We start from the raw sequence: 57,671 nt of genomic DNA on the forward strand, positions 1-57,671 counted from the left end.
TACGTTTACAGGTGATACGTTACGTCAATATATAAAAGACCATTACACACCTGAAAATGTAGTTGTATCAATTGCTGGAAATATTGATGAAGCATTTTTACAAACAGTGGAGCAATATTTCGGTAGTTATGAAGGAACGACAAACCGTGAACAAGTACATAGCCCAATTTTCCATTTTAATAAGGTATCACGTAAAAAGGAAACAGAACAAGCTCATTTATGTCTAGGATATAAAGGCTTACAAATGGGACACGAAGATATTTATAACTTAATTGTATTAAATAATATTTTAGGCGGTAGTATGAGTAGCCGTTTATTCCAAGAAGTACGTGAGCAACGTGGGTTAGCCTACTCAGTATTTTCTTACCATTCTTCTTATGAAGATACAGGTATGTTAACACTGTATGGTGGAACAGGTAGCCAACAATTAGATACACTGTATGAAACAATGCAAGAAACGTTAGAGACATTGAAAAATACAGGTATTACAGAAAAAGAGCTTGTAAATAGTAAAGAACAATTAAAAGGAAACTTAATGTTAAGTTTAGAAAGTACGAATAGTCGCATGAGCCGTAATGGTAAAAATGAATTGCTTCTTCGTAAGCATCGTTCACTTGATGAGATTATTGAAAGTGTAAACATTGTAACAAAAGAAAATGTAGACGGGTTAATTCGTAACATGTTTACAGATGAATTCTCTGCAGCGCTTATTAGTCCAGATGGAAAACTTCCAAAAGGAATAAAACTATAATTGCTTTTTATGCTATATTCGAAAATAACCGTATCTCTTTTAAATGAGATACGGTTATTTTTTTTAGCCATACAGAATAGGTACTAAATATAGATAGCTTAAATGAAAAATTCGGTAGGGGGAGAGTGTATGCGATTAAGTGAATTAAGTGGTAAAGAGATTGTAAATTTAGAGAGAGCAGAAAAAATGGGGGTTTTAGGCTATGTGGATTTAGAGATTAATGAGAGAGATGGACAAATACAAACACTTATAATACCTGCTGGAAAATGGGGAGGTTTTAAAAAGGAACCACAAGAAGTAAGAGTAGCGTGGAGGCAAATTAAAAAGGTGGGACATGATATAATCCTTTGCGATATTACAGATCATTCAAATTCGAAATGAATGACGGCCATTTTGGTCGTCTTTTTTTTATCTACATATAAAGCCTTCGCCAAGCGGGATAAATCATATGTGCTTTTTGATTTTCAATCACCTAAAACTCGTACATTACATATGATGTGGAGGAAAAAGAAAAAGTAGGCACTTTTCTTATAAATGACAGAAAAAGAAGGTGAATTAGGGAATGTTGACTGAGATGCATATTGCTGTCATAGGAGGAGATGCAAGACAGCTAGAAGTAATTCGCAAGCTAGTTGAATTGGATGCGAAACTTTCATTGATAGGGTTTGATCAGTTAGATCATGGTTTCACAGGGGCAGCAAAAGAAAGTATACAAAATTTAGATTTCACTTCTGTAGATGCAATTATTTTGCCAGTTGCAGGTACAAATACCAGAGGAGAAGTAGATACTATTTTTTCAAACGAAAAAGTTTCTATAACGAAAGAACAAATTGAAAATACACCAGAACACTTTACTATATATTCAGGTATTGGTACGCCTTACTTGGAAAATCTCGTATCTACTACAAACCGAAAACTTGTCAAGTTATTTGATCGTGATGATGTGGCAATCTACAATTCTATTCCAACTGTAGAAGGTACATTAATGATGGTAATTCAACATACCGACTATACAATTCATGGGTCCAATGTAATGGTTTTAGGATTTGGTAGAACAGGGATGAGTGTTGCCAGAGCATTTCAATCATTAGGAGCCAACGTTAAAGTTGGAGCAAGACGATCTGAACATATTGCACGTATTACAGAAATGATGTTTTCTCCTTTTCATATGCAAGATATTGAGAAAGAAGTAGGAAATATCGATATTGTGATTAACACAATTCCGCATCTCGTTGTAACAGCGAATGTTATCTCAAAAATGCCAGCTCATACGTTAGTAATTGATTTAGCTTCTAAACCAGGAGGTACCGACTTTAGATACGCGGAAAAAAGAGGAGTCAAAGCGTTGTTAGCACCTGGATTGCCAGGTATTGTTGCTCCAAAAACGGCAGGACAAATTTTAGCGAACGTTCTTTCTCAGTTATTAACAGCAGACGCAATCGCAAAGGGGGAGGAAAAGAAATGAATTTGAAGGGGAAACGAATTGGTTTCGGGTTTACAGGTTCACATTGTACGTACGAGGAAGTTATGCCGCATTTAGAGAAGTTAATTGCTGAAGGAGCAGAAGTGCGCCCTGTTGTTTCTTATACTGTTCAATCAACAAATACTAGATTTGGAGAAGGGGCAGAGTGGATTAAGAAGATTGAAGAAATAACAGGCTTTAAGGCAATTAATTCAATCGTTGGAGCAGAGCCACTAGGACCTAAAATTCCATTAGATTGCATGGTGATTGCACCGCTAACAGGAAATTCTATGAGTAAATTTGCGAACGCAATGACCGATTCGCCTGTACTAATGGCGGCAAAAGCGACGCTAAGAAACGGCAAGCCGGTTGTATTGGCGGTTTCGACGAATGATGCGTTGGGATTAAATGGGGTAAATCTCATGCGCCTAATGGCCACAAAAAACATTTACTTTGTCCCATTCGGTCAAGACGCACCAGAGAAAAAACCGAACTCAATGGTAGCTCGCATGGAGCTACTTGAAGATACAGTATTAGAAGCGTTACAAGGGAAGCAATTGCAACCAGTTGTTGTAGAAAAATTCAGATATATGAATTAAAAAACGAAAAAAAACGGACAATTTTTGATGAAACCATCATTCTTACTGTAGAATATGATAAAATTAACGTTATTAAGATTAGAAGGGGTATTGTATACTCCTTCTGATTCTAAGTTATAGAAGGATTGGTATCTAGAAAGGGGCATAGTGATGGAAAAGCAAAAAACTTTTCATGTCGCTGTAGTTGGAGCAACCGGCGCAGTTGGTGAACAAATGTTAAATACTTTAGAGAAACGAGAATTTCCAATTGGGAAGTTAACGTTACTTTCATCTAAACGATCTGCAGGTAAGAAACTTGTATTTAAAGGCGAAGAATTTACAGTTCAAGAGGCAACTCCTGAAAGTTTTGAAGGAGTAGATATCGCATTATTTAGTGCTGGTGGATCTGTATCGAAACAATTAGCGCCAGAAGCAGCAAAACGTGGTGCAATTGTTGTTGATAATACAAGTGCATTCCGTATGACAGAAAACGTGCCACTTGTTGTACCTGAAGTAAATGAAAATGATTTAAAAGAACATAATGGAATTATTGCAAATCCAAACTGTTCTACAATTCAAATGGTAGTAGCTCTTGAGCCAGTTCGTCAGCAATATGGTTTAAAACGAGTAATCGTTTCCACATACCAAGCTGTATCAGGTGCTGGTGCTGCAGCGATTGAAGAACTTCATGAACAATCACAAGCAATCTTAAATGGGGAAGAAGTTAAAGCGAATGTTTTACCTGTATCAGGTGATAAGAAACATTTCCAAATCGCTTTTAATGCGATTCCACAGATTGACAAATTCGAAGATAATGGATTTACATTTGAAGAAATGAAAATGATTAATGAAACGAAAAAAATTATGCATATGCCAGAACTAGAAGTAGCGGCGACATGTGTACGTTTACCGGTCGTATCAGGACATTCTGAGTCTGTTTACATCGAAGTAGAAAAAGAAGGCGTAACAGTAGAAGAATTCAAGAGCTTACTTGCAAATGCGGAAGGTATTGTTCTGCAAGATAATCCAGAAGAGCAGTTATATCCAATGCCAGCTACTGCAGTAGGTAAAAACGAAGTATTCGTTGGAAGAATCCGTAAAGATTTAAATAACGATAAAGGATTCCATCTTTGGGTCGTATCTGATAACTTATTAAAAGGCGCTGCATGGAATTCTGTTCAAATTGCAGAGCGCTTAGTAAAATTACAATTAGTGTAAACGGCTAAGAGAAGGTGCAAAATATGAAAATAATTGTTCAAAAATTTGGTGGCACATCAGTACGTGATGAAAATGGACGTAAGCATGCGCTTCATCATATAAAAAAATCGTTAGCTGCGGGTTATAAAGTAGTTACTGTCGTATCAGCTATGGGCCGTAAAGGCGAACCATATGCAACTGATACGTTATTAAGTCTTGTAAATCAAGAGGAATCTACTATTTCTAAACGTGAGCAAGATTTATTATTATCATGCGGAGAGTTAATCTCTGCAATTGTTTTCTCTAATATGTTGAATGAGAACGGTATAAAAGCAGCGGCATTAAATGGTGCACAAGCTGGTTTTGTAACGAATGATGATTTTACAAATGCGAAAATCGTTGAAATGAACTGTGATCGCGTACATGAAGAGTTAGAAAATGTAGATGTAGTAGTTGTTACGGGATTCCAAGGACAAACGAAAAAAGGGGATACGACAACACTTGGACGCGGAGGTAGTGATACTTCAGCTTCAGCATTAGGTGTTGCGCTTCATGCTGAATATATTGATATCTTCACAGATGTAGAAGGTGTTATGACTGCGGATCCTCGTATTGTAAAAGATGCACGTCATCTTCAAACTGTAACGTACAATGAAATTTGTAACATGGCTTACCAAGGTGCAAAAGTTGTTCATCCACGTGCAGTTGAAATTGCGATGCATGCAAAAGTACCGCTTCGTGTACGTTCTACGTATTCTGATAGTGAAGGTACACTTATTTCAGCATCTGACGGTGCTACAAAAGGCCGTGATGTAGAAGAACGTCCTGTTACAGGTATCGCTCATGTATCAAATGTGACGCAAATTAAAGTGCTTGCAAAAGAAACGGCATATGATTTGCAACAGCATGTGTTTAAAGAAATGGCGAACGAAGGAATAAGTGTCGATTTAATTAACATTTCACCTACTGGTGTAGCTTATACGGTGAGTGATAATGTATCAAGTCGTGCAGTTGAATTATTAAAGAACCTTGGATATGAGCCAATTGTGACAGAGCATTGTGCGAAAGTATCTATCGTTGGAGCTGGAATGGCAGGATACCCAGGGGTTACTGCGAAAATCGTTACAGCTTTAGCTGAAAAAGGTATTCAAATTCTGCAATCGGCAGATAGTCATACAACAATTTGGGTTCTTGTAAAAGAAACCGATTTAGTGGAGGCTGTAAATGCATTACATAGTGCGTTTGAGCTTTCAAAAGAAAAGCAACTGGAACAATAAGGAGTGAGACCATGATAGATTTTGGGACAATTGCAACTGCGATGGTAACGCCGTTTGATAAAAACGGGAATATCGATTTTGCGAAGACAACGAAATTGGTAAATTATTTAATTGATAACGGTACAACAGCAATCGTGGTAGGAGGAACGACAGGTGAATCTCCTACATTAACTTCAGAAGAAAAAGTAGCGTTATATCGCCATGTCGTATCTGTTGTCGATAAAAGGGTGCCCGTAATCGCTGGAACAGGTAGCAATAATACACATGCTTCTGTTGACTTAACTAAAAAGGCAACTGAAGTTGGTGTTGATGCAGTAATGCTAGTAGCGCCGTATTATAACAAACCGAGTCAAGAGGGGATGTATCAGCATTTTAAAACTATTGCTGAAAGCACGCCACTTCCGGTTATGCTATATAACGTTCCAGGACGATCTATTGTACAAATCTCCGTTGATACAGTTGTTCGTTTATCAGAAATAGAAAACATTGTTGCGATTAAAGATGCAGGCGGCGATGTGTTAACAATGACAGAAATCATTGAAAAAACAGCGGACGACTTTGCGGTATACAGCGGTGATGACGGTTTAACGTTACCGGCTATGGTAGTTGGAGCGAAAGGTATCGTTTCTGTAGCATCTCATGTTATTGGAAATGAAATGCAAGAAATGATTGCAGCATTCCAAGCAGGAGAATTTAAGAAGGCGCAAAAGTTACATCAATTACTTGTAAGAGTAACAGATTCATTATTTATGGCGCCAAGCCCAACTCCAGTAAAAACAGCGTTACAAATGGTTGGATTAGATGTAGGTTCTGTACGTTTACCACTTCTTCCATTAACAGAAGAAGAAAGAGTGACGTTACAATCTGTAATGCAATCTATTCCTCGTTAAGAAAAATGACCTAGTGTGAAACTAGGTCGTTTTTTTATTAGCATGACAATGCTTGAATCTGCTTTAAAGTGGAGTTTTTTGTAAAAAAATTTAGGTTCTCCTTTCTCATCTGTATATGCTCCTATAATATCAAAACCACTTTTTATATTATGCCACTTGTTTTTTGTTTTTGTTTGTCAAAGTATTATGTTGTTCTTACATTAATTTGGAGGCAATCCTTTAATTTATGTAGTGGCTGTCATCTTCGCCAAGCTAACTGTGAGATTTAACTTTATTAAATTCGTATTCAATTTTGTTATCTACAACTTTTCCATCATGCTGCAACGGTTATAAGGAAAGTATCTTGTATTATTAGTTTTGCTAAAAAGTAGTTGTTATTAATGAAAATACTTTTGTGTAAGTGTAGTAAACTTTCGGTTAAGTTTTTAGGAGAAATTGTTTCAAATGTGATGTAATTCATGGAAAAGCTTCATTTCATAAGTGTTTTTGTTCAATTCTAGAAGAATAAGTCTAGAAATTCTATAGAATGAAATTAATTTAGAGCATGTAGGGGGATTTCTTCGGAAAATATAGAGCATCAAAGCTAAGTAAGTATGTTGAATACTTTTATTGTAACTCCTTCCTTTTCCTTTTTCTTTCTCACGATTTAACTTGTGTTCTATTTCTTGTATCAGGTATAATATGGCTAAGTAGCTTAGTACGGGTATGCTTAGCAAAATTGGAAAAAAATTATAATTTAATTAATTTTTCATATCATATCGAATAAGATATTTGATTTATATAATGAAAGAGAGGTGAAACCTGGTTTAAAAAATAAACAAGGACATGATATCGCATAACGGTAAGGACATTCGTCTTGGACGGTGAATATATGGTGGTTGTAGAGTTTCCCCTGGTGTCTCTACAATTTTAGTGAAATCAGTGTTTGCAAGATTTTTAAACCAGGCAACAACATGAAGAGAAAAGAGAATGAGTCTGTTAAAGTATTTGCTCTTGGTGGAGTAGGTGAAATCGGGAAAAACATGTACTGTGTTGAAATTGATTCTGAAATCTTTATTGTAGATGCAGGATTAATGTTCCCAGGAGATGAAATGTTTGGAATTGATATCGTTATTCCTGATATTACATACTTAGTGGAAAATCAAGAGCGAGTAAAAGGTTTATTTATTACTCACGGTCATGAAGATCATATTGGTGGAATTGTTTACGTACTTCGTAAATTATCTATTCCAGTGTATGCAACGAAATTAACGGTAGGACTTATACAAGAAAAACTTGGCGAAGCGGGTATGTTAGGCCGTGTAGACTTAAAAACAATCGACTCAAATTCAACAGTAGAGTTTAATACTACAACAGTGTCATTCTTTGGAACGACACATAGTATTCCGGATTCTGTTGGTGTTTGTTTCCATACATCAAAAGGTGCTGTCGTATATACGGGAGACTTTAAATTCGATCAAACTCCAATTGGAAATAGTGGAGCAGACCTTGGAAAGATGGCACAAATCGGAAATGAAGGCGTACTTTGCTTATTATCTGATAGTACAAATGCTGAGCGTCCAGGCTATACAGGTTCGGAAAAAGAAGTTGGGGTAGAAATTTCTAAAGTATTCTACGGCGCAGAAGGTCGTATTATCGTTGCTTCATTTGCATCGAATGTACACCGTATTCAACAAGTGTTTGATGCAGCTGCTGAAACGGGAAGAAAAGTAGCAGTAGTGGGACGTAGTATGGTGAAAGTAGTAGACATTGCTAGACGTCTTGGTTATTTAGATGTTCCAGAAGGTATGGTTATTTCACTGCAAGAAGTAGATAATTTCCCAGAGAAAAAGGTAGCTATTTTAACGACAGGTAGTCAAGGTGAGCCGATGGCAGCCCTTTCTAGAATGGCGAAGCAAGCACATAAACAAATTTCAATTCGTAAAGGTGATACTGTTATTATTGCGGCTTCTCCAATTCCAGGTAATGAAATTTCTGTATCAAAAATTATTGACTTATTATTTAGAGCTGGTGCAGAAGTTGTTTATTATGGTGAGAGAAAAGTCCACGTTTCAGGTCACGGTAGCCAAGAAGAATTAAAACTAATGTTAAATTTAATGAAACCGAAATATTTTGTACCCGTACATGGTGAGTTCCGTATGCAAAAAGCACATGCATATTTAGCTGAAGATGTAGGTATTGCAACAGAAAATATCTTTATCGTAGAAAAAGGCGATGTAATTGCTTTTGGTGACGATGAAGCAAACTTAGTTGGTAAAGTACAAGCTGGTAATGTTTTAATTGATGGACTAGGTGTAGGTGACGTTGGAAATATCGTTCTTCGAGATAGAAAGATGTTGTCTCAAGACGGAATTTTAGTAGTTGTTGTAACACTTGGTAAAGATGAAAAGAAAATAATCTCTGGTCCAGAAATCATTTCACGTGGCTTTGTATATGTTCGTGAATCAGAAGCGTTAATTGACCGATCTACAGAGATTGTACGTATGATTGTTGAGCAATCAATTAAAGAGTATTCGATTGAATGGTCTATGTTAAAACAAAATATCCGTGAGTTATTAGGGCAGTTCTTGTACGAAGAGACAAAGAGAAAACCTATGATCTTACCGATTATTATGGAAGTGTAAAAAAGATCACCTTTACGGGTGATCTTTTTTCTTTTCTAACTCCATCGAATGAAATTTATAACTTAAGAAATAATAGTTATATACGAGTGAAAGGGGATGCGATATGACAGAACGTGATCGTTATACAAATGAGGAGAAAGAAGCTGAGCCAAAAGAAACCGGGAAAGAAGCTTCGATAGTAGAGAAAATTCAACAACTTGGACAAACAAATGTACCACAAATGAATGAATCGCGTATTCATTGTTTAACAATCGTTGGGCAAGTGGAAGGTCATATTCAGTTGCCTCCTCAAAACAAAACAACAAAATATGAGCATATCATTCCGCAAATTGTCGCGATTGAACAAGATCCGAAAATTGAAGGTTTGCTTTTAATATTAAACACAGTTGGAGGTGACGTTGAAGCGGGACTAGCGATTTCAGAGATGGTAGCTTCGCTTTCAAAGCCGACGGTATCTCTTGTTTTGGGCGGGGGACATTCCATTGGTGTACCAATTGCTGTCTCTACTGATTATTCATTTATTGCGGAAACTGCGACGATGACAATTCATCCAATTCGTTTAACGGGTCTTGTCATAGGTGTGCCACAAACATTTGAGTATTTGGATAAAATGCAAGAAAGAGTCAGTCGATTTGTGACGAAGCATTCGAAAGTAACGGAAGATCGTTTTAAAGAGCTTATGTTTGCGAAAGGGAATTTGACGCGAGATATTGGGACGAATGTAATTGGTGGAGATGCGGTGAAGTATGGTCTTATAGATGATGTCGGTGGTATTGGTAGTGCACTTCGAAAATTAAACGAATTAATTGATGAACGCACGGACAATAGTGCAGAAGGGACAATGTTACAATGATTTTATATACAATTATGCCAGAACAACTTGTATATCCGGCCGATTATTCACAATGCGAAAGCCAAAAAATTGTGAATATAAATGGCGTGGAATTAATGGTTTCTGAGGAAAATAATCAATGTTATTCTATTGTACGTGTGTTAAGTACAAACCCGTTTGACTACTTAGATTATGAGCCTGGACAGAAAATAACCTTTTAGCAAAAAGAAGGATTTTGTTTAGAAGCTATGGTATAATATAAAAAACAAGACGGTTGAGCAGCCATGAGTAGGCTGCTTTCTTCTGTTTATTTAACATTTTACAAGAAGTGTAAAAATAGAAGATATAAAGACCTGAAAAAATAGAGAAAACAGACATGTAAGTAGGGCTTTTAAAAGAAAGTTTTTCTTATATGTAGAACGTGAGGTGAAGAAATGGCAAAACAAAAGCAAAGAGGGACGAAGGCAAAGGCAAGACGTACGATAAAGCCAACTTTGTATTATGAAATCGTCGGTTTAACTCTTTTTGCACTTTCAATCATTACGATTTTACAGCTAGGTGTTGTAGGAAAATCGTTTGTGTTGTTTTTTCGCTTCTTCTTTGGTGAGTGGTACATAATTGGTGTGTTAGGTGTGATAGCTTTATCTGTTTCGTTTGTTATAAAACGTGGATGGCCAAACCTTTTAAATAAACGGTTAATCGGAGTTTATTTAATTGTATTGGCGATATTAATGTTTAGTCATATTACATTATTTAACCTTCTTACGAAAGATGGAGCAGTGCAAAATACTTCTGTCATTGTGAGTACGAAAGATAACTTCTTTCTTGAAATGAAAAAGGGGCCAGATAGCGTTCATTTAGGCGGTGGTATGTTTGGTGCACTTATGTTTGCAACATGTTACTTCTTATTTGATGAAGTAGGAGCCTATATCATTGGAATTATTTTAGTTATTCTTGGAATACTCTGTATAACAAATAAACATATTGGAGAAGTGTTAGCTCCGGTTGGTAGAATTCTTAGAAGTCAATTTGAAGTGATGCAAGGGGATTATAAAGATTGGAGATCCAAAAGAACCGCTGAACAAACAGAAAAGAAAAAAACAACAAGAAGTACAAGGCGTGAACGTGCTGTAGAGCGAGAAGACGCTATTGAACCAGTAGAGGAGATAGAAATTGGTCCGCCAATTATTTCGAACTTTACTGAGAACTATCCAGTGAGTGAAGAGACGGAAGAGCGTATAGAAGAAAATGAAAATGACTTAATTACTTCGCCGTTTATTGAAGAGGCAGCTCCGTCTACGCCAGTAGAGCAACCGCAAAAGAAACGTGGAGGAAAAATCGTTGAATCACTCGAGAGTGAAACGCAAGCACCTCCTATGCAATTTTCAAATGTGGAAAATAAAGACTATAAGCTTCCTTCTCTTGAGATATTGAAATTCCCAAAAAATAAACAAGTAACAAATGAAAATGCGGAGATTTATGAAAATGCTCGTAAATTAGAACGGACATTCCAAAGTTTTGGTGTGAAAGCGAAAGTAACCAAAGTGCATAGAGGTCCGGCAGTTACGAAGTATGAAGTGTATCCAGATATGGGAGTGAAGGTAAGTAAAATTGTTAGTTTAAGTGATGATTTAGCGCTTGCATTGGCGGCAAAAGATATTCGTATTGAAGCACCTATTCCCGGGAAATCAGCTGTAGGGATTGAGGTTCCAAATTCGGAAGTTTCGATGGTAACGCTTAGAGAAGTTCTCGATTCAAAGGCTAATAATCATCCGGAAGAGAAGCTATTAATTGGTCTTGGACGAGATATTACAGGTGAAGCTGTATTGGCTCGTTTAAATAAAATGCCCCATTTACTAGTAGCTGGTGCAACTGGTAGTGGGAAAAGTGTATGTATTAACGGTATTATTGTTAGTATTTTAATGCGTGCAAAACCACATGAAGTAAAACTAATGATGATCGATCCGAAAATGGTAGAGTTAAATGTATATAACGGTGTTCCGCACTTATTAACGCCAGTTGTAACTGATCCAAAAAAGGCATCACAAGCTTTGAAAAAAGTTGTGAGTGAGATGGAGCGTCGTTATGAATTATTTGCTCATAGCGGCACACGTAACATTGAAGGATATAATGATTATATTAAAGAACACAATAGTCAATCAGAGGCAAAACAACCTGAATTACCGTATATTGTAGTAATTGTGGACGAGTTAGCGGACTTAATGATGGTTGCTTCTTCAGATGTAGAGGATGCGATTATGCGATTAGCGCAAATGGCTCGTGCTGCTGGTATTCATTTAATTATAGCGACGCAACGTCCGTCAGTTGATGTTATTACGGGTGTTATTAAAGCAAATATTCCATCGCGTATTGCATTCGCTGTATCTTCGCAAACGGATTCCCGTACAATTCTTGACGGTGGTGGCGCGGAGAAATTACTAGGTCGAGGAGATATGCTGTTTATACCTATTGGTGCATCAAAGCCGGTACGTGTACAAGGGGCATTTTTATCAGATGATGAAGTTGAAAGAGTTGTAGAATATGTTATTGGACAGCAAAAAGCACAGTATCAAGAAGATATGATTCCGCAAGATGTTCCTGATACAAAGCGGGAAGTAGAAGATGAATTATATGATGAAGCAGTTCAGCTTGTAGTGGAAATGCAAACGGCATCGGTTTCTATGCTGCAACGTAGGTTTAGAGTAGGTTATACGCGAGCTGCTCGTTTAATTGATGCAATGGAAATGAACGGTGTAGTGGGTCCTTATGAAGGTAGTAAACCGAGAGAAGTGCTCATTAATGATGTACAAGAAAAAAGTTCTTAAAAAAAAGCCTAATTGTTTTTACAATTAGGCTTTTTTATATGCTGTTTTTGTTATATACTATAGTCAGCAATAAAGAAAGGGCTTACATTTTGGTAGTATCTTTAGAATACGAATACTATGAGTATGATTTTTATAAATGTTCGATATTCGATGTAGAAAAATGTTAGATTTTGTTGACACGTATGGGAGCAAGTGGTAAGATTACTTCGAAAAGAATCACTGCCTCATATAATCTTGGAGATAAGGTCCATAAGTTTCTACCTGGCAACCATGAATTGCTGGACTATGAGGGGAAAAGTGTGTAACAAAGGATGTAAAGGATCTTTGTGCCGAACTTTTTCTCGATATGAGGAATGTTTATGGTGCAAAGTTTTTTTTATAGAGTAAAGAGTGAAAATTTATTCTTGAAAAATTATTAATATTTATTCGACAATTATGCTTATTTTTAGTATTTAGTAATTTTCTATGTTGTAAGTTGAAAAAAGAGAAAAGAAGTCTTACATCAGAGGTCGAATAATTGAAATGCGGGGGAGTCCTATGTCAGTAAAATCCGATAGTCGTCACCTATACTTACGGGTGATAGATCACATCAAAGAAAAAATTAAAGATGGAGCTTACAAAGAAAGACAAAAGTTACCATCAGAGTTTGATTTAGCGAAAGAGCTTGGTGTAAGTAGAGCAACTTTAAGGGAAGCACTGCGTATTTTAGAGGAAGAAAATGTTGTCATTCGTAGACACGGTGTGGGGACATTTGTAAATGCGAAACCGTTGTTTTCTTCTGGAATTGAGCAACTTTCTAGTATTACAGATATGATTTCTAGTGTGGGGAAAACACCGGGAACAATCTTTTTATCATCATCTACAACAACTTTAACAGAAGAAGAAAAAGAGAAATTTAATTGTGAAGATGGATTTAATGCAGTAATGATTGAGCGTGTGCGTACAGCAGATGGAGAACCAGTTGTATATTGCGTTGATAAACTGGCAAAAGAGATTTTACCAGATTTAGCTGGATACAATGAGGAATCGTTGCTTACCGTTATACATAATAATACGCACAAACGTATTACGTACGCGGTTGCTCACATTGAGCCAATAGGTTATCATCCGAAAATTTCACCAATTTTAGAATGTGAACCTGAAACGGCGCTGCTAGTTTTAAAGCAAATGCATTATGATCAAAATGATGAACCAATCTTGTATTCTATCAATTACTTTAGAGCTGATAAGTTTAGCTTCCACGTATTAAGAAAGCGTATGTAGGCAAGTTCCATTTTAGGGAGGTGACAGCAAGAAGTTAGGGACGGCAGCGTAAGAATAAAGAGATATATATATTATTTTAGGAGGGGTTTCTAGTATGAAGAAAAAAACAGGTCTATTACTATCGTTAACGTTAGCAGCAAGTACAATTTTAGGTGCATGTGGTAATTCGGATAAGGAGAGCAGTGACAAGAAAGACACGAAAGACAATAAAGACTTCAAGGTTGGTTTGGTAACAGACGTTGGGGGCGTTGATGATAAGTCATTTAACCAATCTTCTTGGGAAGGGTTACAAAAGTTTGGTAAAGAGAATGACTTAAAAGAAAAGACAAATTATCGTTATCTTCAGTCTGAAAAAGAAGCTGATTATATTCCAAATTTAAAAAAATTCTCAAAAGATAAATATGATTTAACTTTCGGAATTGGTTATAAATTAGAGGGTGCAATTAAAGAAGTAGCAAAAGAATCTCCAAAACAACAATTTGCAATCGTTGATACTGTAGTAGAGGCACCAAATGTAACGAGTATTACATTTAAAGATCATGAAGGATCATTCCTTGTAGGTGCGGTGGCAGCTATGTCAACAAAAACGAATAAAGTAGGATTTGTTGGTGGAATGAAGAGTGATTTAATTAGTAAATTTGAAAATGGATTTAAAGCTGGTGCAAAAGCAGTAAATCCAAACATTGAAATCGTATCTGAATATGCAGAAGCATTCGATAAACCTGAAAAAGGTACAGTTCTTGCGTCAGCAATGTACGGTCAAGGTGTAGATGTAATTTATCATGCTGCTGGTGGTACAGGTAATGGTGTGTTCACTGAAGCGAAAAACCGTAAGAAAAAAGGTGAAAATGTTTGGGTAATCGGTGTTGACCGTGACCAGCATCAAGAAGGTATGCCTGAAAACGTAACATTAACTTCAATGGTAAAACGCGTTGATATCGCTGTAGAAAAAGTAGCACAAGAAGCAAAAGATGGTAAATTAGAAGGCGGTAAAGTAGAAGCGTTTGGTTTAAAAGATGACGGTGTTGGTATTGCAAAAACAACTGACAACGTGAAAAAAGTTAATCCAGAAATTTTAACAAAAGTAGAAGAGTTTGAAAAGAAAATTACAGATGGTGAAATTAAAGTGCCAGCGACAGATAAAGAGTATAAAGAATATGAAGCTTCTCTAAAAAAATAATAGAGAAATAGCAAAGGTTAGTTCATAGAACTAACCTTTGTATGTATAAAACTTCCAAATTGCTTAATAAGTTAATAGTGTAATAGGGGAATGTTCCCTGTTAAAAGGAGGAACACAATGGAATACGTAATTGAGATGAATAACATTACGAAAGTATTCCCAGGCATTGTAGCGAATGATGATATTACGCTGCAAGTAAAGCAGGGAGAAATACATGCTTTACTTGGAGAAAATGGTGCAGGGAAATCCACATTGATGAATGTACTATTTGGTTTGTACCAACCAGAACAAGGTGAAATTAAAATTAAAGGAAAAACTGTAAAAATTACAAATCCGAATATAGCAAATGACCTAGGTATTGGAATGGTCCATCAACACTTTATGCTTGTTCATAATTTTACAGTTACAGAGAATATTATTCTCGGAAATGAACCGAAGAAAAAAGGGAAAATTGCTATCGAAGATGCTGCGAAAGAGATTCAAAAACTGTCTGAACAATACGGTTTATCTGTGGATCCATATGCAAAAATACAAGATATTTCTGTAGGTATGCAGCAACGTGTTGAAATTTTGAAAACATTGTATCGCGGGGCGGGAATTTTAATATTTGATGAACCGACTGCAGTGTTAACTCCTCAAGAAATTCATGAGTTGATTCAAATTATGAAAAAGCTTGTGCAAGAAGGAAAATCTATCATTCTTATTACACATAAGTTAAAAGAAATTATGGAAGTTTGCGATCGTTGTACAATTATTCGCAAAGGAAAAGGGATTGGAACCGTTGACGTTGTAAATACGGATGAACATAAACTTGCAGAATTAATGGTCGGACGTCAAGTGAATTTTAAAACAGAGAAAATAGACGCGAAACCAAAAGAAGAGGTACTTTCAATTGCAAACCTTATTGTTCACGATGCGCGTCAACTACCTGCTGTAAAAGGCCTTGACTTAACTGTTCGTGCGGGGGAGATTGTTGGTATTGCAGGGATTGATGGAAATGGACAAAGTGAATTAATAGAAGCAATTACTGGTTTACGAAAAGTTGAGTCAGGTTCTATTGCAATTAGAGGGAAAGAAATAACGAATTGGCCTGTTAGAAGAATAACAGAAGAAGGAATTGGTCATATTCCAGAAGATCGTCATAAACACGGACTCGTTCTTGATTTTTCTGTTAGAGATAATATAGTTCTGCAAACGTACTATAAAAATCCGTTTTCAAAGAAAGGGATTTTAAATTTTAGCAAAATTACAGAAAAAGCAAAGGCGCTTATTGAGCAGTTTGATGTACGTACGCCAAGTGAGCAAACGTTAGCGCGTGCTCTATCTGGAGGAAACCAGCAAAAAGCAATTATTGCACGTGAAGTAGACCGTGATCCAGATTTGTTAATTGCAGCGCAACCAACACGTGGCTTAGATGTAGGCGCAATTGAATTTATTCATAAGAGATTAATAGAGCAAAGGGATAAAGGAAAAGGTGTATTACTTTTATCACTAGAGTTAGAGGAAATCTTAAATGTTAGCGATCGAATTGCTGTTATTTATGAAGGGAAAATTGTAGCAATTGTTGATGCGAAAGAAACGAATGAACAACAGCTTGGATTGTTAATGGCTGGAGGAACAAAGAAGGAGCAGGTGGGTACAAATGGCTAAAAAACTTTTAACAGAACGAACGATAAATATTTTAGTCCCAGTACTATCCGTTATTTTCGGTCTACTTGTAGGAGCAATTGTAATGCTAGTTAGTGGCTATGACCCAATTGTTGGTTATAGTGCACTTTGGACAGGGATGTTCGGCAGCGCAAGTGCGATTGGTGAGACGCTTCGTACAATGATACCGCTTATTCTTGCTGGATTATCAGTGGCGTTTGCATTTCGTACAGGTTTATTTAATATCGGGGTAGAGGGTCAATTGTTAGTTGGTTGGCTTGCAGCGGTTTGGTTCGGTTATGCAGTCTCACTACCAGCTTTCCTTCATATTCCATTATCTATTTTATTCGCAGCATTGGTAGGCGGGATTTGGGGTTTCATCCCTGGATATTTAAAGGGAAAGTTTCAAGTTAATGAAGTTATTGTAACAATTATGATGAACTATATCGCGTTATATGTAACATATGACATTATTAAGCGTTTCTTACACGAGGGTAATGATAAAACGTACGATATTAAAGAGAGTGCGTCATTATCTTCAGATTGGCTTGCTTCCATTACCGATGGTTCACGCCTTCACTGGGGAATTGTTGTGGCCATTTTAGTAGCTATCTTAATGTGGTTCTTATTAGATCGAACAACTTTAGGTTACGAATTAAAGTCAGTAGGATTTAATCAACATGCTTCTCAATATGCAGGTATGAAAGTTTCTCGTAATGTAGTAATCTCCATGACAATTGCTGGTGCATTTGCAGGGATAGGTGGAGCAATGGAAGGACTAGGAACATTCCAAAGCATGACAGCGATGTCTTCGTTTACAGGAGTAGGATTTGACGGGATTGCCGTAGCGCTCCTTGGAGGAAATAACCCGTTTGGTATTATTCTTTCAGCATTATTATTTGGTGGTTTGAAAAGTGCTTCCCCTCAAATGAACTTTGAGGCAGATGTACCATCAGAGCTTATTAACGTAATTATTGCGTGCATCATCTTCTTTGTTGCATGTAGTTATGTGCTAAGATGGGCGCTTACACGCATGAGCAAGGAGGGGAAATAAATGAGCTTTTTAGATATATTAGCCATTCTTGTGACGGGTACGTTATATACATCAGCACCTATAATTTTCACAGCACTAGGTGGTGTATTTAGTGAACGATCGGGTGTTGTAAATATCGGATTAGAAGGACTAATGATATTTGGTGCATTTATTGGAGTTGTTACAAACTTATTAATGGGCGATACTTGGGGAACGATGACTCCGTGGATTGCATTATTATTTGCGGCAATTGGTAGTGGATTATTCGCATTACTTCATGCGGTAGCATCTATTACATTCCGAGCTGATCAAGTTGTAAGTGGTGTAGCGATTAACTTCTTATCTCTTGGTTTAACAGTATTTGCAATTAAGAAGATTTTTGATAAAGGACAGACTGACTTTATTCAATATCGTATTGAAAAGATTGACATTCCAGGCCTTTCGGATATTCCGGTTATAGGGGAAATATTCTTCTCAAACGTACCAATAACGTCGTATATTGCCATTATTTTAGCGTTCGTTGTTTGGTATGTTATTTATAAAACGCCGTTCGGGCTTCGTCTACGTGCTGTTGGTGAACACCCAATGGCAGCGGATACGATGGGGATTAATGTATATAAAATGCGTTATATTGCAGTTTGTATATCAGGGGTGTTTGCTGGAATTGGTGGGGCGATTTTTGCAATGTCAATTTCTAATAACTTTTCAGGAGCAACTATTACAGGACAAGGTTTCTTAGCTTTAGCTGCTATGATTTTTGGAAAGTGGAATCCACTAGGTGCATTAGGTGCAGCGCTATTCTTTGGTTTTGCACAATCATTAAGCGTAACAGGTGGCACAATTCCTGTATTAGATCAAATTCCAAGTGTTTTATTAACGATATTACCATATGTATTCACAATATTAGCACTTGTTGGCTTTGTTGGTCGTTCGGAAGCGCCGAAAGCGTTAGGAACGCCTTATGAAAAAGGAAAACGATGAGTATTTAGAAAGTATAAGAAAAGCTCGCACATTAGTGCGGGCTTTTTTACATAGAATATATGTAATACGGAGTTTTACGATGTTCCTTACATATTAAAGTTTTTAGAAAGAGTCGTTTGTAAGCATAATAAGGAAGAAAAGTTGATTTTTTATTTCTAAAAACTGTATATTGAAGAGGAATATTCCTATATACGTAAAGGAGGGCTATAAATGAAACTAATGGAACAACAACTACATGAGTTAGGTGGTTTGCGCGTACATATTATTCCGACTGATAAATATAAAACGAATACGTTTGTATTTCGTTTTAAAGCGCCTTTAAATGAGGAGACGGTGACAGAGCGTGCCCTATTGCCATACGTATTGCAAAGTGCGACAGAAAAATTGCCTTCTGTGATTCGTCTTCGTCAATATTTAGAAGAATTATACGGGTCTTCTTTAGCGGTGGATGTAAGTAAAAAAGGAGAAGACCATATCATCTCCATTTATGTAGACATTGCAAATGAAGTATATTTACATGATGCACCACCGTTATTTGAAAAAGCGCTTTCTATGTTATCAGATATTGTTTTGCACCCGGCAACGGAGGGGAACGGTTTTCTACCTTCTATTGTGGAAAGTGAAAAAAGAGCACTCTTACAGCGAATTGAAGCTACTTATGATGATAAAATGCGTTATGCAAATGAACGTTTAATTGAAGAAATGTGTAAAGTAGAACCATACCGCTTAAGTGCAAATGGAAAAAAAGAAAGTGTTTCTTCTATTACAAATGAAAGTCTGCATCAATATTATCAAAAAGTGTTAGCGGAAGATGAAATGGATCTTTATATTATTGGCGATATTTCAGAAAACGCAGTCGATCTTGTAAGTAAGTATTTTTCTATCTCACCGCGTCCTGTGAAAGAGAGAAATGTACTTCTTCATAAGCGAAATAATGAAGAAAAAGAAGTTGTTGAAAAACAAGAATTAAAACAAAGTAAATTACACATTGGTTATCGTACGTTTGTCACGTATAAAGATGAAGATTATTTTGCACTGCAATTGTTCAATGGATTGTTTGGAGGGTTTTCTCACTCGAAGTTATTCGTAAATGTTCGTGAAAAGAATAGTTTAGCGTACTATGCAGCATCACGCTTTGAAAGTCATAAAGGCTTATTGTTTGTTATGTCAGGAATCGAAGCGAAAAATTATGAAAAAGCAGTTGAGATTATTAAAGAACAAATGTTGGCGATGCAAAACGGAGATTTTTCTGAAGAAGAGATGCATCAAACGAAAAGTGTCATTCAAAATCAAATTTTAGAGGCGATTGATACACCACGTGGATTTGTGGAAATGCTGTATCATGGCATTATTTCAGATCGTACGCGTCCAGTTGAAGAATGGCTTACTGGTATTGAAAGTGTGACGAAAGAAGAAATTGTGAAAATTGCTAAAAATATTGAACTAGATACAATTTACTTTTTACATGGAACGGAGGGAGAATAAATGGAGAAAATAGTTTATGAGCAATTAAAAGAGACGCTCTATTATGAAAAACTTCCTAATGGATTAGATGTATACGTTTTACCGAAGCAAGGGTTTAATAAAACATTTGCGACGTTTACGACGAAATATGGTTCTATGGATAATACATTTGTACCATTAGGTAAAGAAGAAATGATTCGTGTGCCTGATGGAATTGCTCATTTTCTTGAGCATAAATTGTTTGAAAAAGAAGATCATGATGCTTTCCAATTGTTTAGTAAACAAGGGGCATCGGCAAATGCTTTTACATCTTTCACACGAACAGCTTACCTTTTTTCATGTACATCAAATGTAGAACAAAATTTAAATACATTGTTAAACTTCGTACAAGAGCCTTACTTCTCTGAAAAAACCGTTGAAAAAGAGAAAGGGATTATCGGACAGGAAATTCAAATGTATCAAGATAATCCAGATTGGCGTTTATACTTTGGGTTAATTGATAGTTTGTTTGTAAAGCACCCAATTAAAATTGATATTGCAGGAACAATCGAGTCTATTAGTAAAATTACGAAAGACTTATTATATGAATGTTATGAAACATTTTATCATCCAAGTAATATGTTATTATTTGTTGTTGGTGCAATTGATCCAGAGAAAACAATGGATTTAATACGTGAAAATCAAGCGAAAAAAGATTATAAAAACCAACCAGAAATTGTACGTTCATTTGAAGAAGAACCAGATGAGGTAAATGAAAAGAAAAAAATTATTTCAATGCCTGTACAAACACCGAAATGTTTAGTAGGTATTAAAGCGACAAATTTAAAAGAAAAAGGGAAAGCTCTTTTAAAGCAAGAAATTGCGCTTACTTTACTTTTAGATTATTTATTTGGAAAAAGTTCCGTTCATTACGAATCTTTATATAATGAAGGGCTTATTGATGATTCGTTCTCGTATGACTATACGGAAGAAAATAACTTCGGTTTTGCGATGGTTGGCGGCGATACGAAGCAACCAGATGAATTGGCAGAACGTTTGAAAGGTATTTTATTAAAAACAAATTATGATCAATTAGATGAAGCAGCATTAGAGCGAGTGAAGAAAAAGAAAATTGGTGGTTTTTTACGCTCGTTGAATTCACCAGAATATATTGCAAATCAGTTTACACGATATGCGTTTAATGAATCTAGCCTATTCGATGCATTGACTGTATTAGAAGGGCTAACCGTTCAAGACTTACAGGAAGTAGCAAAAATATTATTATCAGAAGAACAAATGAGCGTTTGTCAGGTTTTACCGAAAAAATAAAATTTTAAAGATACCCTCATCTTATTATTGAAAAATTGTAAGATGAGGGTATTATTTAGTTGTGTGAAAATTGAACTTGTAGAGATAAGAGAGGGAATTTATGGAAAAGTATGCGTTAGTAACTGGAGGGAGCGGAGGGATTGGCTCTGCTATTTCGAAACAATTAATTCAAGATGGATATACAGTTTATGTTCATTACAATAACAGTGAAGAGAAGGTAATTGAGTTACAGAAGGAATGGGATGGAGTAATCCCTGTTAAAGCTAATTTAGCTTCTAGTGATGGGGCCGAGCAATTGTGGAAACAAATTGAACATCCTATTGATGTAATTGTATACGCAGCTGGGAAGAGTATCTTTGGACTAGTAACAGATGTAACAAACGACGAATTGGATTATATGGTAGAACTTCAAGTGAAGAATGTATATAAACTGCTTTCAATGGCACTTCCACCTATGATTGGGAGGAGAAGTGGTAATATTGTAATTGTTTCGTCTATATGGGGGCAAATAGGTGCTTCTTGTGAAGTACTATATTCAATGGTAAAGGGAGCACAAAACTCTTATGTAAAAGCTTTAGCGAAAGAGGTTTCTTTAAGTGGAATACGTGTGAATGCAGTAGCGCCAGGGGCAATTGAAACTGAAATGTTAAGTGTCTTTTCTGAAGAAGAAAAAATTGGAATTGCTGAAGATATTCCATTAGGTAGAATAGGACTACCGGAAGAGGTAGCAAAAACAGTCTCCTTCCTTGTTTCACCAGGAGCTTCTTATATTACCGGGCAAATTATTGGAGTCAATGGCGGTTGGCATTGCTAAAAATATTTACATAAAAAAACAAGAAATTGTACAAAGTAAGTATGATTCTATTACTCAATAGTGAGGTGCTTAAACATGTCAGTGTTAGATAATTTTGATCAGTGGAAGAGCTTTTTAGGAGAACGTTTAGAACAAGCGGGAGGAAAAGGGCTTGATGGTGGTGCCGTATCAGATATGGCATTTCGTGTTGGTGATTATTTAGCAAATGAAGTAGAAGCGCGCAATGATCAAGAAAAATTATTGTCTGAGCTTTGGAAAGTTGCTGATGAACAAGAGCAACATACAATCGCAAATTTAATGGTGAAGTTTGTACAACATAAGTAAAAATAGAGAGGAGATTCTCCTCTCTATTTTTTTTGTATAATAATTACACAGGATAGATTATACATTTAGCTTCCCTATTAAGGTGAAATCATATAATATAGTACGTAGGTGTAAAGTAAGCAAGGGGAGTGATCTTGGATGATTGAATGGTATTTTGAATATGAAATACATAAAAACCGACCTGGCTTGCTTGGTGACGTTTCTTCGTTAATCGGTATGCTCGGCATTAATATTGTCACAATTAATGGTGTAGATAATGCACGACGTGGGCTACTTCTTATGTGTGATAATCAAGAGCAAATCTCTAGACTTGAATCAATTTTAAATACGATGGATAACATAACGGTAACGAAATATCGTCCGCCAAAGTTAAGAGATAAGCTAGCGGTTAGACATGGCAGGTACATCCAACGAGATGCAGATGATAAGAAAACATTTCGATTTGTGCGTGATGAATTAGGATTACTGGTAGATTTTATGGCGGAAATAATGAAAAAAGAAGGTCATAAACTAATTGGGATACGAGGAATGCCTCGTGTTGGAAAAACAGAATCTATTGTTGCCGCAAGTGTGTGTGCAAATAAGAAATGGTTATTCGTATCATCTACTCTTATTAAGCAAACTGTTCGTAGCCAATTGATTGAAGATGAGTATAGCGACGATAATATTTTCATCCTAGATGGAATTGTGTCAACAAAGCGTGCGAATGAAAGACATTGGCAACTTGTTCGTGAAATTATGAGACTGCCTGCAACGAAAGTTGTGGAACATCCTGATGTGTTTGTGAGTCAGTCAGAATACACATTGGATGATTTTGATTATATTATCGAATTGCGTAACGATTATGATGAAGAAATTCAATATAATTTAGTAGATGAAATTGAGCAAGGTACGCAAAATAATTTCTCTATGTTTGACTTTTAAAGAAATATTGAGGTGTTAGTAGTGACAGAATTAGGACAAAAGCTGAAAGAAGTAAGAGAAGCGAAAGGCTTGTCTATTGATCAGCTGCATGAGATTACAAAAATTCAAAAACGCCATTTAATAGCGATTGAAGAAGGCAATTATGATGTATTGCCAGGAGCTTTTTATGCGCGTGCGTTCATTAAACAATACGCAGATGCGATTGGATTAAATGGAGAAGAACTGCTTGTAGAATATCAGAGTACGATACCACAATCTGAAAAACGTGAAGTCCCACAAGTATCAACTGGACAAAAAACACAAGAAACAATGCAAAAATCTTCATCATGGCCAATTGCAGATCATATGCCGAAAATGTTGATTGCGTTGTTAGTAATCGCATTTGGAGTGGTAGTTTGGTTTGTTTTTCAAGCATTAACTGGAAAAGATGAGGAGAAAGTTCCGAGTGCTCAAAGTGAGAAAATTGAAGTTAAAAAAGCGGAAAACTCTCCACTAGATACGAAGAAAGAAGAAGCGAAAGCGGAAGAGCCTAAAAAAGAGGAACCAAAGAAAGAAGAGCCAAAGAAAGAAGAACCTACACAACCAACTGGACAACAAGAAGTGAAAGTGGTTGGAACGAGTGGTAAGGTATCTACTTTGGAAATTCATAATAATAAAACATTAGAACTGGAAATTACAGCGAAGGGTACAAGCTATGTAGATGTTAAAGATGATGCGGGTAACGAAGTTCTAAACACTACAGTGCAAAGTGGTCAAACAGAAAAACGTGATTTATCAACAGTAAAAGAAGTGCGACTTAATATTGGAAATGCAATGAATGTTGAAGTTAAATTGAATGGCCAAGTGGTCGCTTACCCATTGGATCCAGAAAAAGAACTTCACCAAAGATTGGTGATAAAAAACCAAGGGATAGGGCAACCTGCACAATAACAGTCATCGCTTCGATGACTTTTTTCAATGAACAAATGTTTTTGATATGATGGAGGAATAGCTGTGAATTTACCAAATAAAATTACAATATCTAGAATCTTCTTAATTCCAATTTTTATGGTAATTATGTTAGCGCCCTTTAATTGGGGCTCATATAGAATTGGTGATGTTGATTTACCAATTCAACATTTAGTAGGAGCGCTGATCTTTATTGTTGCTTCAGCTACAGATTGGATTGATGGACATTACGCAAGAAAGTATAATCTTGTAACAAACTTAGGGAAATTCCTTGACCCGTTAGCAGATAAATTACTTGTTTCGGCAGCACTTATCACATTAGTAGAGATGCAATACGTACCTGCTTGGATCGTCATTGTAATTATAAGCCGTGAGTTTGCAGTAACAGGTTTACGTCTTGTACTTGCTGGAACAGGAGAAGTAGTTGCAGCAAATCAGCTAGGGAAAATTAAGACTTGGACACAAATTATCGCGATTGCAGCATATTTATTACACGATGTACCTTTAAATTTAATCCATATTCCGGTTGCTGATATTTTTATATGGATTGCACTATTCTTTACTGTTATTTCAGGATGGGATTATTTCTGGAAAAATAGAGCTGCTTTTGTAAACTCAAAATAGAAGTTTATGGGGGAATTGGGATGAATGCTGAAATTATTGCGGTTGGAACGGAATTATTACTTGGACAAATTGCAAATACAAATGCCCAGTTTTTATCTGAAAAGTTAGCTTCAATCGGAATTAATGTGTATTATCATACTGTCGTTGGTGATAATAACAAGCGATTACAGAAGGCAATTGAAGTTGCTGAAGAACGCGCTGATATGCTTATTTTCACAGGTGGATTAGGACCGACAAAAGATGATTTAACGAAAGAAACGATAGCGTCTAGCTTAGGTGAAGAGCTTGTGTATGATGAAAAGGCATTAACATCGATAAGCGATTATTTTAAGCGTACAGGCCGTGAATTTACGGAGAATAATAAAAAGCAGGCGCTCGTTTTAAATGGATCGACAGTATTTGCGAATGATCACGGTATGGCACCTGGTATGGGTTTAAATAAGAATGAAAAAGTTTATATTTTATTACCAGGACCACCGAAAGAGATGAAGCCCATGTATGCAAGTTATGTAGAACCGTTTTTACGTAACTTTACAACGGGAGAAAACATTTATTCTCGAGTGCTTCGCTTTTTTGGTATCGGGGAGTCCCAATTAGAGGTGAAAGTTCAAGATTTAATTGATGGACAAACAAACCCGACAATCGCCCCACTTGCAAATGATGGAGAAGTGACATTGCGCTTAACTGCGAAACATCAAAATGTTGATGAGGCGGAGAAGCTAATTCAGCATGTGGAAGATTTGATTTTAGAAAGAGTAGGAGAATTTTTCTACGGATATGACCAAGAATTTCTGCATCATAAGGTGATAGAGTTATTGAAGAAAAAAGGATTAACTTTAGCGTGTGCAGAAAGTTTAACAGGTGGTCTCTTCGGAAATCAAGTAACAGAACATGCTGGTGTGTCTTCAGTATTTAAAGGCGGTGTTATTTGTTATCATAATGATGTGAAACAGCATATTTTACATGTGCCTGAAGAAGTGTTACATAGTGATGGTGCGGTTAGTAAAGAATGTGCTCGCTATCTTGCGGAAAATGTTAAAGGATTATTAAAAGCAGATATCGGAATTAGTTTCACTGGGGTAGCAGGACCAGATACTTCAGAACATAAAGAGCCGGGAACAGTATTTGTTGGCTTGGCGATTAAGGATGAACGAACTGTAGTCTTTCCTCTTAATTTAAGTGGGAGTCGTCAACAAATAAGGGAACGCTCGGCAAAATATGGATTTTATCATTTATATAAAAAGCTAGAAGAGATATAAGTTTCTTCTAGCTTTTTTTTATGGCTAAATTCAGTTTTATTTGATGGAAAATAAAAAAATCGAATAAATGTTCGATTTTTGTTGGCAAATTGAATTAAAAATAGGTATAATAAGATTAGCAATTCAGTTAAGGAGGAATTTTGAATGAGTGATCGTCAAGCGGCATTAGATATGGCGTTAAAACAAATAGAGAAGCAATTCGGTAAAGGTTCAATTATGAAATTAGGAGAACAAGCGGAGCGTAGAATTTCTACGATTTCAAGTGGTTCTTTAGCACTTGATGTGGCACTAGGGGTAGGCGGATACCCACGCGGCCGTATTATCGAAATTTACGGACCTGAAAGTTCAGGTAAAACAACAGTTTCATTACACGCAATTGCAGAAGTGCAGCGTCAAGGTGGACAAGCGGCGTTCATTGATGCGGAGCATGCGATGGATCCTGTATATGCACAAAAATTAGGTGTTAACATAGATGAATTACTATTATCACAGCCTGATACAGGGGAGCAAGGACTAGAAATCGCAGAAGCACTTGTACGAAGTGGCGCGGTTGATATTATCGTAATTGACTCTGTAGCAGCACTTGTACCGAAAGCGGAAATCGAAGGGGACATGGGTGACTCTCACGTTGGTTTACAAGCACGTTTAATGTCACAAGCACTTCGTAAGCTTTCAGGTGCAATCAACAAATCAAAAACAATCGCAATCTTTATTAACCAAATTCGTGAAAAAGTTGGGGTTATGTTCGGAAATCAACTACAGGTTGCTTAATCGTAAAGATTAAGGAGTTTACCTTGGGTTTCCCTTGCTAGTGATAGCATGTTAAAAAACCTTGTGAACCTTATTGCCTAAGGGTGTAACTATTCATATAGTTGCTAACGGTGAAGCCCACCATTATTTAGGGTAATACCGTGCCAAGCTCCATAGTGATATGGGGAAGGTGTAGAGACTACCGAAAAGGACTTTTAGTTAACTGAGTAGGGTACGGCAGATGATAGGCTACTGCTGGAAGTGCAAGGCTCTCTGTAAAGAGATGAAGAGATAGTCCGGACTATAGAGATGGAAAATCTATAGATAGTGCCAGAAACAACTCCAGGTGGTCGTGCGTTGAAATTCTATTCAACTGTCCGTCTTGAAGTACGTCGTGCTGAGCAATTAAAGCAAGGTAACGACATCGTTGGTAATAAAACGAAAGTAAAAGTAGTTAAAAATAAAGTAGCACCACCATTCCGTGTTGCTGAAGTTGATATTATGTACGGAGAAGGTATTTCAAGAGAAGGCGAAATCTTAGATATGGCTTCTGAACTTGACATCGTTCAAAAGAGCGGTGCTTGGTACTCTTATAATGAAGAACGCTTAGGACAAGGTCGTGAAAATTCGAAGCAATTCTTAAAAGAGAATACGGATTTAAGAGAAGAAATTGCCTTCTTTGTTCGTGAACATCACGGAATTGGTGAAGATTCTGGTGTTGAAGACACGGAAGATGCAACTCTTCAAGATTAAAAAATAAAAGACACGGTAGCGTGTCTTTTATTTTTTAATGCATTATGAAAGCGCTGTATATAGCTGGAGATAAAATATTTATTCTATCCAAAAGGCAATGTGCATAGGGGAATATTTATATGTTTTAACGGAATAAATTGGGATTTACTAAGGTTTTCCAGGATAATATGCCGTCTGTTTTTTAAATCCATATAAGATTCAGGGCTGAAGGTAAAGAAAGTAAAAGTAGACAACGCTTGACAATGAAAATTGCGATAGATACAATGAGAATGTATATTTTTTCTTATATACGATACACTCTTCTCAAGAAGAGAAGTAATATTCGGAGTAAGACTTAAATCTTGCCGAAATAATAATATGACATTTTAATTGTGAAATGAAGAAGGTCCCTTAAAAAAGCGGGACGACGGTCTTTGCTGTACGTTGAAATTCAATGTACATGCCGACAGTCTTTTTTCATTCATAGCAAGGGGAGGTGAAATCATGAGTAGTACAGTTTGGATACTCATCTCCATTTTGCTTGCAACAGTCGGTGCAGTTGTTGGCTTTTTTGTTCGAAAGTCTATTGCTGAAGCGAAGATTAATGGTGCAGCTAATGAAGCAAAACGTATTCTAGACGAAGCGAATCGTGATGCTGAAGCACTTAAGAAAGAAGCGCTTTTAGAAGCAAAGGATGAAATTCATACACTTCGTACAGAAGCTGAATTAGAAATTCGTGACCGTAGAAGCGAATTACAAAAACAAGAAAATCGTTTAATGCAAAAAGAAGAGAACCTTGATCGAAAAGACGAAACGCTCGATAAGCGCGAGCAACAGTTAGAAAAGAAAGAGGATTCTCTTGTAGCGAGACAACAGCAGATTGAAGAGTTGGAAAGCAAAGTGGGAGAGTTAGTTCAAAAGCAACAAACAGAATTAGAGCGCATTTCCAATCTGACACGCGAACAAGCGAAAGCAATTATTCTTGGTAAAGTAGAAAGTGAAGTTTCTCATGAAATTGCCGTTATGGTAAAAGAAAGTGAAGTTCGTGCGAAAGAAGAAGCGGATAAGAAGGCAAAAGAGATTTTATCTCTTGCTATGCAAAGATGTGCAGCTGATCATGTTGCTGAAACAACCGTTTCGGTTGTAAATCTTCCAAATGACGAAATGAAGGGACGTATTATCGGACGTGAAGGTCGTAATATTCGTACGTTAGAAACGTTAACAGGTATTGACCTTATTATCGATGATACACCAGAAGCGGTTATCCTTTCTGGATTCGATCCAATTCGTCGTGAAACAGCTCGTATCGCTCTTGATAAACTAGTACAGGACGGACGTATTCACCCAGCGCGTATTGAAGAGATGGTCGAAAAATCAAGACGTGAAGTGGACGAGTATATTCGTGAAGTCGGAGAGCAAACAACGTTTGAAGTGGGTGTTCACGGATTACATCCAGATTTAATTAAGATTTTAGGTCGTTTAAAATACCGTACAAGTTATGGACAAAACGTCTTAAAACACTCTATGGAAGTTGCATATTTAACTGGCCTTATGGCAGCGGAGCTTGGTGAGGATGAAAAACTAGCAAGACGTGCTGGTCTATTACATGATATCGGAAAAGCGATTGATCATGAGGTAGAAGGTAGCCACGTTGAAATTGGTGTTGAACTCGCAACGAAATATAAAGAGCATCCTGTAGTTATAAACAGTATTGCATCTCACCATGGTGACACAGAACCAACTTCTATCATTGCAGTTTTAGTTGCAGCAGCAGATGCATTATCAGCTGCAAGACCGGGAGCTCGTAGTGAAACACTTGAGAACTATATTCGTCGTCTTGAAAAGCTAGAAGAGATTTCAGAGTCTTATGAAGGTGTAGAAAAATCTTTCGCAATTCAAGCAGGACGTGAAGTTCGTATTCTGGTAAAACCAGATACAATTGATGACTTAGAAGCTCATCGTTTAGCTCGTGATATTCGAAAACGTATTGAAAATGAACTGGATTATCCAGGACATATTAAAGTAACTGTTATTCGTGAAACACGTGCAGTGGAATACGCAAAATAAAGTGGTGAAATACCACTTTATTTTTTTGTGTTGGAATTGGATAAAATAAAGGAAATTAGTTATACCTAGTATACAAGTGAAACAAACTTATAATAAATATGTTGTAAGGAAATCACTTGAAGCTATAGTAATAAAAAATGCAGTACATAGAAAGGGTAAGACATATGAGAATATTATTTGTTGGGGATGTAGTAGGATCTCCTGGTAGAGACATGATTCAACAGTACGTACCGGCATTAAAGAAAAAATATACACCTACAGTAACAATCATTAATGGAGAAAATGCAGCAGGTGGACGTGGTATTACAGAAAAAATATATCGAAACTTTTTGGAGTGCGGGGCACAAGCGGTTACGCTTGGAAACCATGCTTGGGATAATCGTGAAGTATTTGAATTTATTGATGATGCAAAATACCTTGCAAGACCAGCTAACTTCCCAGAAGGAACTCCAGGAAAAGGGCTTATCTTTGTGAATTGCAATGGAACAGAAGTTGCGGTTATTAACTTACAAGGACGTACTTTCCTTCCTCCGATTGATTGTCCATTCCGTAAAGTGGATGAATTAATTAGCATTGCAAAAAAACGTACGAATATTATCTTTATTGATTTTCATGCGGAAACTACAAGTGAAAAACAAGCGTTAGGCTGGTATGTAGATGGCCGTGCTACAGCGGTAGTAGGTACACATACGCATGTTCCTACAGCGGATAATCGCATTTTACCAAGCGGAACGGCATATATTACAGATGTTGGTATGACAGGACCATACGATGGGATTTTAGGTATGGATCGAGAAGCAGTATTGAAGAAGTTTTTAACAAACTTACCAGTACGTTTTGAAGTGACAAGTGGTAGAACACAATTAAGTGCAGTACTAATTGATGTGGATCCTAACACAGGGAAAGCTAAGAAAATTGAGCGTATTTTAATCAATGACGATCAACCATTTTTTGAGTAAGTCTTATTAAAATTTAGATAAGTTATTATATTTTAATTTTTTAGAAAAATTACAAAGATTTAGCAGGAATACGTGCCATTCCTCGTGAATATAAGTTAAAGTGAAATAATTGCTAATACTTTTTATAGAAACGAGGAGGAAACGCGGAATGGAAATATTAAAAGTTAAAGCAACGTCGGTCCCTAATTCTGTAGCTGGTGCACTTGCAGGTGTTATTCGCGAACGCGGAACAGCAGAAATTCAAGCTATTGGTGCAGGTGCATTGAACCAAGCGGTAAAGGCAGTAGCAATCGCAAGAGGATTTGTAGCGCCTAGTGGTTTGGACCTGATTTGTATCCCAGCGTTTACAGATATTATGATTGATGGGGAAGAACGTACAGCAATAAAATTAATTGTAGAACCTCGTTAAGTTTAAACAACCTGTTTGCAGTATGCAAACAGGTTGTTTTTATAATGGAGGAATGAAAATGAAAATTTTTGATGCTCATTGTGATGTGCTCTTTCAATTATGGAGTGCAAAGGGAAAAAAAGACTTTCGAAATGATTCACAATTACATATTACATTTGAACAATTAAAGAATAGAAAAGGAAGTATACAATGTTTTGCTATATATGTACCAGAAACAGTGGCTTACGAAAGGCGTTTTGAAGTTGCGCTACAAATGATAGATATCTTTCACAGTGAAATTCTATCGCTACCAGGAATGAAGTTTATTCAGACAAAAGATGATATTAATATGTTAAAACAGGACGAAATCGGAGCACTATTAACATTAGAAGGATGCGAAGCCATTGGAAAAGATGTAATGAAATTACGGCTGTTTTATCGCTTAGGAGTACGGTCCTTTGGACTGACATGGAACTATGCCAATTTATTAGCTGACGGTGCGCTAGAGACACGTGCGGCAGGTTTAACGAGCTTTGGTAAACAGGTTGTACAAGAACTTAATGTGTTACATTTATGGACCGATGTATCTCATTTGAATGAAAGAAGCTTTTGGGATGTTATAGAAATTGCTAAAAATCCTATTGCGTCCCATTCAAATTGTTATAAACTTTGTCAGCATCCACGTAATTTAAATGATGAACAAATTGGTGCCCTCATAAAGCGAAATAGTATGATTGGCGTTACGTTTGTACCGCAATTTTTAACAAGTGAAAGACAGGCACATGTAACAGATATATTAAGACATGTCGAATATATCTGTTCAATAGGTGGAGAAAAGAATGTAGGATTTGGTTCGGATTTTGATGGTATTTTGGAGACGGTTGTAAATGTAACGGCGTATAGGGAGTATGAAAACGTAGTTAATGAGCTTTATAAACACTATGATACATCTACTGTAGAACGATTTTTGTATGATAATTTTGTCGAACGTATAAGTTTTTGATTCTTATTTTTAAAAATTCAGAAAAATTAAAATAAATTCATTCTATATTATTGCTTTTTTTAAGACCTAATACTAGAATGAAAAACGAAATAGCTTTATACTAAAGATTCAGGGAAATCAGAAGAGGTATAATTTGCGTCCGTTGTAGTTTATTTGCATAAAAAATGCTAAACTATTACTGTAAAAAAATACACTACAATGAATGCAGCCAAAAGGGGTGTAGGAGATGATTAGTCAACTTTCATGGAAAGTTGGAGGCCAACAAGGTGAAGGAATTGAAAGTACAGGGGAGATCTTCTGTATTGCATTAAACCGATTAGGGTATTACCTATACGGTTACCGCCACTTCTCATCACGTATTAAAGGCGGCCATACAAATAATAAAATTCGTGTAAGTACAACAGAAGTACGCGCGATCTCAGATGATTTAGATATTTTAATTGCTTTTGATCAAGAAACAATTGATTTTAACTTCCATGAACTACGTCCGGGCGGAATTGTAGTTGCGGATGCGAAATTTAATCCAACAATACCTGATAATACAGATGTAAATCTATATGTGATACCGTTTACAGATATTGCTTCAGAATTAGGCACATCATTAATGAAAAACATGGTGGCTGTTGGGGCATCAAGTGCGGTATTAGGATTAGATGAAACAGCTTATTTAGATGTTGTTGAAGAGATCTTTGGTCGTAAAGGAGAGCAAGTCGTTCAAAAGAATATGGACGCAATTAAACGTGGCTCTCAATATATGAAAGAATTGCTAGGTGAGAAAGTAAACATGATGCAGCTTGAAAAAGCTGATGGTCAGAAACGCATGTTTATGATTGGAAACGATGCAATCGCATTTGGTGCGGTAGCTGGTGGTGCTCGTTTTATGTCAGCATATCCAATCACACCTGCATCTGAAATTATGGAATACTTAATTAAAAAATTACCGAAAGTCGGCGGAACAGTAATCCAAACAGAGGATGAAATCGCAGCTTGTACAATGGCGATCGGTGCAAACTATGCTGGTGTTCGTACATTAACAGCATCTGCTGGTCCTGGTCTTTCTTTGATGATGGAAGCGATTGGTTTAGCAGGTATTACAGAAACACCATTAGTAATTGTTGATACACAACGTGGTGGTCCAAGTACGGGATTACCAACGAAACAAGAGCAGTCGGACCTAATGGCGATGATTTACGGTACGCATGGTGAAATTCCAAAAATCGTAATGGCGCCAAGTACAGTTGAAGAAGCTTTCTATGACATTGTAGAAGCGTTTAACTTAGCTGAAGAATATCAAGTACCTGTTATTTTCTTAACAGATTTACAGCTGTCCTTAGGGAAACAAACTGTAGAACCACTTAAGTTAGATAGAGTGGAAATTCGTCGTGGTAAGCTTGATTTAGAAGTGGAATTACCAGAACGTGAAAATAAAGCATACTTCAAACGTTATGAAGTAACAGAAGATGGCGTTTCACCACGTGTTTTACCTGGTATGAAAAATGGTATTCACCATGTTACAGGTGTAGAACATGATGAAACGGGTAAACCATCTGAATCAGCAATAAACCGTAAAGATCAAATGGACAAACGTTTCCGTAAAATGGAGAACTTAAAGTTTAATACCCCTGTTTATAAAAATGTTAAGCATGAAGAAGCAGACGTATTGCTAGTTGGATTTAACTCAACTCGTGGTGCGATCGAAGAGGCAATGCAGCGTTTGGAACAAGAAGGAATGAAAGTAAACCATGCTCATATACGTTTAATTCACCCGTTCCCAACAGCTGAAATCGATCCACTTGTGAAAAATGCGAAGCGTGTTGTAGTTGTAGAAAACAATGCAACTGGTCAGCTTGCTAACATTATGAAAATGAATCTTGGTAATGGTGAGAAAATTTCTAGTCTTTTAAAATATGACGGAAACCCATTCTTACCGAAAGAGATTTACAACGAATGTAAAAAAGGGGTTGTATTAAATGGCAACATTTAAGGACTTTCGTAACAGTGTAAAACCGAACTGGTGCCCAGGTTGCGGAGACTTCTCAGTACAAGCTGCGATTCAACGTGCGGCAGCTAACGTTGGTTTAAATCCAGATGAACTAGCTGTTATTTCTGGTATCGGCTGTTCAGGTCGTATTTCAGGTTATATTAATTCATACGGTTTGCATAGTATTCATGGACGTGCTCTTCCAATCGCACAAGGTGTGAAAATGGCAAATCGTGATTTAACAGTTATCGCATCCGGTGGTGACGGTGATGGTTTTGCGATTGGTATGGGACATACAATCCATTCTATTCGTCGTAACATTGACATTACGTATATCGTAATGGATAACCAAATTTACGGATTGACAAAAGGTCAAACTTCACCACGAAGTGAAGCTGGATTTAAAACGAAAAGTACACCACAAGGTTCAATTGAACCATCACTAAATGTTATGGAAATGGCTTTAACAGCTGGTGCGACATTTGTGGCGCAAAGTTTTTCAAGTGATTTAAAAGAATTAACACAAATTATTGAAGCTGGTATTAACCATAAAGGGTTTTCATTAATTAACGTATTTAGTCCATGTGTTACTTACAATAAAGTAAATACTTATGATTGGTTTAAAGAGAATTTAACGAAACTAAGTACGGTAGAAGGATATGATCCATCTAACCGCATGATGGCTATGCAAACATTAATGGAAAATAACGGGTTAGTAACTGGTTTGATTTATCAAAATACGAAGCAGCCTTCTTACCAAGAGCTTGTAAAAGACTATAGTGAAAAGCCTTTAGTGCAAGCTGATTTGAATATGGATCAGAAAATGTTTGATGAGCTTGTTGCTGAATTTATGTAATGATTAAAGAGAAGGTTGCCACTTGGCAACCTTTTTTGATTGAATAAAAATAATTAATAGATTTGTTTACTTGGAAAATTCAGAATGATAAAATAATATATAAATCGTTGTATAGAAATAGCATGTTCATTAACTGTGAAGTGTAATATAGGATAAGGATTCTTCTTCGTTAAAGTTGGCTAAGGGCTCTATACTATGATAATGTGTATAGGGATAAAGCAATGTGCTTTTCAATAGGACAAGATGAAATAATAAAAGGAATGTCTATTTGTGTGGGGAAGACTTCATTCTTAAGGGTGATTAGATCGGTTACTCAAGTTTCAAAGGGCAAGCTATCTTTCAAGCTATCTAACATCATTGAGATGAGTCTAAGCGCATTAAAATGGACTACAGAATGTATAGGTTAAGGGTGAAAGGAGATTACCGATGAACGAGCAACAACGATTAGCAAGTCGACAAGCAAATTCCTCTACGAAAAAAGAAGAGAAAGATTATAGTAAATACTTTGAAAGTGTATACCAACCACCTTCCTTGAAATTGGCGAAAAAGCGTGGGAAAGAAGAAGTTAAAATTGAACGAGATTTTGGCTTACCTGAAGAGTTCCGTAATTTTGGCGCAGGAAGAAAGTTTTACATTCGTACATATGGCTGTCAAATGAATGAACATGATACTGAAGTAATGGCTGGAATTTTTACAACACTTGGATATGAGCCGACCTTTTCAACTGAAGAGGCAGATGTGATTTTATTAAATACTTGTGCAATTCGTGAAAATGCTGAAAATAAAGTATTCGGTGAACTTGGTCATTTAAAATCATTAAAGCGAAGAAACCCGGATCTTTTAATTGGTGTATGTGGTTGTATGTCTCAAGAGGAATCTGTTGTAAATAAAATTATGCAAAAAAATCAGCATGTAGATATGGTGTTTGGTACACATAATATCCATAGATTACCGTATATCTTAAAGGACGCAATGTTTTCAAAAGAGACGGTAGTTGAAGTTTGGTCAAAAGAAGGGGATGTAATTGAAAACCTTCCGAAAGTACGTCGTGGTGATATTAAAGCTTGGGTAAATATTATGTATGGTTGTGATAAGTTCTGTACATATTGTATTGTACCGTATACACGCGGAAAAGAGCGCAGCAGACGTCCGGAAGATATTATTAAAGAAATTCGCCATTTAGCAGCGAACGGTTATAAAGAAATTACGTTACTTGGACAAAACGTAAACGCATATGGTAAAGACTTTGAAGATATACAATATGGTCTTGGCGATTTAATGGACGAACTCCGTAAAATTGATATTGCCCGTATTCGTTTTACAACAAGCCATCCACGTGATTTTGATGATCATTTAATTGAGGTTCTTGGAAAAGGTGGCAACCTAGTAGAACATATCCACTTACCAGTTCAATCTGGTAGTACAGATATGCTTAAAATTATGGCGCGTAAATATTCACGAGAACACTATTTAGAGCTTGTAAAAAAAATTAAAGAAACAATTCCAAACGCAGTATTAACAACTGATATTATCGTCGGTTTCCCAAATGAAACGGATGAGCAGTTTGAAGAAACGATGTCGCTATATCGTGAAGTAGAATTTGATACTGCATTTACATTCATTTATTCTCCGCGCGAGGGTACACCAGCTGCGAAAATGAAAGATAATGTTCCGATGGAAGTGAAGAAAGAGCGATTACAACGCTTAAATACACTAGTGAATGAATATGCAGTTAATAAGAATAAGCGTTATATAGGACAAATTGTAGAAGTATTAGTTGATGGAGAAAGTAAAAATAATCCTGAAGTACTTGCGGGGTATACACGTACGAATAAACTTGTAAACTTCGTGGCTTCAAAATCTTTAATTGGTCAGCTTGTCAAAGTAAAAGTAACGGACGCAAAAACTTGGTCTCTTAACGGGGAATTAGTTGAAGAGCCGATTGAGGTGAAATAATAGATGAAAGCATATACGAAAGATGAAATTGTTGAACAAGCGAAAGAACTAGCAAAAATGATTTCTGAAACAGAAGAAGTTGATTTCTTTAAGCAAGCAGAGGCGCAAATTCATAAAAATGAAAATGTAAAGCGCGCAATTGATGAAATTAAAGCATTGCAAAAACAAGCAGTAAACTTGCAACATTACGGGAAATGGGAAGCTTTGAAAAAAGTAGAAGCTGAAATCGATGCGCTTCAGGATAAGTTAGATAATATCCCTGTTGTACAGGAGTTTAAATCTTCACAAACATATGTAAATGACTTACTACAGCTAGTTGCTAGTACGATTTCTAACAATGTAACAGATGAAATATTAGTTTCAACTGGCGGCGATGTGTTGAAGGGTGAAACTGGTGCAGCGGTAGAAAGTAAAAAAGGAAATTGTGGTTGTTAAAGAGATGTCTTATTGACATCTCTTTTTTTAGTGGGTTATATCGTAAATTCTTCTCAAAAAAAGAATGACACATTCCGCTATTGTCACGCATATGATTAAGTGAATAGTGATTGAGGAGGGTTACGAATGTCCGAATTTAGAGAGATTATTACAAAAGCAGTGGTTGGAAAAGGACGTAAGTATACAAAGTCAACGCATACATGTGAATCGAATAATGAGCCAACAAGTATTTTAGGGTGCTGGGTAATTAACCATTCGTACGAAGCTAGAAAGAATGGAAAGCATGTGGAAATTGAAGGTTTCTATGATGTAAACACTTGGTATTCATTTGATGGAAATACAAAGACTGAGGTTGTAACAGAACGTGTTAACTACACTGATGAAGTAAGCATAGGGTATCGTGATAAAAACTTCTCTGGTGACGATTTAGAAATTATCGCTCGTGTAATTCAGCCGCCAAATTGTTTAGAAGCTCTTGTATCACCAAATGGTAATAAAATTGTTGTGACGGTAGAACGTGAATTTGTAACAGAAGTAGTTGGAGAAACAAAAATTTGTGTAAGTGTAAATCCTGAAGGTTGCGTAGAATCAGACGAGGATTTCCAAATCGATGATGACGAGTTTGAAGAATTAGATCCGAACTTTATCGTTGATGCAGAAGAAGAGTAATAGAAAGCTAGGGAGAAGTTCTTCCTAGCTTTTTACAATACATAAGTGGTGCTGAATGAACATGATTCCTTATGAAATGTGCTATAATGAGGAAAGACTCCTGAAATAGGAGATATGGATGTCCGTGAAATGTGACATATGTGAAAATAGATTATTATGTAAGAATTATGGAGGAAAAGTATGACTCAATATACCCCTATGATACAGCAATATTTAAAGGTTAAGGCAGACTATCAAGATGCCTTTTTATTTTTTCGCTTAGGTGATTTTTATGAAATGTTCTTTGAAGATGCTGTTAAAGCAGCTCACGAACTTGAAATTACATTAACGAGCCGAGATGGTGGTAGTAGTGAGCGTATACCGATGTGCGGTGTACCATACCATGCGGCTAAAAACTATATTGAACAACTTGTTGAAAAAGGATATAAAGTAGCTGTTTGTGAGCAAGTGGAAGATCCAAAAACAGCTAAAGGTGTAGTACGTCGTGAAGTAGTACAACTAATTACGCCAGGAACGATGATGGAAGGGCGTACAATAGATGAGAAAGAGAATAACTTCTTAGCAGCATTAACACATTTTGAAGATGGGTCCTATGCGTTAGCTTGTAATGATTTAACGACTGGACAAAACACAGTAACGTTATTAACAGGTTCAGTAGAAGATATTTTATTAGAAGTATATGCAACTGGTTCAAAAGAAATTGTTGTAGACTCTACATTTTCAAAAGATGAATTAAATAAATTAACTGAAACATTAAAGATGACGATTTCGTATGAAGATGCGACAACTATTCCAGAAGGACTTGAACATCTTGTGAAAAATGTTTCACAAGCAAAGTTAATTAAAGCAATTGGACGCTTATTTAACTATGTGATAAGAACGCAAAAACGTTCGTTGGATCACTTACAACCAGTAGAAATTTATTACACGAACCAATTTATGAAAATTGATGTTCATTCAAAACGAAATTTAGAGTTAACAGAGACTCTTCGCACGAAGGAAAAGACAGGCTCATTATTATGGCTATTAGATAAAACAAAAACGGCTATGGGTGGGCGTATGTTAAAACAGTGGATGGAACGTCCACTTATCCAAAAAGAAAAAGTGGAAGAGCGTTTAGAAATGGTTGAAACATTTGTAAATGATTACTTCTTACGTGAAGATTTAAAAGAAAAGTTAAAAGAGGTATATGATTTAGAACGTTTAGCAGGGAAAGTTGCATTTGGTAATGTAAATGCACGGGACTTATTACAATTAAGACGCTCTTTACTTCAAGTACCAGCTATTTTAGAAGCGATCAGTCTTTTAGATAATGCTTATGCAGCAAGGTTGATTCAAGGTGCGGATCCATGTGAGAGTTTAACTGAATTACTAGGAAGAAGTATTCAAGAAAACCCACCGCTTTCTATTAAAGATGGAGATATTATTAAAGACGGTTATAATGACAAGCTTGATCAATATCGTTACGTTAGTAAAAACGGAAAAACGTGGATTGCTGAGCTTGAAAAACGAGAGCGTGATATTACAGGAATTAAATCATTAAAAATTGGGTACAACCGTATTTTCGGTTACTATATTGAAGTAACGAAAGCGAATCTTGCAGCACTTCCAGAAGGTCGCTATGAGCGTAAACAAACACTTGCAAATGCAGAGCGTTTCATAACAGATGAACTGAAAGAAAAAGAAACGTTAATTCTAGAAGCAGAAGAGAAAATTGTACAACTAGAATACGATTTATTTACAGCACTTCGTGAAGAAGTAAAAGTATTCATTCCGAAATTACAACATTTAGCGAAAGTAATTAGTGAATTGGATGTACTACAAAGCTTTGCGACAGTTAGTGAAGAGGAGCAGTTTGTAAAACCTGTTTTAACAACGAAGCGTGAAATCTTTATAAAAGATGGTCGCCATCCAGTTGTTGAAAAAGTATTGAACGGGAAATTGTATGTACCAAATGATTGTATTATGCCGGAGAATATGGATGTCTTTTTAATTACAGGACCGAACATGTCTGGTAAAAGTACGTATATGAGACAATTAGCACTTGTAACGGTTATGTCGCAAATCGGTTGTTTCGTACCAGCGACAGAAGCGGTATTACCTGTATTTGACCAAATCTTTACGAGAATTGGTGCAGCGGATGATTTAATCTCAGGTCAAAGTACATTTATGGTTGAAATGTTAGAAGCGAAAAATGCAATTGCAAACGCATCAGAAAGAAGTTTAATTTTATTCGATGAAATTGGACGCGGTACATCTACGTATGATGGTATGGCACTTGCACAAGCAATCATTGAACATATTCATGACCAAATTGGTGCGAAAACATTATTCTCAACACACTATCATGAATTAACGGTGTTAGAAGAAAGTTTAGATCAATTGAAAAATGTACATGTTTCAGCTATTGAAGAGAACGGGAAAGTAGTGTTCCTTCATAAAATTCAAGATGGAGCGGCAGATAAAAGTTATGGAATTCACGTGGCGCAACTTGCTGAGCTTCCAGATAGCTTAATCGCTCGTGCGAAAGAAGTGTTAGCGCAGCTCGAAGGACAAGAAGAAATTATTATTCCAAAGCGTGCAGAAGTGAAAGTACAAGAAGTTATTCCAGCACCTGTAGTTGTAAAAGAAACACCAGTAGAAGTACAAGAAGAGAAAGAAGTGAATGAAGAAGACTCACAATTATCTTTCTTTGGTGGAGAACAGTCTTCGAAAAAACAAGACAAGCCAGTTTTAGATGCAAAAGAAACGGCAGTGCTTGCGCAAATTAAAAAAATTGACTTACTTGATATGACACCTTTAGAAGCGATGAACGAACTGTATCGCTTGCAGAAAAAGTTAAAGAAAGGATGAGTAAGTAGATGGGGAAAATTCGCAAACTCGATGATCAACTCTCTAACTTAATTGCGGCAGGGGAAGTAGTAGAACGCCCTGCCTCAGTCGTAAAAGAACTTGTGGAAAATTCCATCGATGCGAATAGTACATCTATTGAAATCCACTTAGAAGAAGCTGGGTTATCGAAAATTCGCATCATAGATAATGGAGATGGCATTGCAGAAGAAGATTGTATAGTCGCTTTTGAACGCCATGCGACAAGTAAAATTAAAGATGAAAATGATCTATTTCGTATAAGAACACTTGGTTTCCGCGGAGAGGCCCTGCCGAGTATTGCTTCTGTAAGCGAATTAGAATTAATCACTAGCACAGGTGATGCGCCTGGTACACACCTTATTATTAAGGGTGGAGACATTATAAAACAAGAGAAAACAGCGAGCCGAAAAGGAACAGATATTACAGTACAAAACTTATTCTTTAATACACCAGCGCGTCTTAAATATATGAAAACCATTCATACAGAGCTTGGGAATATTACAGATATCGTGTATCGTATTGCAATGTCACATCCAGAAGTATCGCTAAAATTGTTTCATAATGAAAAGAAATTGCTTCATACATCAGGAAACGGTGATGTAAGACAAGTACTTGCGGCGATTTACAGCATTCAAGTTGCGAAAAAGCTTATTCCAATTGAAGCCGAATCTTTAGACTTCACAATTAAAGGTTATGTAACATTACCAGAAGTAACGAGAGCATCTCGTAATTATATGTCAACGATTGTAAATGGCCGTTACGTTCGAAATTTCGTATTAATGAAAGCCATTCAGCAAGGTTACCATACATTACTGCCAGTTGGACGATATCCAATCGGCTTCTTATCGATTGAAATGGATCCAATGCTTGTTGATGTTAACGTACATCCAGCGAAATTAGAAGTTCGTTTTAGTAAAGAACAAGAGTTGCTAAAGCTTATCGAAGAGACATTACAAGCTGCATTCAAAAAAATACAGCTCATCCCAGATGCAGGTGTAACAACGAAGAAAAAAGAAAAAGATGAAAGTGTGCAAGGACAGTTCCAGTTTGAGCATACGAAACCGAAAGAACCATCCATGCCTAATATTGTTTTACCGACAGGAATGGATGAGAAACAAGAAGAACCAACGACTGTGAAACAGCCAGCACAACTTTGGCAACCGCCGAAGCAAGAATGGCAACCACCACAGTCGCTAGTAAGAGAAGAACAAAGTTGGCAGCCATCTACTAAACCGATAATGGAAGAACCAATTCGAGAAGAGAAATCGTGGGGCGGTAATGAAGAGGATTTTGAGTTGGAGGAATTAGAAGAAGAAGTTCGGGAAATAAAAGAAATTGAAATGAACGGTAATGACTTACCACCGCTTTATCCAATTGGACAAATGCACGGAACATATATTTTCGCTCAAAATGATAACGGGCTATATATGATTGATCAGCATGCAGCGCAGGAACGTATCAATTATGAATACTTCCGTGATAAAGTAGGAAGGGTAGCACAAGAAGTACAAGAACTACTTGTACCGTATCGTATCGATTTATCTCTTACCGAATTTTTACGTGTCGAAGAGCAGTTAGAAGAACTAAAAAAAGTCGGACTATTTTTAGAGCAATTCGGTCATCAATCCTTTATCGTCCGCTCGCATCCAACGTGGTTCCCGAAAGGACAAGAAACTGAAATTATTGATGAAATGATGGAGCAAGTTGTTAAACTAAAAAAAGTAGATATTAAAAAACTACGTGAAGAAGCAGCCATTATGATGAGCTGTAAAGCATCGATTAAAGCAAATCAATATTTAACGAATGATCAAATATTTGCTTTACTTGAAGAACTTCGTACAACAACAAATCCATACACATGCCCGCACGGTAGACCGATTCTTGTGCATCATTCTACTTATGAGTTGGAGAAGATGTTTAAGAGGGTTATGTAGGGTACTGTCCAAAGGGAAAAAAGTCCGCTACTGATCATATAAAAGAGAGTGGACCATCTTGTACTATTGAGATTATAGTATATAAAAGGGAAAATATTGCGAGATTAATGCTTTAGTGCTTTATTATGTAAAAAAATAAAAGATAAATCAAAAAGGAGCGATTGTAAAAATATGCTCCTTTTTGATTTATCTAGGAATTTATGGAATTTAAAGAGGGTGTTTCTTTTAAGTTAACTGAATAATAAGCCTTTCTTTGAAGGAGTTAGAACAATGTGACGCTTTTAAATAAAGCCATGGTGTTTATAAAAAAGACGCGATGTTGTGAATAAAGTCGCGACGTTTTGCCACTTTGGATCTGTTTATCTAAAGGGGAGTTTTTATAGTGAAAAGAAAATCTGAACTGAAAGGCGGATTAAGGAACCGTTGAGTAAATTAGGAATTCCGAGAAGATGAAAGAGTTATGTATAGTAATAATGAACTAGTTATGGTATGTTGGGCATTGAAAATTGAAGGAATAATTATAAACACTCCCAGCAGTTTAATTAAATCGCAAAAGTATGATGTTGCTATAAAAGAGATAATGGTTGTACGATAAAAGAAGGTAAAATGAATTTCCTTTAAAACTATTAAGTTAATCTTTAACAAAGGTGAAATAGCGGTTCTGGTGCAAAGACAAACCTCGTTCCTCCATCATTTCCACTAAATCGCGAAAACTCAAGTTGTACCTTAGGTATCATCTTGCTGTTAACAAAATAATGTCAGGTTGACAGTGCTTCCATTTGAACAAATTTTCCTTTTCCTTACCAATCACGCCCTTTTTTAAAGTACTAGTATCAGTATGTCCAAGTTTATTAGATTTCCTGCACCAGAACCAAATAATTGACAATAAATTATCAAAGGGGCTATATTAGAATTGATTTTAAAAATTCAGTAATTTATTATAAGTAACAAGCCAAGAGGTGTTTTTTATGGCAAGACTAAAAGATATTGCGGAATATGTAGGCGTTTCGATCGCTACTGTTTCGAGAGTCATTCAAAATGACAAAACACGAAATGTTAATCAGGAAACAAAGAATAAAATATGGAAGGCTGTGAAGGAGTTAGGATATGTCCCTAATCAGCATGCCCGAAATCTGGCGAATAATAGGCAGAAGAGAAGTGAAACAAGAACTATGAAAATTGGCTGGGTAGCCAACCCAAGACAATCAGAAACAAACCCATATTTTGGTTGTATCTATACTGGTATTCGTGATACCTTGACGAAACATGATTACACGTTAATTACTATTACAAAGGATGAAATTGAAAACGAGGCGCTGCTGCTTAAGACAATTCATGACCTTGGTGTTGAAGGGCTTATTCTTATTGACAGGATTGAGGATAGCTTAATTGAGTATATTCAGCAAACGATTCCTCTTGTTGGATTAGACTTTTACTATACTGATAAGCACCTGACTATTGTCGATTACAATCGTGAGGTAGCAATTAAAACGGTGGTTCACCATTTAGTCGATCAAGGACATCGAGACATCGGATTTATCGGTGGAGGTGTTGGTGAAACCTTTGAAGATTTACATGGGGAACATCGATTCAAAGGGTATCAAGCTGCTATGGAAGAAGCAGGACTTGATATTTACCCGGATTGGGTCATCAATGCAAAGTGGGAAATGAAAAATAGTTACGAGGAAATGAAGCAGCTCATTAAAAGAGACACGGCTTATTTGCCAACAGCCATGATATGTGCTAGTGACGGGATGGCTATCCCTGCCATGAGGGCCGTGATTGAAAGTAATCTTAAAATTCCAGAAGACATCGCTTTCTTTGGTGTTGATAATATGGAAATGGGTAAATATTTTACACCGCCGCTTTCAACAGTGGAAACTCCTAAGTACGAAATGGGAAAGATGGCAGCCAAAAACATCATGGAAATGGTGGAAGGGAAAATCACTCTTCCTATCAAGATGATTTTGCCATTTGAATTAGTCATTCGTGAATCATCATCAATAAAACGGAACTAATCGGTTCTTTTTATCACCACTCGGAAAACGTTTGGATAAATACCGGAAAATTTCTAAGGAGACAACAAACGAATCATAATTAAGACTTCAGTGGGAGGAGAGCGTATTCACCATATGCTTTGCAATATCCCAATAAATTAATGATTGTTGGCGTACCAGGGCATTTTAAGCAATCTTGCTTATGCTCATCCTGCTTTTCAAAAGAGAATTAATATGAGGTTACGGAATACAAACCTTAACCTCAGTTTTTATTGTTTGTTAATTTCTCCACTCTATTACGTGGAGTATAAAACAAGTAATTAGATAATGTGCTCAATAGACCCTAGGGCTAACTGAAATTAGTTTAAGTTGATGGGTTGACAGAACGAAATACGAGTGTTATATTCTGATTAATCTAAAAATTCAATCTATAAATAAAATCGTTTATAACACTCTTGTACTAGCACCCGTTAACGACTCAAAGAAATGTGCTTCTTCTACAAAATGAAAATTCCTCCCTCTTAGAAAACAAAAAAATCATAGAATATTTCTTAAATAGATTTAGATTGTGTCATTTGAATTAGACCCTCGTGAATGGTTGGATATAAAACGAACCAAAGTGGTTCTTTTTTAATCATCATTTGGAAAGCGCTTTCCATAAAATAGGAAAATCAACAAAATTACTAGTATATTTTAGGAGGTGAATCCGAAATAGCACTCTTGTATCACCACCACGTTAACGACTCAAAGAAATGTACTACTTCTACAAAACGAAAATTCCTCCCTCTTAGAAAACAAAAAATCATAGAATATTTCTTAAATAGATTTAGATTGTGTCATTTGAATTAGACCTTCGTGAATGGTTGGATATAAAACGAACCAAAGCGGTTCTTTTTTAATCATCACTCGGAAAGCGCTTTCCTTAAAATAGGAAAATCAATAAGTTTACCAGTATATTTGGGGAGGTGAATCTTAAGAGAGCTATTAATAAATTTAATTTACTATAGGAGTGAACTACAAGTAGAAATGGTGAAAATTGGTATTATAGGTGCAGGACTTCGAAGTGGTATTGCAAAGTACGGGCATAATCCCAGTGAAAAGTTTTAGAAGTCAGTCAAGGACTGAGTATAGATAGCTTTCAATTTGAAAAGGAGGAGATCCAATGCGAATGAAAACCCCTTTAATTATTACATCGATAGCATTAATGGCACTAACGGCATGTACAAACAATGTTGAAAACGTAGATAGTAAAGCAGACAAAAAGGCACTGACAAATCTTAATGAAAAATCAGCTATGCCTATTGTTAAAGAACCTATTACTCTTAAATTTTTTGCTGGAAGAACAGCTCAATCCGCAAAAGACTGGAATAATGTATTGATCTTTAATAAGTATGAAAAAATGACCAATGTCGATATTAAGTGGGAAATGGTGCCGGATACATCACTAGAAGAAAAGAGAAATCTCGCCTTAGTGGGTGGAAATTTACCTGATGCCTTTCACACCGCCTCATTTCCAGCGACAGAAATACTGAAATATGGAGAACAGGGTGTCTTTATTAAGCTCAATGATTTGATTGATAAATACGCACCGAATTTAAAGAAAATTATGAAAGAAAACCCAGAAGTGAAAAATGCCATCACTTTTCCAAATGGTAACATCTATTCGTTTCCAACCATTATTTCAGAGGACTTTACTTCCATGCTACTTGGACCACGTCCTTGGATAAATAAAGAATGGCTTGAGAAATTAGGAATGAAAATGCCTGAGACAATTGAAGAGTATTATGAATATCTCAAGGCGGTAAAGGAAAAAGATCCGAATGGTAATGGTAAAGCAGACGAGATTCCTTTTGGTAGTTACTCAATCGGTATGTTGACTAGATGGTTAAATGGCTCCTTTGGATTGGTAAATAGAGGCTATGCCTCACCGTTCGTAGATATGAATCCAAAAGAGAATAAATTACGTTTTATTCAGACCTCTAAGGAGTATAAAGAAATGCTCCAATATGTGCATAAATTATACAAAGAAGGGCTTATTGAGAAAAATATTTTCTCGAAGGATACGAGTCAATTCCTTGCCAATGCTACACAAGGTTTATACGGAAGTACTGTTTCACATAGTCCGAAAGAATTATTTGGTGCAGATAAATATACCGGCGGTTCAGCTTTGGAAGGTCCGTTTGGAGATAAATTAATTACAGGAAGAATTCCTTCAGTAGCAAGTATGGATGGATTTGTTATTACAAGTGCAAATAAAAATCCTGAAGCTACAGTCAAATGGATGGATTATTTCTATAGCGATGAAGGTTCAAAATTATTTTTAATGGGTGTTGAAGGGGAAACGTTCGAAAAAGCTCCAAACGGCGAGCTTCGGTATTTGGATAAAATCACTCATAGTTCAGAAGGATTATCTTTTGAGCAAGAACTTGCAAAATATTTAACATGGCCTGGCGGCGGCTATCCAGGTATTGTAAAGGAAGAATTTTTTAAAGGACTTGAAAACGCACCTGACGCTAGAGAAGCGGCTAGGAAATTAGAACCTAATATAATAAAAGAAGTATGGCCACAATTTACTTATACTGTTGAAGAAAATAAGACGTTGACCACTGTTGGTGCTGATATTGAAAAGTATGTTACTGAAATGCGCGATAAATTTATTACAGGTGTTGTACCATTTTCAGAATGGGATAAATATGTAAAAACGATAGAAAAAATGGGCTTAAAAGATTATATGAAAGTAAAAGCAGAAGCTTTAAAGAGATATCAGAAAAATTAAACGACCTAATGAAAAAAACGTAACTAATTTTACAATGCTATTTATCTATTAAGTTCTTTAGGGAAACTATAAAATGGTTTCCCTAAAGAAACATTTACGAAGTAGGGGTGAGTCTGAAATGGATTTGAAAAGGAGTGAGGTTAGTACTTCTTTTACAACGAATAAAGGATTTAAATTAGTAAAAAAAGATATCTTAAAAAATTGGCAGCTTTATGTCTTTTTACTTCCAGCACTACTTTATTTTTTTATTTTCAATTATATTCCAATGTACGGAGTCCAAATTGCTTTTAAGGAATTTTATGCGAATCTAGGTATTTGGGGAAGTCCATGGGTGGGATTTGAACATTTCCAACGTTTCTTTGATTCTTATTATTTTTGGAGATTACTAAAAAATACATTGATTCTTAGCTTCTATCAGCTCATCTTGTTCCCACTGCCAATCATTTTTGCTCTTGCTTTAAATGAAGTAAAGGATGGAGCCTTTAAAAAGTTTTCTCAGACGTTTACCTATGCTCCTCATTTTATTTCGGTTGTTGTACTTGTTGGGATGGTTTTTGCTTTTCTAGATCCAATAACTGGCTTGGTGAATATTGCTATAGAAAAGCTGGGAGGGGAACCAATATCATTTTTAACTAGTCCCGGATGGTTTCGTCATATTTATGTCTGGTCAGGCCAATGGCAGTCACTAGGATGGGGAACAATCATCTATTTAGCCGCATTAGCGGGAGTAAACCCAGAACTGCATGAAGCGGCTAAAGTAGACGGAGCTTCAAGATTTCAACGGATTATTCATATCAATATTCCGACCATTCTGCCTACTGTTGTTGTTTTATTTATATTAAATATTGGTAGTTTTATGGCCGTTGGATTTGAAAAAGTATTACTTCTACAAAATACATTAAATTCTGAAACATCAGATGTTATTCAAACATTTGTTTATAACACGGGGTTATTGCAAGGTCAATATAGTTTCGCATCAGCTATTGGCTTATTCGAATCAGTAATCAATATCATTCTTTTAGTTATGGTTAATCATATTGCAAGAAAAACTAGTGACAACAGTTTATGGTAAGGAGTGTCAGACTATGAAGAGGACTGGTTTATCTGATAGAGTCTTTAATATTATAAATAACATCTTTGTATCTATTATTGTTCTGATCATTTTATATCCCATCATTTTTGTGTTAAGTGCCTCTATAAGTGATCCATTAGCAGTTAGTTCGGGTAAAATGTGGCTTTGGCCAGTTGATATAACTTTTAAAGGGTTTAAAATGGTCTTTCAAAATGATGCAATTTGGCTGGGGTATCGTAATACCATCATATACACCGTGCTAGGAACATTACTTCATTTACTAGTTTTACTGCCTTGTTCCTATGCATTATCCAGGACAGAATTAAAAGGTAAAAAGATAATCTTGTGGTTTATTCTGTTCACGATGCTCTTTAACGGTGGTTTGGTTCCCACGTATTTAGTAGTTAAATCATTGGGGATGCTAAATACAGTGTGGGCAATGGTCATACCGGGTGTTGTTGGAGCGTGGTCTATTCTAGTGGCACGTACCTTTTTTCAACAAAATATACCAGTACAATTAGTTGAGGCATCAAAAATGGATGGAGCTTCTGATTTCACAATCTTTTGGCGAGTTGTACTTCCCCTATCCATACCAATCATTACTGTTATGGCGCTATTTCATGCTGTTGGATTATGGAATCAGTACTTTTCAGCATTAATTTATCTATCGGATGAAAAACTTTATCCATTACAATTGATCTTAAGAGAGATTCTTATTGTAAATGATGTTGGTAACGGTGGTGGAGAAGGGATGACTTCAGGACTCAGTGAAAACTTTATGGATCAAGTGAAAATTGCTGCGCAATTGAAATATGCAGTCATTATTGTTTCAGCTTTACCACTACTTATTATCTATCCATTTATTCAAAAGTATTTGATTAAAGGTATGTTAATAGGGTCTGTGAAGGAATAAACTAGTTTAACCAACTAACTACTACTATCTATATATGAATCTATCCTAGTAAGTGGAGGAATAGTTATGACGGGAATTACAAATGGAATCTATCGTGTATGTGAGTGGGTTTTTCGATTTGCCTATGTCAACTTATTATGGGCTGTGTTTACGTTAGTTGGATTAGGATTGTTTGGTTTCATGCCTGCCACAACCGCAATGTTTGCTGTTATAAGGAAATGGGTCCTGGGTGATAATGAAGTACCGATTTTTAGTACTTTTTGGGAATCCTATCGGAGGGAATTCGTTAAGGCAAATTTACTTGGAATAATATTATTTATTATTGGATATTTGATTACGATTGAATTTCAAATATTAATTAAAGCAATCGGCCCCTTTTATTATATTGCTAGGTTTGGAGTAATTGCTCAATTCATTTTATATATCATGGTTTTAATGTACTTCTTTCCTGTTTTTGTCCATTTTAAAATTAAAATAGGATATTACTTTAATTTACCATTTATGATGTGCTTCTTATACCCGGTCTTAACAATGTTTTTACTCGTTACCATTTTTTTAATACATTATTTAACTTTTATAATAATGCCTGGATTAATCTTCTTTTTTGGAGGAAGTGTGACAGCCTTTTTGTTAATGTGGGGATCTTGTAAAGTATTTCCATATTTTCAAATTAAAAGTTCACAGGCAATTGAAATGTAAAGGGGGGGCTATTTTGCAAAGAGCTCATATTGACTTGATGATCCGAGAATGTAAAACAGTAATTGATGTGACGGATTTCGGGGCGGATCCTTCGGGTCAAACAGATAGTACCAAAGCCATTTGGGAGGCATTCGAATCAGCCAAGACGACCGAGGGACAGGTAGTGATAGACTTTCCGATGGGGACCTATCAACTCCATAAAGGTACAGCACAAAAAAGAGTTTATCATACATCCAACACAAATAGTATCGAATACCCTGAAAAACATGTGGCTTTATTACTAGAAGCACAGAATCAAGTAATCGTAAATGGTAATGGTTCTCTATTTATGATACACGGTGATTGTATGGCCATTGCGGTCATACAATCAAAAGAAATCTATCTTCACAATTTTTCTTGGGACTTTGTAGATCCTACAACCATTGAGATGACAGTAGTTGACACTGGGGAATGGGAAGGTGGAGAATTTACCGATTTCTATATTCCCGCTTGCTTTCATTTTTCCATAAGTGAAAATGAAAATGATGTTATCTGGTACAGTGAAATTAATCCAATTAGTGGGGAACATTATTGGATCGATAAAAATCACAAGGATGCATGGACACTTGTCGCTTACCATCCAGATATAAACATCACAAGGCGATATTCACTTGACTTAGGGCCTTTCGCCTCGAATAGAGCGAAGATTCTGCAAACTGGAAAATCAACGATTCGAGTTTTTTATGATAAAAAAAGACCATTTCTTCATAAAAAGGGATTGGTATTTGAATTCTGTTCAACACCTAGAAGAGAAACAGCAGGCGCTTTTATTTGGGAAAGCGCAGATACAGTTGTTGATAAGGTAAATGTCCATTATATGCACGCATTTGGCTGGTTAACACAAATGTCGCATAATGTGTCCTATTACGATTGTACATTTAAAACAAGAGAAGAGAGTAACCGCTATACCTCTAGTTATGCCGATTTGATTCATGTGTCGGGTGCTAGTGGTCATATCCATATTGAAGGGTGTACGTTCAATCATGCTCACGATGACCCTATTAATGTTCACGGAACATTTACACAGGTCGAGAAAAAAATAGACAACTATACTTTATTACTTCGTTATATCCAAAGGCAGCAAGGTGGCTTTCCTCAATACTATTTAGGGGATGAAGTAGTATTTTATCTTAGAGAATCCTTAACTCACGGAAGGGATCAAGGAAGAAAGTATACAGTAGCAAATGTGGTGAATCCTGGTGAAAATAATACTGATCTAAGATCAATGATTGTTAAATTTGACCAACCTATTCCTTTTGAGCAATTAACAAATGATAGAGGAGAACCGCTATTTGTAGCTGAGAATGTTACCTATACACCATCGGTACATATTAAGAATAATCATTTTGAAACGATATCAACCAGAGGCATACTATGTACAACCAATAAAAAGATCATCATAGAACATAATACTTTCAAACATATGGCAATGGATTCTATCTATTTATCTAATGATTCCCAGTATTGGTATGAATCTGGCCCGATTTGTGACATGACTATCCGTTCGAATAAGTTCTATGTTATTAATCCGGGCAATGCTAACTGGCGAAATGCTGCAATACGCATAGATCCAATCACTCTAGGAGAAACGATGCCTCATTTTACAAATACTATTCACAGGAACATTAGAATTGAAGATAATGAATTTTTTATGGAACATGAGTCAGTATTAGCTGTAAATAGTGTGGATCAGCTTATCTTTACTAATAATAAAATTTTCAAGTACCAACCAAAAAGAGATAATACCCTTTATAGAACGTTAGTCGGGGAGAGAAAAAATTCAAATAGAATAACAAAAACATTTGAGTTTACTGCATGTAACAACGTCATCATTGAAAAAAATACCTTTGAAGAAGATTTTTATCCTGAACTATCATACTCTCAGATGCCTTTTACGAATATTCAAGTAACTGGAGTAGATAAATTAAACAAATATTAAATGAAAAGAACGGTTCTGGTACAAAAACTTAAGGACAATTTATAAAAATTCTTTTTTTATGGATATTTTAGTTTTAATGCAATCCTTTTGTGAATAAAAAAGGCACTGTATATCAGCACTTTTAAAAAGGAAAGTTTGATAGTAAACTCTCCTTTTTAAAGGGGATATGAGCTGAATAATAAGAATTAATACTTAAAACGTAACTATGCATGGTTAAAATGAAGAACTATAGGATTATTTATTTTTATTATTATTAATTTTTTCAGTATATAAAACTTGCTCTTTATAATGTTTTTTAATTGGGAAATTATGTGTACCTGTGCTGTTTTTGAATTTTTTATCAATGGGGTTTTTTAGAGGGATTGTTGTAGTTTCAGTAAATTCATATGGGTAATTTATTTTAGATTTATCTTCAAACATGAAAGTGCCTCCTTTTTAGGATTTCCTAAATTCTTTACTATAACATGATATGCATATAGATTTTTTTGGGACTAGTTATTTATATAGGTTAATGGAATTTAATTACATAATTACTGGGATATTTTAATGGAAAGCAATTTGAGAAAGATATTTTATGAATAGCCGTTGACTACTATTGTTGTTTTTTTAGTTATTGTGATGTATCTGAAATGGCATACAGGTTCATTTAACAACTATTATGTGAGGGTTTTTTTTGTTTATCAGCGAAGTACACAATGCATATATATTCGTTATAGATTGTTTTTATAATGTTGTTTATATGGGGTTTTCCTGATAATATAATGTGAAATATTATATTGTTATTAGGTTATTAGGAACATTTAATGTTGTTTCACAACTGAAAGGGAATTGAAAAAGAACTGAAACTTTTCTCATAAAAATTCAATCTTACTTGAAAAATGAAAGGAAAATGAAATTTTCCAATAGAAATTCTTTGTTAAGATAAAAAGGCATACATACAAAAAAAGTATTGACATTTGGAGAAAAACGTACTTTCAAGATATAGTGGGGGAAAAGATGAGATTAGAAAAACAATTAATAAAAAAGATGTACTATGAAACATTCTTAATGGAGAATGAAACACAACAACCTCTTCAAGTACTTGGAGAAGTTTACTTAAACGAAGAAAAAGATGAGATTTCCGATGGGTCTTATATTCGTTTTGCACAGGGTGAATTTTATTATCACCATCAAGATTTTGAAGCGGCTATTTTTAAATGGGAGAAAGTTAGTAATGAATTAGCACCATGGGCACAAAAAAATATTGCGGATGCTTACTTCGAACTTAACAGATTATCAGCTGCTGAAGATGTTTATACTTCCATTACTACTGATAACAAAATATTGATGACTGAAATTGGACTGCAATTACTTTCTCTTTACATAGAGCAGAATAATTTTGATTCAGCTTTCGCTGTTATTAAAGAAGCGGTTTCTTTAAATCCTGATTATCCAAACGTCACAATTATTGCCCGTTCCTTTTATGAGGAACAGCAAGATTTTGATAGTGCAGTAGAGCTTGCTGTGAATGAGTTAATTCGAATAGAATCTTATCCGTGGTTTGAGGTTCTAAAAGGATATATCGATAAAGGATTTACTAAACATATTTCACCAGATTATTTTTATGAAGTATTAGTTACATTAAATAATGTAGATCAAGTGCAATTTACGCAAATTGTTTCATCACTTTGGAACAGTTATAAAAATGAACAAAATTACTTATTATGGCTTAACACAATAAATGAGTTTTTCTTACATATCGAAATACATTCGTCCGATATATGGGACAAAATTTCTTCTCTTTACGAAGAAACGTACTTTGAATTAATTCAAGGTCAATATATGCTTAGACAATTACACGATATCGTCCCAAATCTGTTAACAAATTGGTTAAAGGTAGTCAATCCGTCTCATGCTGTATTTCCATCAGCAGCGGTATTGGTATGGGATGAGATTTTCCCTTCCAAAATAGATTCAGCAAATATAAAACATGCGGAAAACCTACTGTTATATTCTATTAATCATGTGAATGGCTTAGAGTATAGTTTAGATCTTTTTGAATCTATTACACAGTGGGCACAAAAGCATGAAATAGAAATGGGTCACAGATTTAGATGGTTAGTTGGCGAGCTTGCAGATTTAAGAACAAATCGTATTTTAGTAACGGGAACTTCAGGAAACGGAAAAACTGCATTTATTAACTCCATATTAGGAGAAAATATATTAGAAAACTCAATCTCAAATGTAGTGGTTTTAAAAAATGATGCTCATACAGAGATTAACGCTATAACAGATTCAGCCATTACAACAACTGAGAATTTCTATGATTACCATAATATGATGGCAGTGCACCATCAAACATATAGAGATAGAGCATGTGTTGAATTTAAATTACCATGCAGATTTTTAAGCAAAAATAAACTTACATTCGTAGTTACCCCTGGTTTTAATAGGAATAACGACACTAGAGATGAGATATTTGAATATCTAAATTCTGTAGATGAATTATTGTTCGTATTGAATGCGGATTCACCTTTTACTGACAAAGAACGTGACATTCTATTAAGCATTCAAGAACATACACCAAATCTACAAATTCATTTCTTATTAAATAAAATAGATAACATTTACAGTGAAGCAGAAGTAAAAAGAGTATTACATGATACGCAAGCGAGAATAAATACATATTTCCCACATGCGAGACTTTTCCCTTACTCTTCGTTATATACAAGTAGTCAACAACTAAATGATTTAACTGAGTTTATTCGTTTTAACTTTAACCATAAAAATATCGATGCAGAACGTACTGAAAAGCTATTGTATTTCATTCGAAAAACAATTACATATCTTTTGGATAAACGCGTTGAGAAGGAAAACAATCTAGTGGATGTTATTAATTGGAATGAAGATATGTTGGTTAAACTAAATGGTTGTATTAATAACCTTACTGCTTTTGAGAAGGAAAAAATTCAATTAATTACAGAATCATATCGTGCAATGAAAACTGAAATTACTAATGATCTTACTGAACATATTCCGAAGCTATTACAGAGTTGTTCTGATTTAATTAGTGAGGAAAGTGATTTCGGGCACATTGATATGGAACTAAATACAGCGATGAACGAAAGAGTGCACAAATATTTAGAACAAACTGTATTACCTAATTTTGCTCGTTCTATGCAAAATTGGATTGCAACTTCTAATAATGAGCTCCTTCAAAGTCAATCGTACTTAGAAGAACTCAGTGAAGGACTTAATTCTTTATTTGGAGAAAATCGAATACAGTTAGAATGTGACTTTAAAGTACTGGATGACTGGCGCAGAGATACTGATAGAATGACGACTGGAATACAAATGGAAGAGGTGAATATTTTACGCCGATTTACGCCAGCACAATTTTTACTGAAAAGTGCCGGTAAATTATTTGGGGTTCTTCCAAAGAATAGAGCTATGCTATATAACAAATACAAACAGTATTTAGAAAATGAAGATTATACTGAGGTAACGGCTTCTATTATGAAGAAATTTTTCTTGCAGTTTGAGCTGTTTGAAAACACGCAAGAGCGGGATATTAATATGTTCTTTAGGAGTCCATTTAATTCCTTGAAACAAGCTGTAGAAAATACTCATTTAGAAATACAAGAAAAACAAGAGGTATTACATAAAATGAAATCAAATCCTGCAGTCTATCAGGATTCTATAACTCTCTTTGAATTGAGATTACGTCAATGTGAAGTAATCTTAAATATAGGTGAGGATTATGCCTATACAGATTTAACTTTAGAAACAACTATAGAATAAACGTAAAACAACTCCAAAATATACAGTAAAAGTGGATTTTGGAGTTGTTCTTTGCTTACATCCATATAATATGTCAGGTCTTTAATTGCATCATGTGATATAAGAGAGTAAAAAGGGAGCAACTGTAGTTAGTTGCTCCCTTCGTATATATTTCATGTATCACGTAAAATACTGATTCTTTGTGGGTTAATCATCAGCGGGAGAGAGATAAGAATTTCATTAACGTTATTACTAGATAAGTAAAGTGTTGGTGAAACTTAAAATATTTGACTGGCATCTTAATGAAAGAGTTTAAAGGGCAGATAAATATTTTCCAACATACAGACCACTTGCAGCTGCTTGAGATAATGAATGAGTGACCCCTGAACAATCACCGATTAAAAATAGCCCATCCACACTTGTTTCAAAATGGTTATTGACTTGTATTGTAGGAGCATAGAATTTTCCATCAATTCCATATAATAAAGTATCTTTATCGATAGGTTCTTGGATAAATTGTTCTAGGCGTAATAAAAACTCTTTGAGCGCTTCAATATATAATTGCGGAATTTCTTTATTCAAATCCCCATAATCTCCGTGTAATGTAGGCTGTATACGATTATGTTTTATACTGTTTTCCACTGTAGGTTGTTTCTTTAGTAAGTCCTCTAAGCGCTGTAAAACAATCCGATCTCGTCCTTGGTTAATACTTTTAATAATTGAACTTGCATATACATTTGCTTCTTTGAGAGTTGGAAAATAGCGCGGGATAAATAAAGTGAAATTTAAGTTAGGAGTGCCAGTTCCTCGCTCTCGGAAATTTTGACCGTCAGGCATAACTAAACCTTCTTCATACTTTCGAATAATGCGTCCTTTTGGGTTCATACAGTAAGTAGTAGCTGTGAAATGTTCATGCTCATAAGAAAGCTTTGTCTCAAAAGTATCTTTTAATATAGAACGTAATTGATGTTCTTTCATCTCTACTCTAATACCTAAATCTACACGAGTCTGCTCCTGAGAAATATCAAGGGAAGCGCACATTTTTTTTAGCCAATCTGCCCCGGAGCGCCCAGTTGCAAATACTAGTTGTTTAGAATGAACTGTTCCTTGATTTGTTTCTATTTTAAAATGATCTTTTTGTTTACTGATATGTTGTACATCTATATGAAATTGGATATTTATTTTCGTAAGTAAAAATTCATAGAGCTGCTGGAAAATGTTACTTGAAAGTGCAGTACCAAGATGCCTTACTTCCGTCGATAGCATTTGTAAACCACACGCTTCAGCTCTCTTAGTGAGATTCAGATTTTCTGTAGAATATTTCGAAACTGAATTTCCGCCAAACTGACATAGAATTTCATCTACTTCAGCCATTAGTTGTATAAAGCCTTCTTTACCGACTTTTTGTTCAAGTTCGCCTCCAAATCCATTTGTATAATTAAATTTCCCCTCAGATTTTCCTAAACCACCAAATCCGAAATATTTATCACATGTGTAACAGTTACATGTTTTTCCTCGGTTTAAAGGACAATTCCGATGTTCTAGTGCTTTACCTTTATCAAGAATTAAAACCTTTTTGTTACTTTTAGCTAGTGAATAAGCCATAAAAATGCTACTTACTCCAGCACCGATAATTGTAACATCATACATATTCTTTCACCTGCTAACGAA

44 protein-coding genes, 3 pseudogenes and 1 riboswitch (1 of these 48 only partly in view) are annotated in these 57,671 nt (G+C 35.8%); of the genes and pseudogenes, 44 read left to right on the plus strand and 3 right to left on the minus strand.

The annotated features are described in order from the left end of the window. The 37 genes and pseudogenes from COC96_RS18930 to mutL all read left to right on the plus strand — a co-directional run. On the plus strand, positions 1–751 hold the 3' portion of the coding sequence (locus tag COC96_RS18930) for a M16 family metallopeptidase (RefSeq protein ID WP_098267840.1). The gene continues 491 nt to the left of window position 1, outside the view; only the last 751 of its 1,242 coding nucleotides appear in the window; its start codon lies off the left edge, out of view; the stop codon is at positions 749–751. 129 nt (positions 752–880) lie between these two features. Further along, a complete protein-coding gene (locus COC96_RS18935) occupies positions 881–1,132 on the plus strand; it encodes a YlmC/YmxH family sporulation protein (RefSeq protein WP_098267839.1) in 252 nt (83 codons plus the stop codon). A 181-nt stretch (positions 1,133–1,313) separates the two neighbouring features. Beyond that, entirely contained in the window at positions 1,314–2,216 is a 903-nt protein-coding gene (dpaA, locus tag COC96_RS18940; protein WP_098267838.1) for a dipicolinic acid synthetase subunit A, read from the plus strand. Further along, positions 2,213–2,812 (plus strand): dipicolinate synthase subunit B, encoded by a 600-nt coding sequence (gene dpaB, locus COC96_RS18945; RefSeq protein WP_001049475.1) that lies wholly within the window; start codon positions 2,213–2,215, stop codon positions 2,810–2,812. The genes dpaA and dpaB overlap by 4 nt, the downstream gene beginning before the upstream one ends. Before the next feature lie 150 nt (positions 2,813–2,962). Beyond that, positions 2,963–4,009, plus strand: coding sequence for an aspartate-semialdehyde dehydrogenase (asd, locus tag COC96_RS18950; protein ID WP_000414852.1), 1,047 nt, complete (start codon positions 2,963–2,965; stop codon positions 4,007–4,009). Positions 4,010–4,032: 23 nt separating this feature from the next. Then, positions 4,033–5,265: an aspartate kinase gene (gene dapG, locus COC96_RS18955; protein ID WP_098267837.1), complete on the plus strand. Its 1,233-nt coding sequence runs from the start codon at positions 4,033–4,035 to the stop codon at positions 5,263–5,265. A gap of 11 nt (positions 5,266–5,276) precedes the next feature. Beyond that, positions 5,277–6,155: a 4-hydroxy-tetrahydrodipicolinate synthase gene (gene dapA / locus COC96_RS18960; protein WP_097902920.1), complete on the plus strand. Its 879-nt coding sequence runs from the start codon at positions 5,277–5,279 to the stop codon at positions 6,153–6,155. A 953-nt stretch (positions 6,156–7,108) separates the two neighbouring features. After that, complete coding sequence (locus tag COC96_RS18965; RefSeq protein WP_098267836.1) at positions 7,109–8,779, plus strand: ribonuclease J; 1,671 nt, start codon at positions 7,109–7,111, stop codon at positions 8,777–8,779. A gap of 103 nt (positions 8,780–8,882) precedes the next feature. Next, positions 8,883–9,632 (plus strand): translocation-enhancing protein TepA, encoded by a 750-nt coding sequence (gene tepA, locus COC96_RS18970; protein ID WP_098769142.1) that lies wholly within the window; start codon positions 8,883–8,885, stop codon positions 9,630–9,632. Beyond that, complete coding sequence (locus COC96_RS18975; protein WP_097902917.1) at positions 9,629–9,832, plus strand: YlzJ-like family protein; 204 nt, start codon at positions 9,629–9,631, stop codon at positions 9,830–9,832. Before tepA ends, COC96_RS18975 begins: the two co-directional genes overlap by 4 nt. Before the next feature lie 213 nt (positions 9,833–10,045). Further along, complete coding sequence (locus COC96_RS18980; protein WP_098267834.1) at positions 10,046–12,436, plus strand: DNA translocase FtsK; 2,391 nt, start codon at positions 10,046–10,048, stop codon at positions 12,434–12,436. A 204-nt stretch (positions 12,437–12,640) separates the two neighbouring features. Beyond that, positions 12,641–12,742: riboswitch (purine riboswitch) on the plus strand. A gap of 231 nt (positions 12,743–12,973) precedes the next feature. Beyond that, positions 12,974–13,699 carry a GntR family transcriptional regulator gene (locus COC96_RS18985; protein ID WP_088230083.1) on the plus strand — a complete coding sequence of 242 codons (726 nt, stop codon included), beginning with the start codon at positions 12,974–12,976 and terminating at the stop codon, positions 13,697–13,699. 94 nt (positions 13,700–13,793) lie between these two features. Continuing rightward, a complete protein-coding gene (locus tag COC96_RS18990) occupies positions 13,794–14,879 on the plus strand; it encodes a BMP family lipoprotein (protein WP_098267833.1) in 1,086 nt (361 codons plus the stop codon). Between the two features lie 117 nt (positions 14,880–14,996). Then, on the plus strand, positions 14,997–16,529 hold the full coding sequence (locus COC96_RS18995; RefSeq protein WP_098267832.1) for an ABC transporter ATP-binding protein: 1,533 nt from the start codon (positions 14,997–14,999) through the stop codon (positions 16,527–16,529). Further along, positions 16,522–17,580, plus strand: coding sequence for an ABC transporter permease (locus COC96_RS19000; RefSeq protein ID WP_097902915.1), 1,059 nt, complete (start codon positions 16,522–16,524; stop codon positions 17,578–17,580). The genes COC96_RS18995 and COC96_RS19000 overlap by 8 nt, the downstream gene beginning before the upstream one ends. Next, positions 17,581–18,540 carry an ABC transporter permease gene (locus COC96_RS19005; RefSeq protein ID WP_098267831.1) on the plus strand — a complete coding sequence of 320 codons (960 nt, stop codon included), beginning with the start codon at positions 17,581–17,583 and terminating at the stop codon, positions 18,538–18,540. It begins immediately after the preceding gene. 210 nt (positions 18,541–18,750) lie between these two features. Next, positions 18,751–20,025, plus strand: a complete 1,275-nt coding sequence (yfmF, locus tag COC96_RS19010; protein WP_098267830.1) for an EF-P 5-aminopentanol modification-associated protein YfmF — start codon at positions 18,751–18,753, stop codon at positions 20,023–20,025. Continuing rightward, positions 20,026–21,312 carry an EF-P 5-aminopentanol modification-associated protein YfmH gene (gene yfmH, locus COC96_RS19015; protein ID WP_098267829.1) on the plus strand — a complete coding sequence of 429 codons (1,287 nt, stop codon included), beginning with the start codon at positions 20,026–20,028 and terminating at the stop codon, positions 21,310–21,312. Positions 21,313–21,412: 100 nt separating this feature from the next. After that, complete coding sequence (ymfI, locus tag COC96_RS19020) at positions 21,413–22,126, plus strand: elongation factor P 5-aminopentanone reductase (RefSeq protein ID WP_098267828.1); 714 nt, start codon at positions 21,413–21,415, stop codon at positions 22,124–22,126. Between the two features lie 75 nt (positions 22,127–22,201). Beyond that, a complete protein-coding gene (locus COC96_RS19025; RefSeq protein WP_000114449.1) occupies positions 22,202–22,450 on the plus strand; it encodes a DUF3243 domain-containing protein in 249 nt (82 codons plus the stop codon). A 138-nt stretch (positions 22,451–22,588) separates the two neighbouring features. Beyond that, the gene (locus tag COC96_RS19030) at positions 22,589–23,374 is read left to right on the plus strand and encodes a DUF3388 domain-containing protein (protein WP_097902911.1); all 786 of its coding nucleotides are present in this window, start codon (positions 22,589–22,591) and stop codon (positions 23,372–23,374) included. Positions 23,375–23,386: 12 nt separating this feature from the next. Next, the gene (locus COC96_RS19035; protein ID WP_142340016.1) at positions 23,387–24,304 is read left to right on the plus strand and encodes a helix-turn-helix domain-containing protein; all 918 of its coding nucleotides are present in this window, start codon (positions 23,387–23,389) and stop codon (positions 24,302–24,304) included. A 63-nt stretch (positions 24,305–24,367) separates the two neighbouring features. Further along, positions 24,368–24,946 (plus strand): CDP-diacylglycerol--glycerol-3-phosphate 3-phosphatidyltransferase, encoded by a 579-nt coding sequence (pgsA, locus tag COC96_RS19040; RefSeq protein ID WP_098769144.1) that lies wholly within the window; start codon positions 24,368–24,370, stop codon positions 24,944–24,946. A gap of 20 nt (positions 24,947–24,966) precedes the next feature. Next, positions 24,967–26,205, plus strand: coding sequence for a competence/damage-inducible protein CinA (gene cinA, locus COC96_RS19045; RefSeq protein ID WP_098267827.1), 1,239 nt, complete (start codon positions 24,967–24,969; stop codon positions 26,203–26,205). Positions 26,206–26,349: 144 nt separating this feature from the next. Then, positions 26,350–26,958 (plus strand): annotated as a pseudogene (gene recA / locus COC96_RS19050) (recombinase RecA); the annotation flags it as partial. Between the two features lie 327 nt (positions 26,959–27,285). Further along, a pseudogene (locus COC96_RS19055) lies at positions 27,286–27,708 on the plus strand (recombinase RecA); the annotation flags it as partial. 483 nt (positions 27,709–28,191) lie between these two features. Then, the gene (gene rny / locus COC96_RS19060) at positions 28,192–29,754 is read left to right on the plus strand and encodes a ribonuclease Y (RefSeq protein WP_097902907.1); all 1,563 of its coding nucleotides are present in this window, start codon (positions 28,192–28,194) and stop codon (positions 29,752–29,754) included. Positions 29,755–29,918: 164 nt separating this feature from the next. Continuing rightward, positions 29,919–30,713, plus strand: a complete 795-nt coding sequence (locus COC96_RS19065) for a TIGR00282 family metallophosphoesterase (RefSeq protein ID WP_097902906.1) — start codon at positions 29,919–29,921, stop codon at positions 30,711–30,713. Between the two features lie 148 nt (positions 30,714–30,861). Continuing rightward, entirely contained in the window at positions 30,862–31,122 is a 261-nt protein-coding gene (spoVS, locus tag COC96_RS19070) for a stage V sporulation protein SpoVS (protein ID WP_000404341.1), read from the plus strand. A 58-nt stretch (positions 31,123–31,180) separates the two neighbouring features. Next, positions 31,181–32,104: a dipeptidase gene (locus COC96_RS19075; protein WP_098267825.1), complete on the plus strand. Its 924-nt coding sequence runs from the start codon at positions 31,181–31,183 to the stop codon at positions 32,102–32,104. Between the two features lie 226 nt (positions 32,105–32,330). Further along, on the plus strand, positions 32,331–34,088 hold the full coding sequence (locus tag COC96_RS19080; RefSeq protein WP_097902904.1) for a 2-oxoacid:acceptor oxidoreductase subunit alpha: 1,758 nt from the start codon (positions 32,331–32,333) through the stop codon (positions 34,086–34,088). Then, positions 34,075–34,941 carry a 2-oxoacid:ferredoxin oxidoreductase subunit beta gene (locus COC96_RS19085; RefSeq protein ID WP_098267824.1) on the plus strand — a complete coding sequence of 289 codons (867 nt, stop codon included), beginning with the start codon at positions 34,075–34,077 and terminating at the stop codon, positions 34,939–34,941. Before COC96_RS19080 ends, COC96_RS19085 begins: the two co-directional genes overlap by 14 nt. 426 nt (positions 34,942–35,367) lie before the next feature. Continuing rightward, positions 35,368–36,897: a tRNA (N6-isopentenyl adenosine(37)-C2)-methylthiotransferase MiaB gene (miaB, locus tag COC96_RS19090; RefSeq protein ID WP_098267823.1), complete on the plus strand. Its 1,530-nt coding sequence runs from the start codon at positions 35,368–35,370 to the stop codon at positions 36,895–36,897. 3 nt (positions 36,898–36,900) lie between these two features. Next, complete coding sequence (locus tag COC96_RS19095) at positions 36,901–37,332, plus strand: RicAFT regulatory complex protein RicA family protein (RefSeq protein ID WP_098769145.1); 432 nt, start codon at positions 36,901–36,903, stop codon at positions 37,330–37,332. A gap of 126 nt (positions 37,333–37,458) precedes the next feature. Next, positions 37,459–38,001 carry an outer spore coat protein CotE gene (gene cotE / locus COC96_RS19100; protein WP_001288800.1) on the plus strand — a complete coding sequence of 181 codons (543 nt, stop codon included), beginning with the start codon at positions 37,459–37,461 and terminating at the stop codon, positions 37,999–38,001. A 180-nt stretch (positions 38,002–38,181) separates the two neighbouring features. Next, positions 38,182–40,854, plus strand: coding sequence for a DNA mismatch repair protein MutS (gene mutS, locus COC96_RS19105; RefSeq protein WP_098267822.1), 2,673 nt, complete (start codon positions 38,182–38,184; stop codon positions 40,852–40,854). Between the two features lie 8 nt (positions 40,855–40,862). Further along, positions 40,863–42,806: a DNA mismatch repair endonuclease MutL gene (mutL, locus tag COC96_RS19110; protein WP_098267821.1), complete on the plus strand. Its 1,944-nt coding sequence runs from the start codon at positions 40,863–40,865 to the stop codon at positions 42,804–42,806. A 667-nt stretch (positions 42,807–43,473) separates the two neighbouring features. Here the strand turns inward: mutL and COC96_RS19115 are convergent. Further along, a pseudogene (locus COC96_RS19115) lies at positions 43,474–43,617 on the minus strand (IS6 family transposase); the annotation flags it as partial. 157 nt (positions 43,618–43,774) lie between these two features. Here COC96_RS19115 and COC96_RS19120 point away from each other — a divergent pair. The 6 genes from COC96_RS19120 to COC96_RS19145 all read left to right on the plus strand — a co-directional run bounded on the left by COC96_RS19120 (position 43,775) and on the right by COC96_RS19145 (position 52,241). Beyond that, positions 43,775–44,824: a LacI family DNA-binding transcriptional regulator gene (locus COC96_RS19120; protein WP_098769146.1), complete on the plus strand. Its 1,050-nt coding sequence runs from the start codon at positions 43,775–43,777 to the stop codon at positions 44,822–44,824. A 1,141-nt stretch (positions 44,825–45,965) separates the two neighbouring features. Next, the gene (locus COC96_RS19125) at positions 45,966–47,579 is read left to right on the plus strand and encodes an extracellular solute-binding protein (protein ID WP_088230062.1); all 1,614 of its coding nucleotides are present in this window, start codon (positions 45,966–45,968) and stop codon (positions 47,577–47,579) included. A gap of 118 nt (positions 47,580–47,697) precedes the next feature. Continuing rightward, complete coding sequence (locus COC96_RS19130; RefSeq protein ID WP_098769167.1) at positions 47,698–48,651, plus strand: ABC transporter permease; 954 nt, start codon at positions 47,698–47,700, stop codon at positions 48,649–48,651. Positions 48,652–48,664: 13 nt separating this feature from the next. Then, the gene (locus COC96_RS19135) at positions 48,665–49,564 is read left to right on the plus strand and encodes a carbohydrate ABC transporter permease (protein ID WP_088230061.1); all 900 of its coding nucleotides are present in this window, start codon (positions 48,665–48,667) and stop codon (positions 49,562–49,564) included. A 66-nt stretch (positions 49,565–49,630) separates the two neighbouring features. After that, positions 49,631–50,263 (plus strand): YesL family protein, encoded by a 633-nt coding sequence (locus COC96_RS19140; RefSeq protein WP_098769147.1) that lies wholly within the window; start codon positions 49,631–49,633, stop codon positions 50,261–50,263. Between the two features lie 13 nt (positions 50,264–50,276). Then, positions 50,277–52,241, plus strand: a complete 1,965-nt coding sequence (locus COC96_RS19145; protein ID WP_098769148.1) for a glycosyl hydrolase family 28-related protein — start codon at positions 50,277–50,279, stop codon at positions 52,239–52,241. Between the two features lie 234 nt (positions 52,242–52,475). Here the strand turns inward: COC96_RS19145 and COC96_RS19150 are convergent, their stop codons facing one another. Next, positions 52,476–52,661 carry a hypothetical protein gene (locus tag COC96_RS19150; protein WP_097902897.1) on the minus strand — a complete coding sequence of 62 codons (186 nt, stop codon included), beginning with the start codon at positions 52,659–52,661 and terminating at the stop codon, positions 52,476–52,478. Positions 52,662–53,237: 576 nt separating this feature from the next. Here COC96_RS19150 and COC96_RS19155 point away from each other — a divergent pair. Beyond that, positions 53,238–56,021, plus strand: coding sequence for a dynamin family protein (locus COC96_RS19155; RefSeq protein ID WP_098769149.1), 2,784 nt, complete (start codon positions 53,238–53,240; stop codon positions 56,019–56,021). 291 nt (positions 56,022–56,312) lie between these two features. Here the strand turns inward: COC96_RS19155 and COC96_RS19165 are convergent, their stop codons facing one another. Then, positions 56,313–57,650, minus strand: coding sequence for an NAD(P)-binding domain-containing protein (locus COC96_RS19165; protein ID WP_098769150.1), 1,338 nt, complete (start codon positions 57,648–57,650; stop codon positions 56,313–56,315). Positions 57,651–57,671 lie beyond the last annotated feature (21 nt).

Source organism: Bacillus cereus, assembly GCF_002577405.1.
In the GTDB taxonomy this organism is placed as follows: Bacteria; Bacillota; Bacilli; order Bacillales; family Bacillaceae_G; genus Bacillus_A; species Bacillus_A cereus_AU.

Excerpts from the sequence above, each read along its gene's own strand:
- COC96_RS18935 (WP_098267839.1), top strand. The coding sequence starts at position 881 with ATGCGATTAAGTGAATTAAGTGGTAAAGAGATTGTAAATTTAGAGAGA.
- dpaA (WP_098267838.1), top strand. The coding sequence starts at position 1,314 with ATGTTGACTGAGATGCATATTGCTGTCATAGGAGGAGATGCAAGACAG.
- dpaB (WP_001049475.1), top strand. The coding sequence starts at position 2,213 with ATGAATTTGAAGGGGAAACGAATTGGTTTCGGGTTTACAGGTTCACAT.
- asd (WP_000414852.1), top strand. The coding sequence starts at position 2,963 with ATGGAAAAGCAAAAAACTTTTCATGTCGCTGTAGTTGGAGCAACCGGC.
- dapG (WP_098267837.1), top strand. The coding sequence starts at position 4,033 with ATGAAAATAATTGTTCAAAAATTTGGTGGCACATCAGTACGTGATGAA.
- dapA (WP_097902920.1), top strand. The coding sequence starts at position 5,277 with ATGATAGATTTTGGGACAATTGCAACTGCGATGGTAACGCCGTTTGAT.
- COC96_RS18965 (WP_098267836.1), top strand. The coding sequence starts at position 7,109 with ATGAAGAGAAAAGAGAATGAGTCTGTTAAAGTATTTGCTCTTGGTGGA.
- tepA (WP_098769142.1), top strand. The coding sequence starts at position 8,883 with ATGACAGAACGTGATCGTTATACAAATGAGGAGAAAGAAGCTGAGCCA.
- COC96_RS18975 (WP_097902917.1), top strand. The coding sequence starts at position 9,629 with ATGATTTTATATACAATTATGCCAGAACAACTTGTATATCCGGCCGAT.
- COC96_RS18980 (WP_098267834.1), top strand. The coding sequence starts at position 10,046 with ATGGCAAAACAAAAGCAAAGAGGGACGAAGGCAAAGGCAAGACGTACG.
- COC96_RS18985 (WP_088230083.1), top strand. The coding sequence starts at position 12,974 with ATGTCAGTAAAATCCGATAGTCGTCACCTATACTTACGGGTGATAGAT.
- COC96_RS18990 (WP_098267833.1), top strand. The coding sequence starts at position 13,794 with ATGAAGAAAAAAACAGGTCTATTACTATCGTTAACGTTAGCAGCAAGT.
- COC96_RS18995 (WP_098267832.1), top strand. The coding sequence starts at position 14,997 with ATGGAATACGTAATTGAGATGAATAACATTACGAAAGTATTCCCAGGC.
- COC96_RS19000 (WP_097902915.1), top strand. The coding sequence starts at position 16,522 with ATGGCTAAAAAACTTTTAACAGAACGAACGATAAATATTTTAGTCCCA.
- COC96_RS19005 (WP_098267831.1), top strand. The coding sequence starts at position 17,581 with ATGAGCTTTTTAGATATATTAGCCATTCTTGTGACGGGTACGTTATAT.
- yfmF (WP_098267830.1), top strand. The coding sequence starts at position 18,751 with ATGAAACTAATGGAACAACAACTACATGAGTTAGGTGGTTTGCGCGTA.
- yfmH (WP_098267829.1), top strand. The coding sequence starts at position 20,026 with ATGGAGAAAATAGTTTATGAGCAATTAAAAGAGACGCTCTATTATGAA.
- ymfI (WP_098267828.1), top strand. The coding sequence starts at position 21,413 with ATGGAAAAGTATGCGTTAGTAACTGGAGGGAGCGGAGGGATTGGCTCT.
- COC96_RS19025 (WP_000114449.1), top strand. The coding sequence starts at position 22,202 with ATGTCAGTGTTAGATAATTTTGATCAGTGGAAGAGCTTTTTAGGAGAA.
- COC96_RS19030 (WP_097902911.1), top strand. The coding sequence starts at position 22,589 with ATGATTGAATGGTATTTTGAATATGAAATACATAAAAACCGACCTGGC.
- cinA (WP_098267827.1), top strand. The coding sequence starts at position 24,967 with ATGAATGCTGAAATTATTGCGGTTGGAACGGAATTATTACTTGGACAA.
- rny (WP_097902907.1), top strand. The coding sequence starts at position 28,192 with ATGAGTAGTACAGTTTGGATACTCATCTCCATTTTGCTTGCAACAGTC.
- COC96_RS19065 (WP_097902906.1), top strand. The coding sequence starts at position 29,919 with ATGAGAATATTATTTGTTGGGGATGTAGTAGGATCTCCTGGTAGAGAC.
- spoVS (WP_000404341.1), top strand. The coding sequence starts at position 30,862 with ATGGAAATATTAAAAGTTAAAGCAACGTCGGTCCCTAATTCTGTAGCT.
- COC96_RS19075 (WP_098267825.1), top strand. The coding sequence starts at position 31,181 with ATGAAAATTTTTGATGCTCATTGTGATGTGCTCTTTCAATTATGGAGT.
- COC96_RS19080 (WP_097902904.1), top strand. The coding sequence starts at position 32,331 with ATGATTAGTCAACTTTCATGGAAAGTTGGAGGCCAACAAGGTGAAGGA.
- COC96_RS19085 (WP_098267824.1), top strand. The coding sequence starts at position 34,075 with ATGGCAACATTTAAGGACTTTCGTAACAGTGTAAAACCGAACTGGTGC.
- miaB (WP_098267823.1), top strand. The coding sequence starts at position 35,368 with ATGAACGAGCAACAACGATTAGCAAGTCGACAAGCAAATTCCTCTACG.
- COC96_RS19095 (WP_098769145.1), top strand. The coding sequence starts at position 36,901 with ATGAAAGCATATACGAAAGATGAAATTGTTGAACAAGCGAAAGAACTA.
- cotE (WP_001288800.1), top strand. The coding sequence starts at position 37,459 with ATGTCCGAATTTAGAGAGATTATTACAAAAGCAGTGGTTGGAAAAGGA.
- mutS (WP_098267822.1), top strand. The coding sequence starts at position 38,182 with ATGACTCAATATACCCCTATGATACAGCAATATTTAAAGGTTAAGGCA.
- mutL (WP_098267821.1), top strand. The coding sequence starts at position 40,863 with ATGGGGAAAATTCGCAAACTCGATGATCAACTCTCTAACTTAATTGCG.
- COC96_RS19120 (WP_098769146.1), top strand. The coding sequence starts at position 43,775 with ATGGCAAGACTAAAAGATATTGCGGAATATGTAGGCGTTTCGATCGCT.
- COC96_RS19125 (WP_088230062.1), top strand. The coding sequence starts at position 45,966 with ATGCGAATGAAAACCCCTTTAATTATTACATCGATAGCATTAATGGCA.
- COC96_RS19130 (WP_098769167.1), top strand. The coding sequence starts at position 47,698 with ATGGATTTGAAAAGGAGTGAGGTTAGTACTTCTTTTACAACGAATAAA.
- COC96_RS19135 (WP_088230061.1), top strand. The coding sequence starts at position 48,665 with ATGAAGAGGACTGGTTTATCTGATAGAGTCTTTAATATTATAAATAAC.
- COC96_RS19140 (WP_098769147.1), top strand. The coding sequence starts at position 49,631 with ATGACGGGAATTACAAATGGAATCTATCGTGTATGTGAGTGGGTTTTT.
- COC96_RS19150 (WP_097902897.1), bottom strand. The coding sequence starts at position 52,661 with ATGTTTGAAGATAAATCTAAAATAAATTACCCATATGAATTTACTGAA.
- COC96_RS19155 (WP_098769149.1), top strand. The coding sequence starts at position 53,238 with ATGAGATTAGAAAAACAATTAATAAAAAAGATGTACTATGAAACATTC.
- COC96_RS19165 (WP_098769150.1), bottom strand. The coding sequence starts at position 57,650 with ATGTATGATGTTACAATTATCGGTGCTGGAGTAAGTAGCATTTTTATG.